Origin of the sequence: Umezawaea endophytica (assembly GCF_025061645.1) — a bacterium.
Taxonomy (GTDB): Bacteria; Actinomycetota; Actinomycetes; order Mycobacteriales; family Pseudonocardiaceae; genus Umezawaea; species Umezawaea endophytica.
This window is the reverse complement of the sequence record NZ_JANYMP010000007.1, coordinates 106,383-163,060: the sequence shown is the minus strand read 5'-3', so window position 1 is coordinate 163,060 and position 56,678 is coordinate 106,383. Positions and strand designations below refer to the sequence as shown.

Genomic DNA, 56,678 nt, shown 5'->3' with positions numbered 1-56,678 from the left:
AGGTTTACGTCACCCACGTGCACCCCGAGGTTGGCGTGCTGGATCGAGCCCGCTTGCACCACGTGCCCGTGGACGACTCCATCGAGCTGGTTGGCGACTCCCGGTAACTCCCCGTCCGCACTGATCACGGGACCATCATCCCAGTGGCCCTCTCCTGATCGTTTGACAGGTCACCGGGATGCTCGATCACGGCGAACCACCCGCTACGTCCACTACCGTGGGACGACGCTGCTCACCGTGGAGGGACGCCGATGGCCGTGGACGAGATCTGGCTGGTCGGCGGCTACCAGACCGACTTCGCCAGGAACCTGACCCGCGAGGGCCTCGACGTGGCGGACCTCGCGGGCGAGGCGGTGCGCGAAACCCTGGCGGCGGCCCACCTCACGCCCGCGCACGTCGGCGTCGTGCACGTCGGCAACGCGTTCGGCCAGCTCTTCACCGGCCAGGGCCACTTCGGCGCGCTGCCCGCGACCGTCGAGCCGGACCTGTGGGGTGTGCCCGCGTCCCGGCACGAGGGCGCGTGCGCGTCCGGTTCGCTGGCGGCGCTCGCGGCGATGGCCGACCTGGAGTCCGGGCGCTACGACTGCGCGCTGGTGCTCGGCGTCGAGGTGGAGAAGACCGTGCCGGGTGACGTCGGCACCCGGCACATGGGCGCGGCGGCCTGGGTCGGGCACGAGGGGCAGGACGCGAAGTACCTGTGGCCGCACATGTTCAGCGCGCTGGCCGACGAGTACGACCGGCGCTATGGGCTGAACGCCGACCACCTGCTGGCCATCGCGGAGCTGAACACCCGCAACGCGAGGGCGAACCCGTTGGCGCAGACCAGGGACTGGAAGTTCACCGACCGGAGCTTCACCACCGACGACGAGGCGAACCCGCTGGTGGAGGGCAGGCTGCGCAAGACCGACTGCGGCCCGATGACCGACGGCGCGGCGGGAGTCGTGCTGGTGACCGGCCGCTTCCTCGCCGACCACCCGGAGATCGCCGCCCGCCCACGCGCCCGAATCCTGGGCTGGGGCCACCGAACGGTGGGGCTGTCACTGGAGCAGAAGCTCACCCGCAGCGCCCACGACCCCCTGGTCCTGCCCCACGTCCGGGCCACGATCCAGGACGCGTTCGGCCGCGCGGGCATCGGCGGCGTGGACGACCTGGACCTCATCGAGACGCACGACTGCTTCACCATGAGCGAGTACGCGGCCATCGACCACTTCGGCATCACCCGACCCGGCGAGAGCTGGCAGGCCGTCGAATCGGGCGACCTGGAGATCGGCGGCCGCATCCCGGTCAACCCCGGCGGCGGCCTGCTGGGCGGCGGCCACCCCGTGGGCGCGACGGGCGTGCGGATGCTGGTCGACGCGCTCAAGCAGGTGACCGGCCAGGCGGCTGGCTACCAGGTCCCCGGAGCCCGCCGCGTGGCGACGCTCAACATCGGCGGCAGCACCACCACGACGGTCAGCTTCGTGGTGGGCGACCGGTGACGTCGCCGCGCCGTGCAACCGGCGGCGCCCAGACTTCCGTCCGTGGGACGAGAGCGAGGTACCCATGGAGGACAGACGATCGATCCGGCCCGCGCTCGCGCTGGCGTGCGCCGCCGTGCTCGCGGCGTGCGGCGCACCCCCGACGACGACGGAGGACGGAACCGTGCCGGAAATGTCGCGCACCCCAGACGTTCCGCAGTGCGGCGGTGGTACGAACACCTTGCGCACCACCGGTTCACTGACCCTGGAGGCTCGTTTCCCCACCACCACGAGCCGAACGACCGGCACGGTCGAGGGAACGGTGACCGTGACCAACACCGGCCCACCGACGAAGGGCGACACGTCCCCGCTGGCCGACGTCTACGTGGCGCACGAGGACCGGATCGTCGCCACCCCGCCACCGAAAGACCTGATCGCGCAACCGTTCGACCTCACAACGGGCGCCGAAGCAGACTTCCCCGCACCCGCCGACCTGCACGCGTGCGACGGCGGACAACCACTGCCCCCAGGCACTTACGAACTCTATGCTGTGGTGTCGATCGCGCAGGGCTCGACCACGGTGCGAGCTGCGGGCGGCCCCTACCGACTCGACATCACATGACAGGGCCGGGGGCGGGTGGACTCCGCCCCCGGCCTTCGTCACCCCCGGACTCAGGTGGCGATCGAAACGCCGAACCGCGCGGAGACACGGCTCCACAGTTCGGCGTACGCGGTCCCACCGCCGATGGCGATGACGTGCCCGCGAATGTGCTTGTCAGGCGCCGAAACGCTGTTCACGTAGAACGGCGACCCGGAGTCACCACCCTGCGGCAGCACGCCACCGGTGAACGCGATCACCGGCGACTTGCACCCGCTGGACGTGCAGACCGTGGCCGTGACACTGGTGGCCGTGTGACCGCAGTTCTCACCGGTGGTACGACCGCTGTGGCAGTAGTTGGCGAACCCGACGACCGGGTCACCGGCCGAGGCCACGTGCGCACCGGTGCCGCTGTCGACCCCACCGATGTAGATGAACGAGCCGTAGGACTGACCGCTGATCAACTCCATGTCCTGCGACGGCAACCCGTTGCCGCTGATCGTGCCGACAACCCGACCACCCAGCTCGGTGACCGCGGTCTGCCCATTGGTGAAGCAGTGCCCGGCCGTCACCTGGAACCGCGTGCCAACCGAGTCCTGCACCGTGTACCCGGACGAACACCGAGCACTCGGCGCACTCAACGTGATCCCGGCCCCACCCCAGAACGACGGCACGTCGTCCCGCCGACTGAAGTTGTCCGCAACACCCTGCTTGCGCACATCCACCACACCACGATCAACACCCACCACCGAGGCCACGACCTCGGACGGCGCATCCGTCTCGACAACGACCTTGCCCGTGGTCGCGTCCGCGTACGCACCAAACGTGTACTTGGTGCCGTTGCCCTTCACGTAGTCCACAATCCGAGCCTGGATCGCAGCAGAAGCCGAGTTGACGGCCTGGCTGGTCATCGCCGAGTTACGACCGGCATCCTCAGCGACAACACGCTGCACACCGGCTTTGTCCTTGTCACCGTCAGGCTTCGGCCCCGAAGCACCAGCGGGAGCAGCACCCAGCGCAAGAGCCAGGGATACCGCAGCGAGGGAGGCCAGTACAGGTCTCAGTAGTCGCACGTCGCACTTCCCTTCCTAGGAAACCGCGCTCACACGCGGCGCAGGTTAAGAAGCACAACCCCCACACCGAGATACCCCAACTCCCACCCACCTCAGAATCATCGGATTTCCCGATGTCAACCAATCAACAAATCGAACCACCAACAGCACTTCGATCGTCCCAGCCACCTACGACCCGCCACGCCGCCTACGCAACCGTGGCCGATTTTACTTGGGGGATTTGCCCCTTAAACTCGCGTCGGACGGCAGCTTCACCTCTGCCCTTTATTGTCCGACGAAGGGGCAAATCTAGGGGCCCCAAGTCAAATCGGCCACCCCACCAACGCAACCTCGGTACCCAACCCACCCCCCACCAGCACCATCCCCCACAACAGGCCATCATGGACCACGTGGAGTCCACCCGTGTGGATCGCTGGCTATGGGCGGTCCGACTGACCAAGACCCGATCCGACGCAGCAGCGGCCTGCCGAGGCGGTCACGTACGCGTCAACGACCGCCCAGCCAAACCCGCCACCACAGTCTCCCCAGGCGACGAGGTCCGAGCCCGCGTAGGCGACACCACCAAAATCGTAGAGGTCGTCAAAGTAATCCAAAAACGCGTAGGCGCAGCAGACGCGGCCACCTGCCTGATCGACCGCACACCCCCACCTCCCCCCATCACAGCCGCCCCGGTAGCCCGCCGAGACCGAGGCGCAGGCCGCCCAACCAAACGAGAACGCCGCGTCCTCGACAAGTTCCGCACAGGCGAGACCTGACCCGCCACCCACCCCGATCCCCACGCAATACCGGACCTCCGAGCTATCTTGACCCACATGACCACGGAGCCGATCTGGAGCGAATGGCGGCGCCCCCCACCCACCCCCACCCAACGCCGCCAGGACATCGCCACAGCTCTGGCCGTAGCCGCCGGAGCCGTAGCGATGACCGTGCTGACCAACAGCATGGGCGCTTTCACCTCCGACAAAACCCCCCACCTCACCGAACAACTGGCGTGGAGCGTCGCACTCACCATCCCCCTCATCCTCCGCCGCCGCTATCCCATGATCGTCATGCTCCTGGTAGGCGCCCTCTTCATCGCCGCCCAATCCCGCCAGATCGGCGACAACTTCAGCCCCTCCGTCGTCCTCTTCTTCGCGATCTTCACCGCAGGAGGCTGGGCCCCCAACCACCGCGCCGCCACCTACGCCCGAATAGGCGTCATCGTGGTCATGTTCGCCTGGCTGGGCCTGGCGCTCACCGGCCTCCTGGCAGGCCCGAAACCGGCCTTCGAAGACGCCGCGGGCCCCCTCGACCCGGTCCTCGCCTGGGTCCTCTACAGCCTCGGCCTGAACCTCCTCTACTTCCTCTCCGCGTACTTCTTCGGCGAACTCACCTGGCTGGCCGCCCGCAGGCTCGCCGAACTGGAGTTCCGCACGGAACAACTCCGCCTGTCACAGGAGCAGAACACCCGCGGCGCACTCGTCGCCGAACGCATGCGCATCGCCCGCGACCTGCACGACGTCGTCGCCCACCACGTCTCGGTCATGGGCATCCAGGCCGGCGCCGCGAGGCGGGTCCTCGACACGGACCGCGACCTGGCCCGCACGGCGCTGGAGACGGTCGAGCAGACCGCGCGCACGTCGATCGGTGAACTGCGCGGGCTGCTGGGCGTGCTGCGGGCCGAGGCGGACACCGGCACCGACGTGTCGGCGGCGCCCGGTCTGGAGCAGGTGCCCGACCTGGTCGCGAACGCCAGGTCCGCCGGCCTCGTCGTGGAGCACGGGACGTACGGTGAGCCGCGGCCGGTGCCGCCCGGTGTGGCGCTGTCGGCGTACCGGGTCGTGCAGGAAGCACTGACGAACGTGGTGAAGCACGCCGCCGCGACGAAGGTCGACGTGCGGGTGCGCTACCTCGACACCGCGCTGGAGGTCGAGGTGACCGACGACGGTCGCGGCCGGTCCGCGCCGAACGGCTCCGGGTTCGGTCTCGTGGGCATGAGGGAGCGGGTCTCGGTGCACGGCGGCGAGTTCGAGGCCGGGCCGCGGCGGGGCTCGGGGTACCTGGTGCGGGCGAGCCTGCCGACCAGTGGAGTCGATCAGTCCGGGAAGGACGGTGGGGCGTGACCCTGCGCGTGGTGCTCGCGGACGACCAGGACCTCGTGCGAGCGGGGTTCCGGGTCATCCTCGGGACGGAGCCCGACATCGAGGTCGTCGGCGAGGCCGGTGACGGCGAGCAGGCCGTGGACCTGGTCGCGCGCCTGCGGCCGGACGTCGTGCTGATGGACGTCCAGATGCCGAGGGTCGACGGGCTGGAGGCGACCCGGCGGATCCTGGGGGCGCGGCCGTCGTCGAGCGCGGTGAAGGTGGTGATCCTGACGACGTTCGACCGCGAGGACTACCTCTTCGAGGCGCTGCGCGCCGGGGCGAGCGGGTTCCTGCTGAAGAACGCCTCGCCGGAGGACCTGGTCGAGTCGGTGCGGGTCGTGGCCAGGGGGGACGCCCTGCTGTGGCCGGAGGTCACCCGCCGGGTGATCGCCCGGTTCAACACCCCGGCCGCGGTCGCCCAGACCCGGCCGCCCGAGCTGACCGACCGGGAGTTCGAGGTGCTGGTGGAACTGGCCCGCGGCGCCAGCAACACCGAGATCGCGCGGACCCTGCACCTGGGGGAGACCACGGTGAAGACGCACGTGTCCCGCGTGCTCGCGAAGCTCGGGCTGCGGGACCGGACGCACGCCGTGGTGTTCGCCTACGAGAACGGGGTCGTCGCTCCCGGCAGCGCCTGAGGGGGTCGCGAGGATGACCCTCGGGTGGGTCGCGCGCAGGACGCGCGGATGATCTCCGCCGATTAGCGTTCCCGGCATGCTGACAATGACCTCGATCAGTCGGAGCTTCGGTGACAACCGGGTGCTCGACGAGGTGTCCTTCGACGTCCGTCCAGGGCGGATGACCGGGTTCCTCGGTGCGAACGGGTCCGGCAAGACCACCATGATGCGGATCATCCTCGGCGTGCTCGCGCCGCACGGCGGGACGGTGAGCTGGAACGGCAGCCCCCTGTCCACCGAGCAGCGGCCGATGTTCGGGTACATGCCCGAGGAACGCGGTCTCTACCCGAAGATGAAGATCGCCGAGCAGATCACCTGGCTCGGACGGCTGCACGGGCTGGACCGGGCCACGGCGAAGGAGAACACCGACCGCCTGCTGGCCGAGCTGGAGCTGACCGAGCGCGCCGGGGACAAGCTGGAGGCGCTGTCGCTGGGCAACCAGCAGCGCGTGCAGATCGCCGCCGCGCTGGTGCACGACCCGGCCGTGCTGATCCTCGACGAGCCGTTCTCCGGGCTGGACCCGATCGCCGTGGAGATCGTGCTGGAGGTGCTGCGGAAGCGCGCCGCCGCCGGGGTGCCGGTGCTGTTCTCCAGTCACCAGTTGGCCGTGGTGGAGCAGTTGTGCGACGACGTGGTGATCATCTCCAAGGGTGTGATCGCCGCGAGCGGGTCGCGGGAGGAATTGCGCGCCGAGCACGGGACCTCGCGGTTCGAACTGGTGGTGGCGGCCGACGCCGGGTGGGTCCGGGACCTGCCCGGCGTGCGGATCGTCGAACTCGACGGACCGCGCGCGGTGTTCGAGGTCTCCGCGCCGGACGGGGAGCAGGCGGTGCTGGCCGACGCGCTCCGGCGTGGCGCGGTTCGCGCGTTCAGCCCGGTCGTTCCCACGTTGGACGAGATCTTCAAGGAAGTGATCTGATGAGTCGGGCTTCGTTCACGTCGGCCACGTGGTTGGTGGCCGAGCGGGAGATGAACGTCCTGGTGCGCACCAAGGGCTTCTGGATCAGCTTCGTGGTGACCATCGTGGGGTTGTTCGCGCTGGTCGTGCTGCCCACGGTGTTCGGCGGCGACAAGCCGGTCGTGGCCGCGGTGGACTCGGTCGCGTCCATCCTGGACGGCGAGGAGCTGGAGGTCCGGACCGTTCCCGACCGGGCCGCGGCCGAGGCGCTGGTGCGGTCCGACGAGGTCGAGGCGGCCGTGGTGCCGGACACGACGGGGGAGTCGGCGCTCGGGGTGCGGGTCGTGGCCCTCAACGACCCGCCGGACGACGTGATCAGCGCGCTGGTGGCGGCGCCCCCGGTGGACCTGCTGGACGCGTCCGCCGTGAACTCCGGTGTCCGGCAGGTGGTGATCCTGGTCTTCGCCCTGTTCTTCCTGCTGTTCGGGATGGGCGGCGCGGCCATCGCCCAGAGCACGGTGACGGAGAAGCAGACCCGGATCGTCGAGATCCTGGTGTCGACCGTGCCCATCAGGGCGCTGCTCGCAGGCAAGATCCTCGGGCACGTGCTGCTGACGATGGGGCAGGTGGTGGTGCTCGCGCTCGCCGCGCCCATCGCGTTGCGGCTCGGTGACCAGGGCGAGCTGCTGGCCGTGGTCGCGCCCGCGCTGGCGTGGTTCGTGCCGTTCCTGTGCCTCGGGTTCGTGCTGCTGGCGGCCATGTGGGCGGTCGCGGGCGCGCTGGTCTCCCGGCAGGAGGACCTGGGGTCCACCATGGGGTTGGCCATGCTGCTGGTGATGGGCCCGTACTTCGGCGTGCAGTTCTTCTCGGACAACCCCGCCGTGATGACGGTCCTGTCGTACGTGCCGTTCTCCGCGGCGGTCGCGATGCCCGTGCGGATGTTCACCGGGGACGCGGCCGTGTGGGAGGCGCTGCTGTCGATGGGGCTGCTGGCGGCTTCCGTCGTGGCGATCGTGCTGGGGGCCAGCCGGGTGTACTCGGGCTCGCTGTTGCAGACCTCGGGCAAGGTGGGGCTGGCGAAGGCCTGGAGGCACGCGGACTGATCGCTCGTGCCCCGTCGGGCGGCAGGTCACCCGTGACCCCGTTCCGCCGGGAAGGGTTCTGCGGGAAGCCGAACCGGTCCGTCCGCCTCCACGGGGACGGGCCGGCTCGGCTTCCCGCGTTTTCGCGGTGGTCCGGAACCGGGCCGTGGAACGGGATTCGGCTGTTCGGCCGAATCGCCCGATAGGCCGTTGGCGGGATGCTGTCCGAGTGGGTCCGCATCGGCGCTGGTGAAGAGCCCCGAAACCTGTCCGTCAACTAGTATGGATACACCCGATTTGGACGCTTGACCAGAGTTGACGCCGGTGGGGTCTGGGCCTAGCCTGGCATTCCGCCTGAACTGGGGTTTGGGAACGCTTTTGCACGAGATTGTCCTGGGGGACAAGTGCCGAGGATCCATTTCAGCGTTGAAGATTTGGCTCGCGTCAGGATGGTGACCGGACTGGGCGTGGTCGCCGAAAGTGTGTTCGCGCTCGACCTGTTCAACCGACCGGGAGGTGGTTTCAGCGCCTGGCGCAGTCGCGTGCGGGTGCGTTTGGGTGGTCGACTTGGTGGTATCGAGCGGATGACGTTCCGGCGAAAACCCTTGTCGGAGCTCTTGTGGCTGGTCGGGCGATCCGATTCCGAATCGGGTCAGGAGCCCGCCGAGCCCTGGCGGCGCCAGGTGGCCGAAGCGGTGTTCGAGTTCGGGAACGCCGCTGTGGTCCCGTACTGGGACCAGGCGCTCAAGCACCTGCGCGCGGAGCGGGACGACCGGGGGCGCATAGCGATCTCCGGTGGCATGGACGGGCTGTTCGGCACGCTGCACCCCGCCCTGCGGTGGGAGTCGCCGGTGCTGCACGTGCCCGGCGACGACGACCGGGACGTGCACCTCGACGACCGTGGTCTGCTGTTGAGTCCAGCCCTGTTCCTCGCTCCGAAAACGTGCCTGTTCATCGACCGCGGGGGAGCGGACGCTCCCATCCTCGCGTTCTCCACGAACGCCAACGCGGGTTCGGTGTCCGATGTGGACCACCCGGACGAAGCGGGTGGACAGGCGCTGGGCGCGTTGGTCGGGCACACGAGGGCCGCGGCCCTGCAAGTGCTCGACGACAGCTGCAGCACGAGTGAACTGGCCCAGCGGCTGGGGATCTCGATAGCGGGGGCCAGCAAGCACGCGACCGTGCTGCGGGAGGCCGGGCTGATCAGGTCCGCGCGCAACCGCAACACGGTGCTGCACACGCTGACCCCGCTGGGGATAGCTCTGCTTCGGCGGACCGGGTTGTCCGTCGGACCGAGATCGGTCAGCCCGGCGGGGATCATCGCGTCCGCGTGAGCTGATCGGGCGGCGCCTGAGGGGCGCTGAAGCCGTTGTACCGGAAGGGCGGTCGGGTACGCACCCGACCGCCCTTCCGCGTATCCGGGGGCCACTGGTTCTGCTCGTGTCCCTCGTCTCTCGTCCCTCGTCCTGGGTCTCTCGTCCCTCGCCCCGCGTTCGCCTCGCGCAGCCTCGCCACCTCTGCCTCCACTTCGACGACGCGGTCCCACCGTCCCACCGGAACTTCGCCGCCGGGTCAGTCCTCAGGAGACATTGTCACGCGAGGTGACTGTGCCGATCCTCGTCGTAGTCGGAAGCCTCCTTTCAGGATGATCTTCGCGTGGAACTCGGGCGGACAAACGACACCGCTGTTTTGCCCCTGGGTCAAAGACCTGGAGGGACGGATCACCGTCTTGCCAGTATTCGTTCTTGTGCCTCGACTGATTGTTAGCCGTCAGCTCGCGCTGGTGCTGAACGTGCCCGGCCTGGTCTGGCGGGGGGTGAACGGTTGGCCGCAGTTCGACATGGCCCAGAGCCTGCCCGAACAGCCGGTGGTCGGTTCGCCGGTCAACCTGCTCGCCAGGCAAGTCTTGATGATCGGCCCGCTGCTGACCCCGCTGTGGGTCGTCGGCCTGGTGACGCTGATCCGCCGCTCGCAGTGGCGGACCTACCAGGTGTTCACCTGGGCGAGCGACCGCTGTGGCCCGAGGAAGGCGTCCTGGTCTGCCAAGGTCCCCGCGAGCCGTGGTCGCCACCTGGCCGCGACTGCGCCGACTCGGCACCTTCCGACACCCCAACCGATCCCGAGGAGCCAAGGATGAGCACAAACCCGTTCGACGACGAGAACGGCACATTCCTCGTGCTGGTGAACGACGAGGGCCAGCACTCGCTGTGGCCGTCGTTCGTCGACGTGCCCGAGGGCTGGTCGATCGCGCTGACCGCGTCCACCCGCCAGGCTGCGCTGGACCACGTCGAGCTGCACTGGCGGGACATGCGCCCCAAGAGCCTCGTCCGCGCGATGAGCGACTGGTGATGACCGCCGCACCAGCACTGTCCGCAACTGCGGCGACAAGTTCGGCATGCCATGGCAGGAGGCCTTCACCACCAACGACCGCGCCAAGACCGTCGAGTACTGCAACGGCGTGGTGGCCGAGCGGGTCGACGAGAACCACCTGCGCACGTGCTACCACGCGGCGTCCGTGCGGTTCGACTATCAGTGGGACGACGTGCTCGCGCGATCGTGACTACAGGCGAGTCGGCTGGGTGGTAGGTGACTGTGGTTGGCGGTGCTCTCAGCCGGACGTTGTGGATGTTCCGCCGCGCGACCGTGACCACGGGCGAACCGGGCGGGTGGCGGTGAAGGCATCCGCGACCTCGACCAGGAACGCGGTGTCGCTGTCCAGGTCGCGGCCGCCGTGGATCGCGGCGTGGGACGGTCCGTTCGGGGGTGATTCACCTGCCGAACGGGCCCGCAGACCCGCTTTCAGGATCGCCGCCTCCACGGCCGCGTCCAACTGGTGTCCCGTCTTGCCCTCGCGCACGGCCTCCTCCCGCAGCCGCGCCACCGCGTCGGGGTCGAGGTAGGCCTGGAGTGCCAGCCGACCGTCGCGGATCTCCACGACCCGGCGGTACAGCCGCAGGTCGAGGTCGCGGGGGTCGAGTCGGTCCAGCAGCGGCGACCGCGGTGGCGACAGCGCGATCTGCGGGTTGGCGCGGTAGAGGGCCAGCCACAACGGCGTCAGCCGCTGGTAGGTCACGAACCGGTGGACCCACCCGGCGACCGCCCCGTCACCGGACACGCGCAGCCGCGGCAGGGACGCGGACAGCAGCACCAGCACGAACGCGACGAGCGTGAGGTACTTGTCCATGACGGCCGAGAACGCGTCCGAATACGGCAGGCCGAACCGCTTCGCGGTGAAGAACAGACCTTTGTGGACGTGGTAGACGGTGATCGCCACGACGCCGATGGTGCTCATCCACAGCCGCAACCGGACCGCGGGCCGTTCGGCGTCGCACAGGTTGAGCCAGCTCAGCCTGGCCAGTTCGACCAGTGCGGGCATCAGGCCGACGAGGTAGACCAACCAGTACTCCAGCACCAGCGGCACGTGCCCGTAGAAGATGTTGAACTTGACGTCGTTCTTCGGGGTCTCGGCGAGCGCGAACAGCACACCCGTGCCGACCATGGAACCGGCCACCAGCAGCCGGAGCCGCCACGACAGCCGCACGGGTTCGCCGCCCTCGCGCATCCACAGCAGCAGATTCCGCGCGGCCCACGCCGCGATCAGCACCGTCCAGTGGCTCAACGGCTTCGCGACGTTCGGAATGCCCAGCAGGTCACCCGCCGCCTCGTAGGTGCCGGGCGCCTGGAGGGTGAACGAGATCGCCAACGCCCCCAGGTAGGTCAGGACGAGGCGGTTGCTCCGCGCCTCCACCGCGTTCCGCCCGCGGTTGATCACGAGCCTGCCGATCAACGCCACCCACGCCAGGACCGGCGGGCCGTATACCCGTGCGGCTTCACCCACGCTTGGGAGCCTCCGGCCAGAACAGCGCGTCGCCGACCCGGTCGTCCAGCGCGGTCCCCGTCCGCCCGCCGTCACCCGCGCTCATCGCGCGGTGCGCGATCAGCGACGCCAGCAGCTCCGCCTCCCGCTCCTCCTCCGCGCTGTACCCGGTCCGTTCCAGCACCCGGCGAACCATCGCCGGGTCGAGGTCCGGCAGCAGCGCCCGCATGTGGTCGGCTTCCGGCAGCGTGTCGCGGAAGTGGTCGCAGAGCAGGTGACTCAGCTCGTGCAGGATGATGTGGTCCTGGTGCGGCGGCGTGGTCGCCTGCTCGTACAGGATCAGGTCCATGGTGTCGGTGGCGACCCACATCCCCATCACGTCCGGGAAGTCACTGGTCGGCACCAGGATGATCGCCCGAGATCTTCGCTCGGCCACCAGTTCGCACAGCGCCCGGACGTCGAACGGTCGTGGAAGCGGCAGCGTCGACGCGATGAGCTCACAACGACGGCGCAGTCGCCGAAAACTGGCGGTGATGGTGCCCCCAAGGTCAGTGGCCGAGCTTGTCAGAGGTCCGGCTCCGGAAGATCCGGCAGGCCCTCCAGTTCGCGCACGCGCTCGACCATCTCCGTGATCGCGACGAGACTCTTGGCCGACAACCCCGAGGCACGGAGCGCGATCTGCCGCACCGAGCTGTCCCGCACAGCCGTGAGCAGCGCTAGCTCAGCGTCGATGCGGTGCGTCGTGTCATCGTCGAAGAAGTACGCGGGCGGCACACCGAAGAACCCGGCGAGCGCCTCGACGTGCTTCATGGTCGGATTATTCCGCAGACCGCGCCGCAATTGCCATATGTAAGTCGCGGAAATAGTAGGACCACCACGGGTCCGGATCGCCTCGGCAACCTCTTCGAACGAGTACTCACGCCCACCACGCGGCTTGATGGTCCGAAAAAGGTGATCGACCCTGGCCGCGAGGGGCTCAACGGCGTCAGGGTTCACCGCGGACACTTCGTCCGGCATGCATCCTCCTCAAACGGAGGTGGGAAGTATACCAGTCCGTCAACTCTCGTGGCGCAGAACAAGCATAAGCCCTGATCTCAGTTGACGACCCGAAACGACCTCCTGTCATCGGAAAACGGAATGGGTCATGTTTCATGGACAGCACCAACACCAGAAGACACCAACCCAGCCGCCGCGCACCGACCTTCCACAAGATCAGCACCCCATGCCTGCAAGTCCAATCGCGCAGGTGAGAACGCTTGGTGGTGAACCAGACCCACACCCCGGCCTGGTCACCGCAGTGCCAACCCACGGCCGCACCCTAATACGCCAAGCGGAAAGCACCTCCTTGTTGTCGTCGAACCCAGCGGCCAGGAAACGACTGCCGGGCGCCATTTCTGGACCGTGACCAGACCCGCTGACGAACACCACCCCGCACCGACGCAACGTCCGACGGGTCGAGGGATGCGAATAGGCCCTATTCGCGATCACCGCGTCCGGCCGTGACCGCGGACGCCCCGGCCCGTCGCGGCGAACACGGGTACCGTCCAGCAGCGGCAGCAACTGCGGATTGTCCCCGGCCTGTCCCGGATCGAGCAGCACCCACATCGGCAGGCCACGCCCGTCGACCACCGGATGGATCTTCGTACTCAACCCACCACAGGACTGGTCGAGCCCTTCCCCGACGACCGCGAGGGCTTCGCTGTCGCTGCCGCAGCCTCCTTTCCGCGCTCCGGCGGCATGCTGGCGCGTGTGCATGATCGTGGAATCCACGCTCACGTCCTGGTCTACCAGGGCCCACGAGCGGGCGGGATGTCCCGCTATGGGCGCCACCTGGCTGGCTTCCTCCTGATGGGCAGCAGCGGTTGCGGTAGTGCCCACCGCGTGTCGGTCGAGTCGGTCCGGCACGTCGTCGCTGCGCTAGCCACGAGGTGTCCGGTGGTGCGGGGTTGCTAAGCCGACTGCCGGAGACCTTGCCCTGTGGGGAAGGAGGTCTGCCGGAGTCCGGTTGGGGATCCGGCAGACCGGCCGGTGTGTCAGCGGCGCCAGAAGGATGTGCGGCGCTTTGGGGTGGACTCGTCTGGTGTTGAGCTGTTCGTCGTGGACTTGGTCTGGGCGAACTCGTCGAGTACCTGACGGGCCTTGGTCCAGAGGGCGTTCACGTCGCCGCCCGCTAGCAGGCCCGCCACTAGTCGTCGTAGCGGCTCGTACACGGGGCCGGTCAGACGGGCCAGCAGGGTGTCCAGTCTGCTGGCCAGATCTGCCAGCAGGTCGCGGCGTTCGTAGGCGGGTAGGCCTTCGGCGTCCCGTAGTCGACCCGCCTCGGTCGCCACGATCGCGGTGAGGTCGGCGAGGCCGTTGTCCGGCAGGATTCGCAGCGACTCGGGCTGGGCGTTGCCCGTCCTGGCCGGAGCGGATCGGCGCTTCGGGGCGGCTGCGGGTGGGGGTGGCGGACCTGCGGGTGCCCCGCCTGCGAAGGGTACGGGCATCGGTGCGGATGGTGGTGCTCCGAAGGAGGGGGCCGGAGCCGCGAGTGGCATGTTCGCCGGCGCGCGGACCATGAACTGCGGTGCACCGAACGACATCGCCTGGACCGGTGGCGCGGACTCCCAGCCGGCGGGTAGTTCGACGGGCTGCACCACGCGGTGTACGGTGCCGTCCGACACGACCTCCGAGTCGACCGCGACGAACGCGGTGAAGCGGCACAGCACCCCGAACTTCAAGGACGTCGACACGATCGTCGACTCCAACCCGGAGTTCCCCGCCACGTACGCGTCTTCCAAGCGCCGCAACTCCGACCGCGCCCACTGGGCGGTGATCGCGGGCTCGGCCCGGACCACCGCGGGCACCACGGCTTCCCACGCCTGCTCGTCCCGCGTGCGACCGCGCACGGTGAACGAGCCGGACGCCTCACCTCGGTACCGGCCGGACACGACCAGCGGCACACCGGGGTAGATCGCTGTCGGGCGAGCCGACTCGTCCACGAACGACACCCCGTCCGCGGTCAGCACGACCTCGGTGACGACGGGCGCGGCGATGCGGCGCTGGATGTGCTCCATGGCGTCGTCCAGCCTGTCCTCGCTCTCCACCAGTTCACACCGCCCGGCGCCGGTCGCCGCGAGCCTCCCCAGGAAGCCCGCGTTGACCGCCGTGTCGACCCCGACCGCGTGCACCCGCGTCCGCCCGACGAGCGGCGCGATGTCGTGCAGGATCTGGTCCTCGTTGCCCACCTGGCCATCCGTCACCAGCACCAGCGTGCGGTCGCGCTGATCGTCCGACCGCCCGAGCAGCCCCAGGCCGTCGCGGATCGGCGCCAGGAGTTCCGTGCCACCACGGGCCTGCACGCCCGCCAGGTGCTCGACGGCCCGGTACCGGTTGCGGTCCGTCGCCGGGACCAGCCCTGCGCCCAAGTCTTCCGGGTGGCCGACCTCGTGGTCGAACGTCACCACCGCGAACCGGTCGTCCGCCGTCAGCGTGTCCACGATCCGCGCGGCCGCCCGCCGCGCGGCGACCATCTTCCAGCCGTGCATGCTGCCCGAGCGGTCGAGCAGCAGCACCACGTCCCGAGGTCGCACCGGCGCGACGGACTCCGGCGGCAGCACCGTCACCTGGTAGGTGCCCTCCGCGCCGTCGGGCTCGTCCGGCACGCACACCGCCGCCGAGCCGTGGCCCACGTAGACCAGGCGCAGCACGAAGTCCCGGTCCGCGCGCTCGCCGGGCACCACCGTGATCAGGTTCCCCTCCTGGTTCACGGCGTGCAGGCTCGACCGCACCTCGCCGAGTTCCAACCCGGCCGGGTCGACCTCGACCCCGATCGACAGCCGCACCGGGTTGGGGAAACCGGCCAGCAGCACCGGAGGCGTGATCCGCGACGCATCCGGCACCTGGTCGGTGTCCTGCGCGTGGCCGTCGCCCACCGACTCGCCGGACAGGGGAGTGCCAGGCACGTACCGCGGCGCCACCACGAGCGGGAACCGGAACGTCGCCGCCCCGTCCTCGAACACCAGCGGCCCCACCAGCGTCAGCGCGACGCTGACCCGCTCGCCCGGCAGGATGTTCCCGACGCGCATCGTGAACACATCAGGTCTTTCCTCCTCGGCGATCGATGCCCGTTTCCCCGCCGCGATGGCCTCGTCGTACTGCTGCCTCGCCGCACCCCGCTCCTGGAGTTCCGCCTCCACGGTGCGCCCGTCGGCGGTCATCGTCATGCCCGTCACGGCCGCGCGGTCGGGCAATGGGAACACATACGTGGCCTCGAGCGCGGTGTCGTGCGGGTTGACGAAATCCGTCGTCAACACCACCCGCCCGACCAGCCCGGTGACCGCCGCCCGCACGTCTATCCGCTCCAGGGGCAGGTTTCCGCGTTCGGTGCGCAGCGCGCCGACCCCGCCCTCACCCGCGACCCGGCCGATCCGGTCGAGTTCGGACACGTCCATCGGAGCGATCGAGAAGGTCATGACGAGTCCCTTTCATCGGTGAGGCCACGGGTGGAGAGCAGGTCGAGCAGAGGCCGCGCCGCAGTGGCGATGGCGACCCGATCGGCGGGGGAGGGCGTGCCGGGCACCAGCAGCACCACGCCACCCGGCAGCACCACCCCGGTGAGCGCGGCGGGCGGTGCCACGTCGACCGTCACGCTCGGACTGGTGCGGCCGACGTCCCAGGCCGGGTCGGAACTCGATCCCGAGGTCGGCGGGGTGGCCCAGAACCTGGGCCGCGCCGTGTCCTCGAGGGGCTGTTCACCCCCCGGCAGCAGCCCCTCGGGGACACGGGCGACCGCCGCCAACCGGTCGTCGGTGGCGCCTGCGAGCTCGGCCTGGATCTCGGCGAGCGTGCGCCCGTCCGCCTGGAGTCTCTTCACCGCCACGAGTTGCAGCAGGTGACGGGTCTCGTAGAGCGCGGTCCGCCCCCTCATCGCGGACGGTCTGTCCACCAGGCCCGTGGTGGCGTACCACCGGACGGCGCGCCGATCGGGCACGTCGCGGACCCGGCCGTTGGGCGCGCCGGGGTATTCCGCGGTCAGCGCCGCGCCTACCCGCTCCACGAGCTCGTCGATGGTCCACATGGGGTAATGGTGACACTGCAATCGTGACAGTGTCAAGGTCGGAACGGGTAAACGACGCCCGACAGCTCGGTGGACACGTCCCACAGCCGTCGGGCGGTCTCCGGATCGGTGAGCGCGGGACCGGGGTGGAGCAGGACCGGGTGGCCGCGCATCCAGGTCCGCGGACCAGGCCCGTAGAACTGCCCGCCCTCGGCGCCGGGCGCGGTGGCGGCGTGCAGTTGGCTCCACGCGCCGTGCTCGGCGGGCTGCGCGATCCACGAGTTCCCCAGCTTCAGCACGAACGCGACGAACCCGCCGCCACTGGAGTTCGGCAGGTTCGTCTCGGCGAAACCGGGATGCGCCACCAGGCTCGCCACCGGCACCCCGGCCGCCCGCAGCCGCCGGTCCAGGTCGATGCCGAACACCACGTTGGCGACCTTGGACTGCTCGTAGAACTTGGGCGCGCTGTAGGACCGTTCCCCGGAGAGGTTGTCGAAGTCGATCGACCCGTGCCGGTAGGCGTTCGAGCTGACCGTCACCACCCGCGCCCCGGTCCCTCGCCGCAGCAGCGGCAGCAGCAGACCGGTCAACGCGAAGTGCCCCAGGTGGTTCACCGCGAACTGCGACTCGACCCCTTGCGCGGTCAGGGAGTGCGCGGCCATCCCGATCCCCGCGTTGTTCACCAGCACGTCGACCGGCGACCCACGCCCCGCCATCTCGGCGGCGAACGCGCGCACGGAATCGAGGTCGGCCAGGTCCAGCCGCAGCACGTCCACCCGCCCACTCAGCCGCCCGGCCGCCGCCCGGCCGCGCTCCTCGTCACGCGAGGCCATGACCACCGTCGCGCCGCGCTCCGCGAACGCCTTGCACGTCTCGAAGCCGAGTCCGCTGTTGCCGCCGGTCACGACGACCGTCCGTCCGGTCTGGTCCGGCATGTCGGCGGTCGTCCAAGCAGGAGTGGTCATGCGACCAGGGTCCTCTTGGAGGGGATGGTGCGTGGTCGTGCCGTCGATCGACCGGGCCGACGTCACATCGAGGCGTCGTCCGGGCTCATGGGTACGAGTGCGACCACACGAGGAGGACACGATGAAGTTCGAAGACGCCGTCGAGGCCGCGGACGAGGCGACGGTGCGATCGATGCTGGCCGCCGATCCGGGACTGCGTGATCGGCACGGGGACCTGGTGACGCGGATGGCCGAAGCGCGCGCCTGGCCCGCCGTCCGGCTGCTGGTCGAACTCGGTTTCGACGTCAACGGGGTCACCGCCGCGGGCGCCACCGCCCTGCACCACGCGGCGGCGGCAGGTGAGTTGGCGATCACGCGGCTGCTGGTCGAGCACGGTGCCGACCACACCGCCACCGAACCGGGGTTCGAGGCGCGGCCCGCGGGGTGGGCGCGGTACTTCAAGAAGCCGGAGGTGCGGGAGTACCTCGAATCCCTGTCCTGACTGCGCCACGGCCGGTCAAGAGCGGACCACGTCGATCCTGACGATCCTGTCCTCCGTCACGGTGAAGGCCATGACGGAGAACGGCCGCCCGCCGCGGGTGATCACCGTTCCGATCGCGCCGTTGACCAGGACAGGACGTAGTTGACCGTCGTGCGGCGCGCGCGCCTGCTTGGCCACGGCGTGCGCGCCGCGAACGACGGTGGGTGGCCGCGAGGCGCCGAAGTCGGTGCGCAGCACGACATCGGGGTCGAGGACCTGGACCAGGGCGTCGAAGTCGCCGGTCCACGCGGCTGCGTAGAAGGCGCGGACGACCTGCCTCTTGCGCGCCAGATCCTGGCCAGGCGGTGGGATCCGGGCGTCGTGCACCCGGCGTCGGGCCCGGCTGGCGAGCTGCCGCGCGGCAGCCGGGGTGCGGCCCGCGACGCGGGCCACCTCGTCGAAGGGCAGGCCGAACAGGTCGTGCAGCACGAACGCCACCCGTTCGGCGGGGGAGAGCTGGTCGAGCACGACGAGCAGGGCCAGGCTCACCGAGTCGGCCAGCACCGCCTCCTGCTCGGGGTCGAGGTCCCCGTCCGGGATGACGACCAGGTCGGGCAGGTGCGCGGTGAACGGGTCCTCCCGGCGGCGTCGGCGGGAGCGCAGCACGTGCAGGCACTCACGGGCGACGACGGTGGTCAGCCATCCGCCGAGGTTGTCGATCTCGTCCGCGTCGGACCGGCTCAGCCGCAGCCAGGCGTCCTGGACGGCGTCGTCCGCGTCGGCCGCCGAGCCGAGCATCCGGTACGCCACCGCGCGCAGCCGGTCTCGGTGCTCCTCGAACCGCGCGGCCAACCACTCGTTCTCGTTCATCCATCACCGTTCCATCGCCGGGGGCTCACAGAGGTGATCCCCCGGACACGGCGAAGGTGACAAGCCACGGCGGAGCAGGACCTAGTCCTCGTTCGGGTCCACCGTCACCACCTGCGCGCCGCGCTTGGTGAACTGGTCGACCAGGCGGGGGTCGACGCTGTCGTCGGTGACCAGGGTCCAGCGGGACGGCATGCGGACCCACGAGTGGAACGGGCTGCGGCCGAGCTTCTCGGCGTGGGCCAGCACGTACACCTCGTCCGCCCGGCGCATCATCAGCTCCTTCAGCCTGGTCTGCTGGAGGTCCGCCTCGCACAGGCCGTTCTCCGGCGTGACGGCGTCCGCGCCGAGGTAGGCGCGGTCGAACGTCATGCGTTCCAGCGCGGCCTCGGTCAGCGGGCCGACGAACCCCTGGCTGAGGTGCCGCAGCGTGCCGCCGAGGCACTCCACGTGCACCGACTCGGAACCCGCCAGTTCCTGCAACGCGGTCAGCCCGGTGGTGGCCACGGTCAGCTTCGGCACGTTCCGCAGCTCGTGCGCGAGCGCGCCGACGGTCGTGCCCGAGTCCAGCAGGACCGTCTCGCCGGACTTGACCTCCGAGGCCGCCCACTTCGCGATGGCGGCCTTCTCGGCGAACGCCTCCAGGATCCGCTGCCGCACCGACAGCTCCTGGTGCACCATCAGGGCTATCGCGCCGCCGTACGTGCGCGCCACCCTGCCCTCGTCGGTCAGTCGCGCGAGGTCGCGGCGGATCGTCGACGCTGTGACCTCGAACGTGATGGCGAGCTCGTCCACGCTGGCGAGCCCCGTCGTCGTCGCCATCCGGACGATCTCTTCGCGACGGTCGTTCGTCCGCATCCCCGCCATGCGCTGCCTCCGGTGCCGTCGTTGTCCGAGCGTCCGAACACTATCTTCAGGCGGGCACCGCGGCGGGGCTGGGCGACATGCGGGCCGCCTGGTGCAGCGCCTCGATCATGCTGCGGATGTCCGCCACACCCTTGCCCGCGATGTCGAACGCCGTGCCGTGGTCGACCGACGTGCGGATCACCGGGAGGCCGACGGTGATGTTGACGCCCGCCTCGATGCCGAGCACCTTGACCGGGCCGTGGCCCTGGTCGTGGTACATCGCGACGATGAGGTCGTAGTCGCCGCGCCCGGCGAGGAAGAACGCGGTGTCGGCGGGCAGCGGGCCGCGCGCGTCGATGCCCGCCGCCTGGAGCACCTCGATGGCGGGCGTGATCTTCTCCGCTTCCTCGCCCTGGCCGAACAGGCCGTTCTCGCCCGCGTGCGGGTTGATCGCGCACACGCCGATCTTGGGTGCCGGGACGCCCGCGCGGACCAGCGCCTCGTGACCGCGCCGGACGGTGCGCTCGACGAGACCGGGCTCGATCTTGCGGATGGCGTCCACCAGGCCGATGTGCGTGGTCACGTGGATGACCTTGACCTTGGGCGTCGACAGCATCATCGACACCTCCTCGGTCCCGGTCAGGTGCGCGAGGAGTTCGGTGTGGCCGGGGTAGACGTGGCCGCCGGCGTGCAGGGCCTCCTTGTTCAGCGGCGCCGTGCAGATGCCCTGCACCTCGCCGGACATCGCCAACTCGGCCGCCACGCGGATGTAGTGGAACGCGGCGTCGCCCGCGACGGCGGACAGCTCGCCCCACTGGAGGTCGGCGGGCAGCAGCCCGAGGTCGATCACGTTGACCCGGCCGGGCACGAACTCGGCGTCCTCGACCGACTCCACCGTGACGACGTCGGCGGTCACGCCGAGCGCCTCCGCGCCCAGTCGCAACCGGGCGGCGTCGCCGACCACCACCGGACGGCACTCGGTGGCGAGGCCTTCGTCGAGCAGCGCGCCGACGACGACCTCTGGGCCGATGCCCGCGCCGTCGCCCATGGTCACGGCGATGTACGGGCGGGTGTCGGGACTGGTGGTGCTCACGTGACTGCCTCCGTGGCGTTCGTGGTCGGACCGCAGCGCGGCCGCGATGTCGGTGAGTGAGCCGGGTGTGCCGAAGCTGCCCGGCCGGGTGACGACCCTGCGGCCGTCGGGTGTGGTGCTGAGGACCGCCCCGTGGTGGCCGGGGAGGGGGCCGTGGACGGTGAGCCGGGTGACGCCGAGCCGGTCGAGGACCGCTCGGGCGGTCTCGCCTCCGGTGAGGACGAGGTCGGAGGTGGACGAGCGCGCGGCTGCCGCGGCCGTGTCGGCGAGCGCGGCGACCAGTGTGCGGGCCGCTCCGGGCACGATCCCGGCGGCGGCGTCGATGGTCAGGACGACCAGGTCTGCCGGGTGGGGGAGAACCGGGGCCAACGTGGTCGGGTTCAGCGCGACGACGTGCGCGCCCGCCGCTCGGAGGTGCTCGACCTGCGCCGAGGCCGCCGCCGAGCCGACGACGACAAGCACGCCGTCACCGGGCGCGGGAACCTCCACGAACGAGTGGTCTTCGCGGCCGAGCGCGGCGGCGAGCCCGGCTGATCCCACCAGCACGGCTCTGATCGACGTCCCGGCTGCCGCGATCAGGTCGAGGTCGGCGTCGGTCTCCGCGTCGCACACGGCGACGGCGCCCTCCGCGCGGATCGCGCGCAACCGTGCGACCAGTTCGGGGCCGCGCACCTCGGTCAGCGGAATCACCCGGACGGGTTCGAGCGCGAGCAGGTCGGCGATCGACCGCGGTGGTGGCACGGGCTCGACCCGCCACGCGTCCGTCTCGTGCAGCGGCACGCCGTCCAGGTGCACGACGCCGCCGCGCACGACCCGGCCGAGACGGGGGAGCGCGGGGCACACGACGGCGAAGCCGCCCGCGCCGCGCACGGCCGCGGCGACGTGGCCGCGGAGCTGCGAGTCGACCTTGACGAACACCTGCCGGGACGCGCCGAGGGTGGCGACGGCCCGCGCGGTCTCCGCCTCGGCAGCCGGAGCGGGCCCGGAGCGCGTGTCGAGGTCCACGACGATCACCTCCCGGTCATCCACCGGCAACGTGGCGTCCACGCCGAGCAGCACCAGGTTGCGCGTTGTGCGCATCGGGATCACGGACGCCACCTCGGCCGCCCCGGACAGATCATCAGCGACAACAAGGACATTCGGCACTTCTGACCCACCTCCTCGGCAACGCTGTGACGAAAGGATTGCACAGAACGCGCTGAAAATGCCAGAGGACTTGCGCGAAACGTGCAGACCGTGCCACTGTGGCTCGGGTAACACCGGTGACCCCGGCCGTGCAGGGCCGCAGCGCCGAATCCCCCGAGCACTGTGAGAGGTCGACGATGACCCGATCCGGAAGCGGCCCGGAGCTCTCCCGCCGCACCCTGTTGAGATGGGGTGCGATAGCCGGAGCGGGCGTGACGCTGGGCCCGCTGCTGAACGCGTGCGCCGGTCCCACCGGGACCCCCGGTCCCGGCACACTGACCCTCGCGCTCAACCGCTCGCTGATCAGCCTGGACAACAAGCTGAACCAGTTCGACGCGGCCGTCACCGTCCAGCGCGGCGTCCGCCAGGCGCTCACGATGGTCGGCCAGGACCTGAAGCCCCGGCTCGTGCTGGCCGACCGGTTCGAGCTGACAGCGCCCACGCAGTGGACGGTGCACCTGCGCGACGGTGTGCGCTACTCGGACGGCTCGCCGGTCACGGTCCAGGACGTCACCACCGCGCTGGAGATGTACCAGCAGGTGAACGGGTCGTTCATCGCGGGCTTCTTCTCCGAATTCCCCACCGTCGTGCCGGTCGACGACGCCACGTTCGTGCTCCAGACCGAGCGGCCCATCCCGGTCCTGGACTACCTGATGGCGAACATCCTGGTCACCCCTTCGGGGAGCAACCGCCCCGAGGAGTTGCAGGAGGGCATCGGCTCCGGCCCGTACGTGATGCGCTCCGGCAACCGCGGCACCGGCAACTACTCCCTCGCGGTCAACGAGAACTACTGGGGCACCAAGCCGCGCGTGCCGAACGTGCAGGTCCGGTTCGTGCCCGAGGAGTCGAGCCGGGTCGTGTCGCTGCGCAGCGGCGAGGTCGACGTGATCGACTCGATCACCCCGGACTCGGCCGACCAGCTCGCTGGCCTGCCGGGCGTGCGGATCACCCGCACCCCGAGCACCCGCATCAACCAGCTCTTCTACAACTTCCGCAAGCCGCAGGGCCACCCGCTGGCCGACCCGAGGGTGCGCGAGGCGTTGACCTACGCCATCGACGGCCGGGCGCTGGTCCAGGACGTCCTCGTCGGCTCGGTCACCCAGGCGGACGGCGTCGTGCCGACCGGGCTGGAGGGCGCGGTCAAGACGGGCGAGTACGTCTACGACCCCCAGCAGGCCAAGCAGCGGCTCGACGCGCTGGGCGTGCGCGACCTCGAACTGAAGATCATCTGGGAGAGCGGCGAGTTCGCCAGCGACACCTCCGTCATGGAGGCCGTGCTCCAGATGCTCGGCCAGGTCGGCGTGCGCTCCACGCTCCAGCAGTTCGAGCCCGGCGGCGACATCCTGTCGTGGCGGCAGGGCAAGGCGGGCGACTGGGACGTGCTCGGCAACGGCTTCTCCAGCCCGACGGGCCTGGCCGTGAGCATCCTGCAAGGCATGTACGCGGGCACCCCGGAGAAGGAGCAGACCCGCGACACCTACCAGGGCTACGTGGTCCCGTCGATCGCCGCGCAGATCGCCGACGCCTCCGCCGAACCCGACGCGGCCCGCCGCGCGCAACTGCTCAGCGACGCGCAGAAGGCCGTGTGGGCGACCTGGCCGTGCCTGTGGGCGTTCGTGCCGAACGCCGTGCTCGCCAGCCGCGACCGGGTCGGCGACATCTCGCTCGCGCCCACCAACTCCTACGACCTCGCGTCCGCGCGACTGGAGGGCTGACCGGTGGCGCCCTACCTGTTCAAGCGCCTCGGCCAGAGCGTCCTCACGGTGTTCCTCACGATCTCCACCGTGTTCGTGCTGATCCGCATGGCGCCCGGCGACCCGGCCGCCGCGTACGCGGGTCCGCTCGCCACGACCGAGGACCTGGCGAAGATCCGCGCCTCCTTCGGCCTCGACCGGTCCGTGGTCGAGCAGTACCTGCTGTTTCTCAAGGGCATCCTCACCGGCGACCTCGGTACGAGCTACTCCTTCCGCTCGCCCGCGCTGGACGTGGTGCTGGAGCGGCTGCCGTTCACCATCACCCTCGCGGTCGCCGCGATCCTGATCACCACGGTCGTGTCCGTCCCGCTGGGCGTGTGGATGGCCCGCCGCGCCGACACGACCCGCGAGCTCGGCGCGAACGTCGTGACGATCGCCGGTCAGTCCATGCCGGACTTCTGGAGCGGCATCATGCTGCTCACGGTCTTCGCGGTGCTGATCCCGGTGCTCCCGGCGTCCGGCTTCGCCACGTGGGGCGGCCTGGTGCTGCCCGCGCTCACGGTCGCCATCCTCCAGATCGCCCTCATCTCGCGGTTGGTGCGCAGCGAGATGGCCAAGAACCTCACCGCCCCCTACCTCACGGTCGCCCGCTCGCGCGGGGTGTCGGAACGGGCGCTGGTGTGGCGGTACGCCATGACCAACTCGTCCATCCCGGTCGTCACCGCGCTGGGAACGCGCTTCGCGTCCATGCTGAACGGCGTGGTCGTCGTGGAGGTCGTGTTCGCCTGGCCGGGGGTCGGCTCGCTGGTGGTCCGCGCGCTCGAAACGCGCGACTACCCGCTGATCCAGGCCACCGTCCTCGTCACGGCGGCGCTCGCCGTCACCGTCCAACTCCTGGTCGACCTCGCCTACCCGCTGCTCGACCCGCGGGTGCGCCTCGGGAAGAAGGTGTCCGCGTGAGCACCACCCACCCCGGACCGGCCCGCGTGCAGCGGTCCGAGCCCAGACCCAGCGCCGTCACCGCGAAGCACCTGGCCCGCGCCAAGGTCACCCGCCAGCGCCGGGGCTCGAAGCTCAAGCTGTGGGCCGGACTGGTCTGCACGCTGATCGTCGTCATCCCCGTGGCGCTGGCCCGCGTGCTGCCGCTGCCCGGCCCCGACCAGCAGGACCTCGCGAGCCGCCGCCTGGCGCCGTTCACCGACGGGCACCTGTTCGGCACCGACCAGCTCGGCCGCGACCTGCTGTCCCGCGTCCTGCACGGCGGCCAGGTGTCGCTGCTCGTCGGCCTGCTCGCGGTCGTGGTGTCCGGTGTGATCGGCGTCGTGCTCGGCGCGGCGGCCGGGTACTTCGGCGGGTGGATCGACACGGTCGTGTCGCGGCTGCTGGAAGCGCAGTTGTCGTTGCCGCTGCTGATGATGCTGCTCCTCGTGGTGGCGCTGTTCGGACCGTCCATCCCGGTCATCACGTTCGTCATCGCCATCGCGCAGTGGCCCGAGGTCGCCCGGCTGACCCGGTCGCTCGTGCTGGTGGAGCGGGAGAAGCCATACGTGGCCGCCGCCAGGGTGCTGGGCCTGCACCGGTTCGCGATCCTGCTGCGGCACGTGCTGCCGAACGTCGTGAAGCAGGCCAGCCTGGTCGTGCTCCTGCTGCTGGCGCAGGCGGTGCTGCTGGAGAGCGCGCTGTCCTACCTCGGCGCCGGTCCGCAGCGGCCGTTCGCCACCTGGGGTCGGATCATCTCCGACGGGCAGGACTACATCACCACCTCCTGGTGGATGGTCACCCTGCCCGGCCTCGTCATCGTCGCCCTCGTCGTGGGCGTGAACCTGCTGGGAGACGGCCTCCGCGACCGCGCGCGCCGTCGGAAGGCGAGCACCTCGTGAGCACCGCGCTGCTGGACGTCGAGGACCTCCAGGTCGAGCTGATCACCGCCGGGGGTGTCGTCCGCGCCGTGGACGGCGTCAGCTTCACCATCGGCGAAGGCGAGACCGTGACCGTCATCGGTGAGTCCGGCTCGGGCAAGTCGACCACGGCGATGGCCGTGCTCGGCCTGCTCCCGGACGACCTGGCCGTCCTGTCGGGCTCGGTCCGCTTCGGCGACACCGACGTCATCGCCGATCCCAAGGCCCTGCGCGGTGTGCGCGGGCGGACCGTGTCGCTGATCCCGCAGGACCCCATGACCGCGCTCAGCCCGGTGCACACGATCGGGCGGCAACTGGTCGAGGCCGTGCGGCTGCGCAAGCCGGACCTCGCCAAGCACGCTGCCGAGGCGCGGGCCGTGGAACTGCTGGACCTGGTCCACGTGCCGCGCTCGGCCGACCAGCTCGGTCGCTACCCGCACCAGTTGTCCGGCGGGATGCTCCAGCGGGTGCTGATCGCCATCGCGCTGGCGGGGGAGCCCCGGCTGCTGGTGGCCGACGAGCCGACCAGCGCGCTGGACGTGACCGTCCAGGCCGGAATCCTGGGGCTGCTGCTGGAACTCCAGGAGAGCACCGGCATCGGCATCCTGATGATCACCCACGACCTGGGCGTGGCGCGGCTGGTGTCCGACCGCATCCACGTGATGCGCGACGGCCGGTTCGTCGAGTCCGGCGACGTCGAGTCCGTCGTGGACCACCCGAGCCACGAGTACACCCGCAAGCTGCTGTCCGCCGTGCCCGTGCTGGGGCCGTGGGACGAGGACGACACCGCCGGAGGAGACCGATGACCACTCCGCTGCTCGACGTGCGCGACCTCGTGGTGGAGTACCACGTCCGCGGCGGTTCGTTCCGCGCGGTCGACAACGTCAGCTTCACCGTCCACCGGGGCCGGACGCTGGCCATTGTCGGTGAATCCGGTTGCGGCAAGTCCACCATCGCCTGCGCGATCGTGCGGCTGCTCAAGCCGAGTTCCGGCGAGATCCTCCTGGACGGCACGGACATCGCGGGCCTGTCGGAACGGCGCATGCGCCCGCTGCGCTCACGCGTGCAGATGGTGTTCCAGGACCCGTACGCCTCCCTGGACCCGCACCTGAACGCGCAGGACATCGTCGCGGAACCGCTGCGGCTGCGCGGAGTCCGCTCCGCGGCGGACCGCAGGGCGCAGGCCGCCGAGCTGATCGACCGGGTCGGCCTGCCGTCCAGCGCGCTGGAGCGGCGCCCCGCCGAGTTCTCCGGCGGCCAGCGCCAGCGGATCGGCATCGCGCGGGCACTGGCCAGCAGCCCCGAACTGCTGGTGTGCGACGAGGCGACCAGTGCGCTCGACGTGTCTGTGCAGGCGCAGGTGCTGGCGCTGCTGGAGGACCTCCAGCGCGACACCGGCCTGACCTGCATCGTCATCTCGCACAACCTGGGCGTGGTGAGGCAGATCAGCGCGGACGTGGTGGTGATGAGAGCGGGCAAGGTCGTCGAGTCCGGTCCCACCGCAGACGTGCTGGCCGCTCCCAAGGAGCCGTACACCCGTGCGCTGCGCCGGGCCGCGCTCGACCCCACCGCCATGACCGGGCGCAAGCCGCGCTCGTTCGTCACGGCCCGAGAGGAGATCCCCGCGTGAGCTCGTTCGCCCTGTCCCGGCTGGTGCTGGGCACGATGACGTTCGGCGACACCGTCGACGCCGACGGCGCGCGCCGCATGCTGGACGCGGCGCTCGACGCCGGGATCACCGGTGTCGACACGGCGAACGGCTACGCGGGCGGCGCGTCGGAGGAGATCCTGCGCGGCCTGCTGCCCGGCCGCCGCGACCGCGTCGTGCTGGCGACCAAGGCCGGCATCCCGCACCCCGACGCCGAGGGCGTCGGTCCGCTGTCCGCGATCGGCCTGCGCAAGTCCCTGCGGGGCAGCCTGGAGCGGCTCGGCGTCGACCACGTCGACCTCTTCTACCTTCACCAGCCCGACCGGTCGACGCCGATCGCCGAGACGGTCGCCGAACTCGGCAAGTCGATCGCCGAAGGGCTCATCTCCGCGATCGGGGTGTCCAACTTCGCCGCGTGGCAGATTGCCGAGCTGAACCGCGAGTGCGACGCGCAGGGCGTGCCCCGGCCCGTCGCGGCGCAGCAGCTCTACAACCTGCTGGCCCGTCGGGTCGAGGACGAGTACCTGGAGTTCGCCCGCGTGACGGGGCTGCTCACCGTCGTCTACAACCCGCTCGGCGGTGGACTGCTGACCGGCAGGCACACGTTCGAGGAGAAGCCGAGCGAGGGCCGGTTCGGAGACTCCCGGCTGGCCGCGATGTACACCCAGCGGTATTGGGACGACCGGCTGTTCGCGGCCGTCTCCGCGCTGTCGGGTGTCGCCGCGGGCGCCGGGATCCCGTTGACCGAGCTGTCGCTGCGGTGGCTGCTCAGCCAGGCCGACGTCGGCTCGGTGCTGCTCGGCGGCTCTCGCGTCGAACACCTCGTCGCCAACGTCGAGGCCGCCTCCGCCGGTCCGCTGCCCGCCGACGTGCTGGCCGCGTGCGACGAGGTCGGGGCCGCCCTGCGCGGCCCCATGCCCGCCTACAACCGCTGAAACCCCTGGAGGAGCTGGAATGTCCGCGAGCGAGTTCGCCCGCAAGATCCGTGCCCGTGAACGGGTGCTCGGCTACTGGTGCGTCCTGGACGCGCCCGTGGCGACCGAGCGGATCGCCCGCCTCGGCTACGACTACGTGTGCCTCGACGGCCAGCACGGCCTGCTCGGCTACTCGGGCCTCCTCTCCGGGCTGACCGCGATCGACGCGGGCGGCGCGTCCACCGGCCTGGTGCGGGTCGAGGCGAACGACGCCACGCCCATCGGCCGGGCGCTGGACGCGGGAGCGGGTGGCGTGATCGTGCCGCTGGTCGACACCGCGGCGGACGCCGCCGCCGCGGTGGCCGCGGCGAAGTACGGCCCGGAGGGCAAGCGGTCCTACGGGCCCATGCGGTCGGCGCTGCGGATCGGCCCCACCCCGGCGGACGCCAACGCCTCGACGGTCGTGCTGGTGATGATCGAGACCGCGCAGGGCCTGGCCAACGTCGAGGAGATCTGCGCGACCCCCGGTCTGGACGGCGTGTACGTCGGCCCGTCCGACCTGATGCTCGCGCTCGGCGGGTCCTTCCCCGGCGACCCGGCGCTCGCGGCGGAGTTCGAGGCGGCGCTGACCCGCGTCCGCGAAGCCGCCGCCGCGGCCGGGATCGCGGGGGGCATCCACACCCCGGACGGCGCCACGGCCGCGAAGCGGCTGGCCGAGGGGTACACGTTCGCGTCGATCTCCTCGGACCTGACGCACCTGGAGGCGTCCGCCGCCGCCCACCTCGCCGCTTCGCTGGGCGAGTCGTGACGGTGTCGGCCGTCGCGTTCGACGGAGTCCTGCGGCCCCGTGCCGACGACCCGGAGCGGTCGGACGCGATGCTGCCCGCTCCCGCCGTGCAGAACCACGCCGCGAACCTGGCCACGCTGCCCGCCGGTGGCGACCTCGGCTGCGTGTGGTTCGGCGGTACCCAGGAGGGGGTGCCGGACATCAGCGTCTGGTTCTCCCGGCTGCCCGTCGGCGCGGACACGTGGTCCGCGCCCGTCCGGCTCTCCGACGACGGCACCCGGTCCGAGCAGAACCCGGTGCTGTTCGTCGCGCCCGGCGGCGACGTCTGGCTGCTGTGGACCGCGCAGATCGCCGGCAACCAGGACACGTCCGAGGTGCGCCGTCGGATCTCGTCCGACGGCGGCCGCACGTGGGGCCCGACCGCGACGCTGATCCCGGCCAGCGACACCGGTGGGGTGTTCGTCCGTCAGCCGATCGTGGTGCTGGACTCCGGCCGGTGGCTGCTGCCGGTGTTCCACTGCGTGTCCGTGCCGGGCCGGAAGTGGGTGGGGGACCAGGACACCAGTGCCGTGCTGATCTCCGACGACACCGGGGTGACCTGGCGGGAGTCGGCCGTGCCGGACAGCACGGGGCGAGTGCACATGAACGTGGTGCCGCTGCCCGACGGCACGCTCGCCGCGTTCTACCGCAGCCGGTGGGCCGACTTCGTGTACCGCTCCACGTCCGCCGACGACGGCGAGACGTGGACCGCGCCCCAGCCGGTGCCGGACCTGCCGAACAACAACTCGTCCGTCCAGGTCGTCCGGCTGGTCGACGACCGGCTCGCGGTGGTGTTCAACGACAGCAGCGCTCGCGACGCCACCGAACGCAGGCTGTCGCTGTACGACGAGATCGACGACGACGGGCTCGCCGAGCAGGCGGCGGTGCCGGAGGAGTTCGGCACCGCGTTCTGGGGCGCTCCCCGCGCGCCGATGACCGTCGCGCTGTCGTCCGACGGCGGGCTGACGTGGCCGGTGCGCCGGAACATCGAGGTCGGCGACGGCTACTGCCTGACCAACAACTCCCGCGACGGCCTCAACCGCGAGTTCTCCTACCCGTCGATCCACCAGGCCGCCGACGGGGCGCTGGACATCGCGTTCACCTACTTCCGGCAGACGATCGAGCACGTCCGCGTGCCCGTCTCGTGGATCCGGTGACCCGGCACGCCCTGGTCACCGGCGTCAGCTCCGGCATCGGGCTCGCCACCGCGCGCAGGCTGCTGGCCGAGGGCTGGGCCGTGACCGGACTCAGCCGGAGCGAACCGCCGCTGCGCCACGACCTGCTCACGTGGCACCCCGTCGACCTGGGGGACCCGCCCGCGCTGCGGTCGGCCGTGCGGTCGCTGTCCGCTGTGGACGCCGTCGTGCACGCGGCCGGGCTCCAGCGTTCCGCGCCGCTCGGATCACTGTCCACACCGGACGGGGCCGACATGTGGCGGGTGCACGTGGAGGCGGCCACCGTTCTGGTCGATGCCGCCGTCGACCGGATGCCGCGTGGCGCTCGCGTGGTGCTGATCGGCAGCCGCACCATGACGGGTGTGCCGGGCAAGAGTCAGTACGCCGCGACGAAGGCCGCGCTGGTGGGTCTCGCGCGGTCGTGGGCCTCGGAGTTGGTTGGGCGGGCCATCACCGTCAACGTCGTGGCACCCGGTCCGACCGACACCCCGATGCTGCGCGATCCCGGCCGGGCCGCCACACCTCCCCGACTACCGCCGATGGGGGCGCTGATCGACCCGGCCGAGATCGCGGGGACGGTGCTGTTCCTGCTCGGGCCGGACGCGCGGAACATGACCGGCCAGACGCTCGTCGTGTGCGCCGGGGCGTCACTGGCTTGACGCGGCCGTGCACGGTTTTCGCAGGACCGAGCCGGTCGTGCCGCCCAGTGAGATCGACAGCACCGACGAGCCCTGCTCGTCGGAGTACGTCCGGCCGAGGTCGACCTTCAACTGGCCCGCGCCGGTCTTGTTGGTGTTGACCACGACCGCGCCGCAGGCGAAGTCGCGGCGGAGCAGGTTCTTGCCGACCGACTTGTACGGCCCGGTCGGCTTGCCGAGGTCCCACCCGTACTCCGGGCGTTGCGGAGCGAGGTCGCCGTAGTTGTCCGTGCCGACCGTTTCGGCGATGGCGCTCTTGCCGCCCTTGACCAGGAAGTAGCTGGCCAGCGCGTACCGGAAGGCCCGGTGGTCACCGGGGGAGAGGTGCGGCTGCACCCAGGTGATCTTGCCGCGCGCCTCGTTCGAGGCGATCTGCTCCGCCTGGCTGGTCCACCCGTCCGCTCCCGCGGGCAGCAGGTTGGTCCCGCTGAACGCGACCCACCACTCGTCGAAGCCGCCGTCGAGGTACTCGGTGTAGGCGTTCCAGGTGCCGGGGTACAGGCGGGCGTTCGCCAGGTTCGCCACCGTGAGGATGCCCGCGGCGGCGAACCTGGGGCGGAGGGCGGCGAACATCCCCTGGTACGCCACCTGGAACGCCTGGTCGGTCTGGTACGCCTTCGGGCACCGGCCGTCGTGGTAGGTGTCGCACCCGAACAGGGCGTTGTCCATCAGCACACCGTCGAAACCGCCCGCTTTGACGCTCGCGATGACGTTGTCGCCCCACCGCCTCCGGTATTCCGCGTTGCCGACGTCCATCTGCCAATGGCCGGTGTACCCGCTGTACTCGAACCGCTTTCCGCGGGTGTCGGTGAGGAACCACTCGGGGTGCGACGCCGCCTCGCAGTACCCGACGCCGGTCGGGATCTGCTTGTCGTCCGCGCCGTTGCGGCACGCGTAGCTCCGCGTCGACGACAGGTCTTTGTACACGAAGACCTTGATCGCCGGATTCGCCTTCTTGAACTTCGCCGAGAGGTTGCCTTCCCACGCGTTGAGCACGACGTAGGCCAGTTTCTTCGCGTGCTGGGTGATCTCGCTGTCGCTGATGGGCGAGCTGTCCAGGTGCAGCCAGAACGACTGGGCCTTGCCGGGGTCGCCTTCGGGACGGGACGGGCCCGTGGGAGTCGTGAGGCCGGTCGAGGTCGTGGAGCCGGTCGTGGTGGTCGGACCGGTCGGGGCGGTCGTGACGGTGGTGGTGATGATGGTGGTGGTGCCGGTCAGGGTGGTCGGGCCGGTCGTGGTGGTGGGGTCGGCTGAGCTGGTGGGTGTGGTCGTGGTCGTGGGGACCGCCGCGGTGGTCGGGGTGATCGGGTCCGCCGAAGCCGCGGGGGTCGGGGGGTCCGTCGTGGTGACCGGATCCACCGACCCCGTCGGGATCTCGGTGCTCGTCGGAATGGTGGAACTCGTCAGGATCGCCGTGTCGGCCGGATCCGCGTGGGCCGGAACTCCGATAGCACTCGTCAGGACGAGTGCGGCTACCGCGGCGGTCATCCGTGCCATCGGAACTCCTTCGCATCGGCGGTGACGAGAAGTGCGCTGATGGGCGGATTCCCGGCGGTATTCCGTGATAAACGGATTTCCGTCGCCGCCACTCGGGAGTGGTAGTTCCGCGATGAAACCACACCGGTGCGGCGAAGAGTGGGAATTGATGCAAAGGTGTCCCCGGCGTTACCGGGAGTCGGGTTTTGTACCGTCGAGGACAAACTTGTGGATGACGCTGGCGTTCCGATAGGGGCTGTTCATCACTGAACGGGGTCTTTTCGGGGTACGCGATTCACCGGGCGATGGTCGGTGCCGCCTTCGACCACCGGCGGGCGTCCAACTCCTCGACCACGAATCGGGCCACGTCGGCGCGCGGGACCTGCCAGCCACCCTTCGGGGTCTCACCGTCGAGCACCCGGTAGACGCCGGTCGGCTCCTCGTCGAGCAGCCGGGCGGGGCGGACGAACGTCCACTCGGCACGGGAGTCGCGGAGGACCGCCTCCATGAGCCGCATGTCGCCGTAGAGGTCCCTCGCGAGTGGACGGACGAGGTGGCGGTACCAGAACGAGAAGTTCGGGTCGTCGTCGCGGACGCCGCCCGAGGTGATGGCGACGACCCGGTCGACGTCCGCCGACACCAGCGCGCGGGCGCAGTCCGAGTACAGGCCGTGCGCGTGCCTGCCCGAGGGGCCGATGGCCGAGACCACGACGTCGTGCCCCGCCACGGCCGCCCGCACGCTGTCCGGGTCGCGCACGTCCGCCCGGACGACGAGACCGCCGCCGGTGAACGCTGCCGGCGAGCGCACCGCCGCCGTCACCTCATGACCCGCGCGCACCGCCTCCTCGACCACGAGACGACCGGTACGCCCGGCGGCACCCAAGACGACGACCTTCACGACGACACTCCTGACCGGGGAAGAAGGACGACCAGTGCGGCGCTGACCAGGCACAGGGCCATGACGACCAGCAGACCCGCCACCAGTCCGGTGGTGAAGAACAGCGTGCCGAGCACGGCGACGCCCAACGCCGTCGCGAGCTGCTGCACCGCGTTGAGCGCGCCGGAAGCGCTGCCGACCTCGGCGGGGGAGGCAGCCGCCAGCACCGACTGGATCAGCGTGCCGAACAGCAGCCCCAACCCGAGACCCACGACCAGGGTCGGGACCAGCAGCGCCCACGCGGGGTGGTGGGCGGCCACGACGGCGGCCAGGCCGAGCACGCCGACCGCCTCCACACCGAGGCCGAGGTGCAGCACCGACCGGCCGTGCCTGCCCGCCAGCGCGGGAGCGGCGATCGAGCTGAGCACGATGCCCACCGCCATCGGCGACAGGGCCAGCGCCGTGCCCAGCGCGGAGTGCCCCAGGTCGAGCTGGAGGTGCAGCGACAGCACCAGTGTCAGCCCGCCGACCCCGGTGAAGAACGAGACGGCGACGACGAGACTGCTGACGAACGCCCGCTTGCGCAGCAGGCTCGGCACCAGGATCGGCGACGGGCTGGTGCGCTGACGGCGGCCCAGCGCCAGGAACGCCACGACCCCGGCGGCCAGTTCGGCGAACGTCCACCACGGCCAGCCCGCCTCGCGACCCTGGATGAGCGGGTGCACCAGGAGCGCTGATCCGGCCGCGACCAGCACGGCCCCGATCGGGTCGATCCGGACGGCGGCATCCCCGCTGTCGGCGGGCATCCAGCGCAGCGCGCCCGCGACGACCAGCGCTCCGATCGGCAGGTTGACCAGGAAGACCAACCGCCAGTCGAGGCCGCCGGGGTCGAGTGAGATCAGGCCGCCGGCGAAGATCGGCCCGCCGATCGCCGCGAGGCCCATGACCGGTCCGAACAGCGAGAACGCCCTGGCGCGCTCGTCCTGGCCGAACACCGAGGCAAGCACGCCGAAGCCCTGCGGGATCATCAGCGCGCCGAACGCGCCCTGCGCCACCCGTGCCGCGATCAGCACCTCGGGGGACGGGGCGAGCGCGCACAGCGCGGAGGCGGCGGTGAAGCCGACGGCGCCGAGGATGAACAGCCGTCGGCGGCCCCAGCGGTCACCGAGCCGCCCGCCCACCACCAGCAGCACGCCGAACGCGAGCGTGTACCCGGCGGTGAGCCACTGGAGGGTGGCCGCGCCACCGCCGAGTCCGGCTTGGACGGAGGGGGCGGCGACGGTCATCACCGTCGAGTCGAGCAGGTCCATGATCTCGGCGAGCAGCACGACGGCGAGGACGCGCCAGCGCCAGGGGTGGGTGGTGGTCGGGGGACTGGTGGTGGTCATCCGGGCTCCTGGTTCTTCACGAACGGTGTTCGTGAAGAACCCTGCACTAGCGAACGGTGTTCGTCAAGGTAGGGTTCGCGTTGTGCCCGCCACTCCTCGTGCCCGTCCCGAGAAGTCCACGCTGAGCCTGGACGCGATCGTCGCCACGACGCTCGCCCTGGTCGACGAACTGGGTTTCGAGGCGGTGAGCATGCGGCGCGTCTCCCTGGCCCTGGAGACCGGACCGGCGTCGCTCTACGTCTACGTCCGCGACCGCCGCGAGCTGATGGCCTTGGCCTACGACCTGGCCGTGGGCGAGGTGGTCCTGCCTGACGAGGCCGACGGCGACTGGCGCGCGCGCCTGGAGGTGCTGGTGGACCGGATCGTCGCCACGCTGGGCTCTCACGACGACATCGCGTCCGTCGCCCTGGTCGACGTGCCGACCGGACCGCACACCCTCCGGGTGATGGAGGAGATGCTCCGGCTGCTCCGGCTCGGCGGCGTCGACGACGCCGCGTGCGCGTTGGCCGCCGACCTGCTCGGCCAGTACATCGCGTCGTCCGCGCTGGAGATCGCCGCCCGGCTCCGCGCCCAGCGCGAGTTGCGGCGCACCGCCGAACCGGGACGCGCGACGGCGGCCGTGATGTCCGCTGAGTTCTCCGCCCGGCTCGACACCGTCTACCGCTCGCTGTCGCCGGAGGAGTACCCGACGATCCACGCGCTCGCGCCGCTGCTGACCGGCGGTGGGGGCGGCGACCGGGCGTCCTGGAAGCTCCGGGTGATCATCGACGGCCTGCTGGCGCAGCATTCTCAGTAGCTTCAGTGTTGACCGAAACCAGCCTTCGGTCCGAACCGGCCATCACGAAGGCAAAAGAGCGACGTTGAGCACAGCCGTCGAGCCCGGCGTCTCAAGGCAGGCGATCGACGCGGCAACCGTTGTGCCGGCACGGGTTCCGCTGAGCCGTGGCACCCGGCTCGGAGCGGTGGTTCGGCTCGGCCGGACCTGTGGAGTTCCTGAACGTCCGGACCTTAAAGAGCGTTGCCACCTTCGGCTTTCCGCCGGCCGTGGAAGATAGCGGCGTGAGGACGCACAGGAACACCACATGTCCGGCTGGGACGATCCGGGCATGACGGACGTGATGCACCGGCAATCGGGCAAAGCGGGACGGTTCCGACTGGTCGCCGCGGCCGTCGTGATCGGACTGCTGGTGGTCGAGGCCGTCGTGTTCGCGCCGACGATCGAGTCGGCCGTGGAGTCGCTCTCGAACGCCGACGTGACCTGGTTCTCCGTCGCGGTCCTCGCCATCGCGGCGTCGATGGGCATGTTCGCCCTCACCCGCCGCAGGCTGCTGCTCGCCGCGGGCGTCCACGCGTCGGTCGGCAGTTCGGTCGCCGCCGCGCTCGTGGCGAACTCGCTGCACGCCACCCTGCCCGGCGGTCCCGCGTTCTCGACGGCCTACACGTTCCGCTGGATGCGCGGCGAAGGGGCGGGCAACGCGGTCGCGACCTGGTGCCTCGTCGCGGGCGGGCTCGTGTCGACCGCGTCGCTCGGCCTGGTCGGCCTGGGCGCGACGCTGTCGGTGGGCGGCAGCCCGAGTTGGACGCAGGTGGTGCTCAGCGCCGCCGGACTGGTCGTGGTGACGGCCATCGCCCGCGAGTTCGTGCGCCGCCCCCAACCCCTCGTCACCGCCGCGGGCTGGGCGTTGCGGCGGGTGAACCGGCTCCGCCGTCGCCCGGAGGACACCGGCGTCACCGCGCTGGACGAGTTGGTGGCCCAACTCGGCACCGTGCGTCCCCGCGGTCGCGACTGGAGCGCCGCCACCGGGCTCGCGCTGCTCAACTGGGCGTTCGACGCCGCCTGTCTCGCCGCGTGCGCCGCGGCGCTCGGCGTGCACGGCCTGACGCTGCCGCTGCTGCTCCTGGTGTACACGGCGGGCATGACCACCTCGGGCCTCTCGCCGCTGCCCGGCGGACTGGGCGTCGTCGACGCCGCGCTCGTCCTCACGCTCGTCGCGGGCGGAATCCCCGCCGCCCAGGCGTTGCCGGTCGTCGTCCTGTACCGCCTGCTCAGCCTCGTCGGAGTCGTCGCCGCGGGCTGGCTCGTGTGCGCCGTGCAGCAGTTCGGACCCGCGCGCGGCAGGCAGGCGTTGAAGGGCGAGACCGGTATCGCCGGAATTCCCTCTGCCTGATCACCTGAGCGACGCGAGGAATCCCAGCAGGGCCCGGCGGTAGGGTTCCACCGTCGTGAGGTCCGCGTGCTCGTCCGGCCCGTGCTGGCCGTCGCCCCCGACGCCGAAGATCACCGCGTCGACGCCCTGCCGGAAGTAGAACCGCGAGTCCGCCGCGCCGTGCTTGCGCAGGAGGTCGCCCGAGTACCCCTGGTCCCGCGCGGCACGTTGCAGCGCAAGGACCTCAGGGCTGTCGGGGTCCGCGCGGTGCGGGGGTTCGACGTGGTCGACGGTCGCGGTGACGCCCGGCGGGCACAGGGCGGTGAAGTGGGCGGCGACCTCGTCGGTCGTGCGGCCGGTGAAGTCGCCGTCCTCGGGCGGGAAGCGGACGTCGAGCCACGCGGTCGCGTCGGCGGGGACCTGGTTGGTGGCCACGTTGGTCGTGGCGATCCGGGCGACGTTCACCGTGGTGCGCCACGCCTCCGCGGTGGCGACGGGGTACGCGGCGAGGACGGAGTCGACGGCGCGCACGAGGGTGACCAGGGCGTTGTCGCCGAGCCACTGGTAGGCGCTGTGGGCGGCGTGACCGGTGGCGTGCAGGCGAACGCCCGCGATGCCCTTGGACTCGGCCACGACCCGCAGCCCGCTGTGCTCGCCGATCACCACGAACCCCGCCGTGACGCCCTGCTCGATCTGGTGCAGGGTGCCATCCCGTCCACCGACCTCCTCGTCGGTGACCAGTTGCAGGCCGATCGGGAACGGCGAGGTCGCGGCCGTGTCGCGGAACACCTGCGCCTGGACGAGCGCGGAGAGCTTCATGTCCTGGGCGCCGCGGGCGATCAGGCGGTCGCCGTCGCGCCTCGGGGCGAACTGCTCGTCCGCGCCGGGCACGACGTCGAGGTGGCCGTTCAGGATCACCCGGAAGTCGGGGCGCGTCGCGCCGGAGTACACCAGGGCGCTGGGTTTGCCGTTCGACTCGAACCGCTCGACGGTGAAGCCGGGGCCGACCACGTCCAGCACGAAGTCCAGCGCGCGGCGCAGGTCGGCGGGCCTGTCCGCGGTCGAGCGCACGGCGAGCAGTTCTTCGGCCAGCGGGAGGAAGTCCATGTCACCCATCGTCGCGGGCGAGTGCCAGTCCGCGCAGCAGCGGCAGGTACACGCCGTCGACCAGTTCCACGATCGCGTCGTTCGACATCGGGGCGCGGCACAGCACGGAGTCGTTGCGCACGAGGTCGAACGGCAGCCGTCCCGCTCGCGGCGTCAACTCGACCGGCGGGATCTCGCCGCGTTCGACGGCCCGTTCCACGATCGTCTGCACGACCGCGGCGACCGGCGCTCCGTGCAGTCGGGCGCGCAGCAGCTCGGCGACCTCGGGGTGCCGGAAGACCTCGCTCATGACGCCCGCGATCACCTCGTTCATCATCGCGTCGGCCCGGCGGGCGATCCTGGTGAACAGCACGAGCAGGTCGGTGCGGAGCGCGCCGGTGTCGGGGGAGAAGTGCTCGATGGGCGCCTGGGCACCCCAGGACGCGAACACGAGTTCCGCGCGGTTGGACCACCGGCGGTAGATCACCGGTTTGCTGGTCCCGGCCCGTGCGGCCACCGACTCGATGCTGAACCGGGCATAGCCGACATCCCGCAGCTCGGCCCACGCGGCGTCGAGGATCGCCTGCTCGAGTTCCGTTCCGCGGCGGCGAGTCTTCGGCTCCGGCACCCTTGCCCCTTAAGTACGTTGCGTATCTTATCTGGGTAGCCTACGGTACCGGCCATTAGATACGGCAAGTTTCTTCTGTGGGGGCTTCGTTGCTGTACCGCCTGATGCTCACCTACCTGCGCCCGTACCGGCGCGAACTCTGGATAGTGCTCGTGCTCCAACTCGTCGGCACGACCGCGTCGCTCTACCTGCCCAGCCTGAACGCCGACATCATCGACTTCGGCGTCGCCAAGGGCGACGGCGGTTACATCGTGTCCACCGGTGGGTGGATGCTCGCGGTCACGCTGGTGCAGATCACCTGCTCCGGCGCCGCCGTGTACTACGCGTCCCGCAGCGCCATGGCGTTCGGGCGCGACGTCCGGGCCGCCATCTTCCACCGCGTCGGCGAGTTCTCCGCCCGCGAGGTGGCCGGGTTCGGTCCGCCGTCGCTGATCACCCGCACCACGAACGACGTGCAGCAGGTGCAGCTCCTGGTGGTGCTGATGTGCACCATGCTCGTCACCGCGCCGATCATGTGCGTGGTGGGCATCGTCATGGCGCTCAACGAGGACGTCGGCCTCTCGTGGCTGCTGCTGGTGTGCGTTCCCGCGCTGCTGCTGGCGATCGGAGCGCTCGTCCGGCGCATGGTGCCGCAGTTCCGCCTGATGCAGACCCGGATCGACCGGGTCAACCGCGTGCTGCGCGAACAGCTCTCCGGCATCCGCGTGGTGCGCGCGTTCGTCCGCGAACCCGCCGAGTCCCGCCGGTTCGCCGAGGCCAACGCCTCGCTGACCGACACCGCGCTGCGCGTCGGCAGGCTCCAGGCGCTGATCTTCCCGACGGTGATCCTGATCCTCAACGCGTCCTGCGTCGCCGTCCTGTGGTTCGGGGCGCACCAGGTCGACGCGGGGGAGATGCGGATCGGCTCGATGACCGCGTTCCTCAACTACCTGATGCAGATCCTGATGTCGGTGATGATGGCGACGTTCATCGCGACCATGATCCCGCGCGCGTCGGTGTGCGCCGAGCGGATCAACGAGGTCCTCGACACCGAGTCGTCCGTCGTCCCGCCCGCGACGCCCGTGCGCGACCTGCCCGCGCGGGCCTCGGTGGAGTTCCGCGGCACCGGGTTCCGCTACCCCGGAGCGGCGGAACCCGTGCTGCGCGACATCTCCTTCCGCGTCGAGGCGGGCAGGACCACCGCGATCGTCGGCAGCACCGGCACCGGCAAGTCGACGCTGGTGTCGCTGATCCCGCGGCTGATCGACGTGACCGACGGCGCCGTGCTCGTCGACGGCGTGGATGTCCGCGACCTGGACCCGGACGTGCTGTGGGACCGGATCGGCCTGGTGCCGCAACGGCCCTACCTGTTCACCGGCACCGTGGCGAGCAACCTGCGCTACGGCAAACCCGACGCCACGGACGAAGAGCTGTGGGAGGCGCTGGAGATCGCGCAGGCCCGCGACTTCGTCGAGGCGATGCCGGACGGGCTGGACGCGCCGATCGCGCAGGGCGGCACGAACGTGTCCGGTGGGCAGCGCCAACGGCTGTGCATCGCCCGCGCGCTCGTCCGCCGCCCGGAGATCTACCTGTTCGACGACTCGTTCTCCGCGCTCGACCTGGCGACCGACGCCCGGCTGCGCGCCGCGCTGCGCCCGCACGTCGAGCGCTCCGCCGTGCTCGTCGTCGCCCAGCGGATCACCACCGTCCTCGACGCCGACGAGATCGTCGTGCTCGACGGCGGGTCCGTCGTCGGCACGGGCACCCACCACGAACTGCTGGACTCCTGCGGCACGTACCGGGAGATCGTCCAGTCCCAGCTCACCCCGGAGCAGGCCGCATGACCGCCACGACCACGAGTCCACGTCCCCAACCGTCGCCGATGGGCCGCGGTCTGCCCGGCATGGGCATGCCGGTCGGCAAGGCCAAGTCCTTCGGACCGTCGGCCAAACGGCTGGCGGGCCGGATGCGGCCCGAGCGCTTCGGCTTCGCGGCCGTCACCGCGCTCGGCGTCATCAGCGTCTCGTTCACCGTCGCCGGACCGAAGATCCTCGGGCACGCGACCGACATCATCTTCGACGGCGTCCTCGGCCGCATGCGCGGTGTTCCGGGCGCGGGCATCGACTTCGCCGCGCTCGCCACCGTGCTGATGTGGGTGATGGCGCTGTACCTCGCGTCCGCGGTGTTCTTCTGGGCGCAGGGCGCGCTGCTCAACGGCGTGGTGCAGCGCGTCGTCTACGCGCTGCGCGAGGAGGTCGAGGCGAAGCTGCACCGGCTGCCCCTGCGCTACTTCGACGGCCAGCCGCGCGGCGAGCTGCTGTCCAGGGCCACCAACGACATCGACAACGTCTCGTCCACCCTCCAGCAGACCCTGAGCCAGCTCCTGACGTCGCTGCTGACCGTCATCGGCGTCGTCGCGATGATGATCTCGATCTCCCCGTTGCTGGCGCTCATCGCGCTGGCCGTGATCCCGGTGTCGGTGTTCGTCACCGGCTGGATCGGGAAGCGGTCGCAGAAGCTGTTCATGCAGCAGTGGAAGCACACCGGCGTGCTCAACGCCCACATCGAGGAGTCGTTCACCGGCCACCAGGTCGTCAAGGTCTTCGGGCGGCAGGAGGAGTCCGAGGCCGAGTTCCGGCGTCGCAACGACGACCTCTACGAGGCGGCGCTGGGCGCGCAGTTCATCTCCGGGCTGATCATGCCCACGATGATGTTCCTGTCCAACATCAGCTACGTCGTGGTCGCCGTCGTCGGTGGCCTGCGCATCACGTCCGGCTCGATGAGCCTCGGCGAGGTCCAGGCGTTCCTCCAGTACTCCCGCCAGTTCACCCAGCCGCTCACGCAGGTCGCGTCGATGGCGAACCTGATGCAGTCCGGTGTCGCCTCGGCCGAACGCGTCTTCGAGCTGCTCGACGCGGAGGAGCAGTCGCCGGACCCGGCGGACGCGTCCCTGCCCGCGGAACGGCGTGGCCGCGTGGAGTTCGAGGACGTCAGCTTCTCCTACCGCCCGGAGCAGCCGCTGATCGAGCACCTGTCGCTGGTCGCGGAACCGGGGCAGACCGTGGCCATCGTCGGGCCGACCGGGGCCGGGAAGACCACCCTGGTCAACCTGGTCATGCGGTTCTACGAGCTGGACGCGGGCCGGATCACGCTGGACGGTGTGGACGTCACCTCGCTGCGGCGCGAGGACCTGCGGTCGCAGATCGGGATGGTGTTGCAGGACACCTGGTTGTTCGGCGGGACCATTCGCGACAACATCGCCTACGGACGGCCGGACGCGTCCGAGGAGGAGATCGTCGCCGCGGCGCGGGCCACGTTCGTGGACCGGTTCGTCCGCACGCTGCCGGACGGGTACGACACCGTGATCGACGAGGAGGGCACGAACGTCAGCGCGGGTGAGAAGCAACTGCTGACCATCGCGCGGGCGTTCCTGGCGAGCCCGTCGTTGCTGATCCTGGATGAGGCGACCAGTTCCGTCGACACGCGCACGGAGTCGTTGGTGCAGCACGCGATGGCGGCACTCCGGTCGTCCAGGACGAGTTTCGTGATCGCGCACCGGCTGTCGACGATCCGGGACGCGGACCTGATCCTGGTGATGGAATCGGGGCGGATCGTGGAACAGGGGACGCACGAGCGGTTGCTGGCGGCGGAAGGCGCGTACTCCCGGTTGTACTCGGCGCAGTTCGCGGCGACTTCCTGAGCGGAGCGGGGGTGGTGCGGGTGTGCGGCCCGGACCACCCCCGATCGCTCGAAGAATGCGCTGATGAATGTGCGGATAATTCGCCTTCGGCCACGGTCGTCGAGATTCCCACCAGGCGCGGTTGACAGCTTCAGGACACAAAGTTGACAGCCATTCTCCTTGCCTCTGTGGGATTCCCGTTCGTGGTTATGCTCCGGCCGTTCGCCATTCGGTGACGCGTATCCGGCAAGTCGAAGGAATCGCACATGCGTGCTCGATCGGCGATCGCGGTGGTGCTCGCAGGCGTTCTCCTGGCCCTGGTGGGTTGTGACGACGAAACCCCTCGCGGTACGGACCCCACGGCCGCGGGTGCCGATTTCGTCGTGTCCTACGCCGGAGCGGCCGGACGGCTCGCGGGCCTGGAGGCGACCGAGGACCGGGCCCAGGTGCTCGACTGGGCGCGGATCGGGCTGGCGGCCAACCTGGGGCTCGACACCGGCCAGGTGAGGAACGCGCTGTACGACGCGGTACCCGTGCGGGACGGCGGGTTCTCGGACCTGTCCCGGCAGGCCACCGGGCCGGGGCGCGCGCTCTTCGACGGGAAGGTGTTGCACCTGCTCGTGGCGGCCGACGATCCGCGCCGGGCGCGCACCGTGGGGCAGCTTCTCGACCAGCACCGGACCGATGCCGGTGGTGATCCGGAGCAGGTCCGCGTGCACGACTTCACCGTCCACGCCGACTCCAGGACGGTCGACGTCACGGCCGAGGAGCCCACCTCGGCGGACCAGGCCCGGTCGGCGAACGGCTACGTGTCGGCGCGGGTCGACCAGGCGGGCGGGCTGACGGAGTTCCTGGCGCGGACGCGATCCCTGTCCACGCTGGAGGTGCGCGGCACGGAGGTGTGGGCGGGCGGGTGGACCTGGCCGGACGAGGGCGCTCCGCTGGCCTTGGCGGACGTGTCCGCGCTCCAGCGGGGATATCGACCGACCTCCGGCGGGCCGACTCCGGCGTTCTCGCTCGATCCGCGTCCGGCCAAGACCACGGCGGACCTCGTGGCCGCAGTGCCGGGCCTGAGCGGCGAGACGGCCGAGCGGGTCCTGTCCGGGAACTGGTCCGGTACGGCCTTCACGTCGTCCGCGGAGGTGGCCGAGGTCGTGGCCGACGTCCTGCACGGTGACGGCCAGGCCGACGCCCTCGCCCAGCACGGGCTGCCGACCACCCGCGAATCCCTCTGGGGGCTGTGGTCGGCGTTGGACGGCGGACCGGTGTACAGCCAGGCCCGGTACGACGGGGGGCTCGCGGGCACCGCCGTCGGGATGACGTTGTTCTACACCGACTACGTGGCCAAGAACTGGGTGAACGGGACGGGTGACGGCGTGCCCGCCAAGGCCGTCGAGGGGTTCGTGCCGGACCCGGACGCGGTGACGCCGTGGAGCCACTGCGAGACGGGACTGGCGAGCGAGAGCGGACGCCTGTGGTTCGGGCAGAACGAGTCCGCGTACTCCTACGACTCCGCGAAGATCAGCATCGGGGCGCAGTCGACGCGGCTGTTCTCCCGCTCGGACGGCACCGCGGGCGCGGAGGTCGAGCCGAGCTTCGCCTCGGGCAGGGGGTTGACGTGGTGGGACCAGCACTACCAGGCGGTCGCCGACCACGAGCCGCAGTACCAGCGGCTCGACCAGATCATGCGGTGGAGCGGCGCGCTCGAGTGGCTGGCTGCCAAGACTTCCGCCACGCTCCCGCACCTGCCGGACGCGGAGATCCCGTCGACCCTGACGTTCGCCGACTGGTACGCGAAGAACCCCGATCTGCGGGAACGGGCGCCGGTCCGGTTCGTGACGCCGCCGTCGGCCGAGCAGGAAGCCGTGGTCGTCACCCCGTCCAAGAGCTACGAGAGCTGCGGCTACCGGGTGATCTCCGGCGGTGTCTCGCTCGGCGACCTCATCGCCCGCAAGGGAACCGCGGACTACCTGGCGACGCTGCCCGCACCGGTCAACCGCGCCGGGCTGCTCGACGCGAGTTCGACGTTCGACGCGACGACCGGCACCGGCTCCGTCAAGCGGCTGTCCATCGACAGCGCGGGCCAGGTCGTGGCCAACCAGGAGCACGCGTTCCGGACGGTCGACGGCAAGGCGGTCGTCGACGTCACGGCGGCGGGGCGGAAGGTCGTGCGGTTCGGCGACCTCAAGCTGGTGCTGCCCGACACCGCGCAGCGCAGGCTGTCCACCACGATCGACGCCCACGACGGTCACGTGTCCCAGCGCGTCGACTACGAAGGGCGTGAGTTCGGGGAATTGACGGCCGACCGCGACGCGACCCTGGTGACCGTCACGTGGCGGCGCGGCTTCGTGGACCGGGTCCGAGGCGTGCTCGACTCGGTGCAGAAGACCCTCGCCGCGGCTCCGGAGGGCGTTCCGTCCGCGAAGGACGGGGTGCTGTACACGTTGAAGGACCCGGCGGGCCGGGTGGTGAACCGGGTCGGCGGTGCGGACGCCCCGTGGCTGTCGATCAGCGGCGACGTTCCCCCTGCCGGTGACGCCCCCGTCTTCCGCCTGGGCGCGCCGAACCCCGGTGCGAGCGGACCGCGCTTCTTCTACGGGGAGATGGTCGCGCCCCCGACCGTTCCGCCGGGACGGTCGCTGGACGTCGCGCCCGCTACTCCCGACGGTCCGGCTGTCGCGACGTTCACGGACGGACCGCCCGCCGACGCCAAGACGGTGCGGGTGACCGTGCGGGACGGCAGGTCCGCCGACGCGTACCTGGTCGGCGACCACGTGCGAGCTGATCCGAGCGATCCGATCCTCGGTGTCAACGGCCTGGCCGAGGGCGCCGCGGTGCTGCGGGAGATGCCCCGGATCGTCATCGCCCGCGCGGACGCCACGCTGGCCGAGGACGGGCTGTGGCGCGGGGTGCGGTTGGGCGAGGACGGTGCCGCGCTCGTCAACGACACCGAGGTCCGGATCGTGTCCGGTGACGACCCGTGGAGCGCGAAGGTGCTGCGCGCGATCGGCACCGACCCGGAGCAGACCGTGCTGGTGCGGTTGACGTCCGACCGCGCCGTCGTGGTCGACAAGAGCGACCTGGCGGAGGTGCCCGGCAGCCGTGCGGAGGCGATGGACCTCGGTCAGGCGCTACAGACGCCCGACGCCGACCTCTACCTGCACGAGAGCTTCCGCGCTTCGCTCTCGCTCGAGGACGGTCGGGTCATTGCGGGCTCCCTGCCCCGCGACACGAAGGTGAAGGTTCGGAGGGCGACCGCGGAGAAGCGGACGAGCGTCCCGTACGCGGACGTCCGCGCGGGCAACGGGATGGGCCGCGGCGCCGAGTGGCTGCGGATCCCCGTGTCGCCGCGAGCCGTGAGCGGCAACACCTCCCAGAGCCCGGCGCCCACCCCGTCGGCGCCGCCCGGCGGGACCGCCGCCCCGGTGGCGGCCGGTGGGCTGGTCCTGCTGATCTGCCCGGAGACCGGCGACACCCTGGTCGGGTGCGGGGCCTGATGCCCGACCGGTTCGAACTCGATCCGGGCAGCCCGGTCGGACGTGCCGTGGCCGCGGGCCGCGAGGCGTTCGCCAGGGCGGACGCGCGGGCCGTGGACCGGGCTTATCGAGACGCCGTGGCGCTCGCCGAAGCCGGGACGCGCGACGCGCTCGCGGTGGACCACGTGGCGACGTTGCTGGAGCTGGGCGCGGCGTCGGCGGCGCTGGCGCGGTGCGGCGAACACCTGCGCGCGGCCGGGGGAGCGCACCCCGACCTCCTCCTGCTGCGGGCGGAGATCCGCGGCTCGGTCGGTGACCTCGCGGGGGCGCTCGCCGACATCGCGGCGCTGGGCGACTGGTCGCCGACCGACGACGACCGGGCGCGGCTGCTGCGGGTCGAGGGCTTGGCCGCCGCGGACCGGGGCGAGTTCGAGGCGGCGGCCGAGAAGTGGGAGCGGGCCAGGGCGGCGTTCCGGGCGGCGGGCAACGACGCGGGAGTGGCGATCGTCGACCGGGACCGGCTCGGCGCGGCCGTTCGGCTGGGCGTCGGGGAAGCGGTGCCCGAGGTGCTGTCGGCCGCGGCTCCGCGCACGGTCGCCGACCACCTGCTCCTCGCCGTCGCCCTCAAGCGCGAGCTGCGCTACGAGGAGGCGCTCCACGTCATGATCCGCTGCGTGACCGACACCGTCGTGGACCCGGCGTTGCGGCTGCCCGTGTTGCGCGAGATCGCCGCCTTGCTGTGGTTGACCAGGCAGGAAGCGGTCGTGGCCCGTCTGGAACCGCTGCTGCGCGAGGCCGTGGCGGAATCGCCCGACCCCGTGGCCGCGCAGGAGGACCTGGACGGCCTGTTCCCGGACACGGCGCCGGGCGGCTCGGGCTCCACCCGGTTCGGCAGGCGGATCGAGGAGGCGCGGCGACTGCTCGCCGCGACCCGCTTGGACGAGGCGGAAGCCCTGCTCGTCGAACTCCGCGACCTGGCCCGTGCCGAGCACGACGTCGCCGTGTGGCACCTGATCGCCGGTGAGGTGGAACTGGCCCGGCACCAGCACACCGGCGACGACGCCTTCCTCCGCCACGCCGTCGTCCAACTCGACACCGCGGCCACGCGCGCGAACACCACCGCGTTGGCCGAGGTCAGGGTGGTGGCGTTGCGGCTGGGAGGCCGCGCGTTGTTCGCGCTCGGCGCCGAGGACGAGGCGGGCGACCGCTGGATCGAGGCCCACGCCATCGAGGAGCGGTTCGCCGAACGCCAGGTCACCGACCAGGTCAGGGTCGGGATGCAGCTCGCCGCGCCGGACGAGCACGACGAGCGGGTCCGCGCCGCCGCGGCGGCCGTCGACAGGCGCGGGGCCGCGGCGACGGCGGCGGTCGTCGTCGCCATGGAGAGCGCGCGTGGCGCGACGATCCTCGGGAGCGTCCTGCCGGAGGGGTTCCCCAGGAACCTGCCGCGGCTGCACGACCTGGACGGGGCTTGGCGGTGGTTGGGCGAGGAGACCCGCGACCTGCCCCGGTCCCAGGTCGTCTGGATGGTCCACGTGACACCGCACCGCGTGCACCACGCCGTGATCGGCCACGGCTCGCTGCACCACTCCTCGGTCGCGCTGGACCGGGCCGCGCTGTGGCGATCGGTCGACGAGCTGATGTCCTGCTGGACCGAGGGGCTGCTGGACGAGGCCATCGCGTCGGGCGACTTCGACAGGTCCCTGGCCCGAGTCGCCGACCAACTCGACGTGGGCGCGGTGCTCGACGTCCTGCCGCGAGGCGTGCGCCGGATCGCGCTGGTCGCGGGCGGCGCGCTGGCCGGGGTGCCGTTCGCCGCCATGACCGTGCCGGGGACCTCGGAGCGGATCTGCGACCGGTACGCGTTGTCCGACCTGCCGTGCCTGTCGGCGCGGCGCCCGCTGCGGCACCGCTCGGCGGCCCGGCGGGGAGACCGGGCACTCCTGGTCAGCCCGCCCGGCACCGGCCTCGCCCACGCCGCCGACCTACCCGGTCGCGTCGTCCTGGAGAGCGAGCGGGTAACCCCCGACGACGTGCGGGCCGCGCTGGCGAGCAGGGCGCACCACCAGGTCCGCGTCGACACCCACGGCTTCTACGACCACGTCGACCCGACGCGGTCCTGGCTGCTGCTCGGCCCGGAGGGGACCGACAGCCGGGTGCGGCCGGACCAACTCCAGTGGATGGACCTGCGCGGCTGCGGGACGTTCGTCCTCGGCGCCTGCGAGACCGGGATGGCCCAGCCGCGTGGCCGGGACGAGCACGTCGGGTTCGTGCGGGCCGCGATCCACGCGGGTGCCGCCTCCGTGGTCGCGGCCAAGTGGATCGCGGACGAGCCCGTGGCCTCCGCGGTGCTCGACCGGTTCGACCGCTACCTGCGGTACCTGCCGCGCGACATCGCGCTCCAACGCGCCCAGCTCGACGTGGCCCGCGGCGCGTGGGACCCACCGGCCGACCTGGAGAACCCCCACCACCCGGCCCGCTGGGCGTGCTGGGCGGTGTGCGGGGCCTCCGACCGGCAGACCGGCGCCGGGCCGGTCCGCCGCCTGCTGCGACGTGAACTCGACCGACGGAGGCACCGTGCCGCTGACCGCACACCCTGATCGCCCGCGGGTCTTCCTGTCCTTCGCCGGGGACGACCGGCCGAAGGCCGTGCTGCTCGCCGAGCAACTGCGCGCCAGGGGCGTCGACAGCTTCGTCGACGCGCTGGGTATCAAGCTCGGCGAGGACTACGTGCTCGCCATCAACCGCGCCCTCGACGAGTCCGACTACTACGTGCTGCTGTGGTCGCGGCACTGCGACGACCGGCCGTTCGTCGACGCGGAGTGGACCGCCGCCTTCTGCCGCGAACTGGCGGGCAGGCGGGCGTTCCTGTTCGTCGTCCGGCTGGACGACCGGGTGCCGCCCACGCTCCTCTCGACCCGCAGGTACCTGGACGCCGAGGACGACTGGGCGGTGGTGGCGGACCAGCTCACGGCGGCGTGGAAGGCGGACTCGTCCGTCGCCGCGACCGTGCTCCCGGTGCCCGTCCCGTCCGCCGTGGACGGTGGGGGGCCGTCGATCTCCTTGCACGTCCGCAACCGTGCGCTGTCCGTGGCGCACGTGCTCGACGTGCCCGCCGAGGCGACCGGCGAGGAGTTGCACGTGCTGGTGCGCACGGCCCTCGCGCTGCCGGACGAGGAGACCAGGTTCGGCGGCGCGGTGGGCCTGAGGTTCTTCTACCAGCTCAAGAGCGGCGACGACCACATCCCGGACGAGCCGCTGGCACGCGTCGGCATCACCGACGGCGCGACGATCGACATCGAGGTGCGGATGGAGTCCTTCGGCCCGGACGGGTCGTTCGCCAGGTCGACCTTCCGCCGGGGCGAGGCCACCGCCGCCACCCCGGCGATGGTCCGCACCCTCGTCCGCTCGGCGTTGGGGCACCTGTTCCCGAGCCCGCCGCGGTCACGCCGTCCGAGGCTCACTCCGCCAACGGGATCCGCAGGCTGACCGTGCCGCGCAGGTCGAGCCACGCCGAGTCCGGGGTGCGGACCACGCGCAGCACGACGTCCTCGCAGCCGGGGCAGCGGGCGACGAGGCCCGGAGCGCTCGCGTAGACGTGCAGGGTGGCGACGGTGCCGCCGCGGCCGCAGCCGGAGCACTGCGCGGTGGCCGTGGTGATGTCGACGGCGAACAGCTCCCGCAGCGGGCCTGCCAGCGCGTTGCCGTCCAAGTGGGTGGTCATGTCAGCCTCCGCTGGGGCCGAAGCGTTCGGTTTTGATCTTGCCGGGGTCGTGGCCGAGTGCTTGCAGTGCGTCGGCCGCCATCTCCACGAAACCCGTCGGGCCGCACACGAAGCAGTCCGGGGCGAAGTCGGCGGGCCAGCCCGCGGTGGCGAAGTCGGCCTTGCCGAGTCGCGCGGGTGGACGGGGCCAGTCCGGAGGCGCGGTGCGGGTGTAGGCGTACGTGACGTCCAGGCCGGGCACGGGACGGCGCAGGTCGGCCGCGTAGTAGCGGTCCTCCGGGGTCCGCACCGAGTACAGCAGCCGGAACGGCACGGGCGTGGTCCTGGCGCGGATCATCGCCATCAGCGGCACGATGCCGGACCCGCCCGCCACCAGCAGCACCGGCGCCGTGTCCGTCGGGCGCCACACGAACCAGCCGCCGACGGGGCCGCGGAGTTCGAGCTGGTCGCCCGGCTCCAACACCTGGGTGAGGTACGGGGAGACCTCGCCGTCGTCCACCCGCTGCACGGTCAGCTCCAGCCGTGAACCGTCGGCGGGCGCGGCGAGGGAGTAGCTGCGCTGGGTGCTGTAGCCGTCCTCGGCGGTGAGGCGCACGTCCACGTGCTGGCCCGGCAGGTGGCCGGGCCAGTCCGGCACGTCGAGCACCAGCGTGCGGGCGGCGGCGGTCTCGTCGCGCACGTCGACGACCTCGGCGACGTGCCAGTTCAGCCTGCGCACCACGGGCTAGTCGCCCTGGTAGCGCTGCTCGCGCCACGGGTCGCCGTACTCGTGGTAGCCGATGGTCTCCCAGAAGCCCGGCTCGTCCTCCAGCAGCAGCTTGATGCCGCGCACCCACTTCGCCGACTTCCACAGGTACAGGTGCGGCACCAGCAGCCGGGCCGGGCCGCCGTGCTCCGGGGTGAGGTCCTCGCCGTCGTAGCGGTGGACGATCCACGCCTGGCCGTCGAGCAGGTCCTCCAGCGGCAGGTTCGTGGTGTACCCGCCGTAGGAGTGCACGAGCGCGTAGTCGGCGGCCGTCTCCACGTCCTCCAGCAGCACGTCCAGCGACACGCCCTGCCACGAGGTGCCGAGCTTCGACCACTTGGTGACGCAGTGCAGGTCGACCTTGGGCTTCTCGTGGGGCAGTTCCAGCAGGTCCTGCCACTGCCACGTGTGCTTCACGCCGACCTCGGTGGTGACCGTGAACTCCCACCGGTCGGTGGGGACCCGCGGGGTCGGCCCCGCCGACAGCACCGGGAAGTCCTCGGTGAGGTACTGGCCCGGCGGCAGCGCCACGTCCTCGTCACGCGCCCGGCCGCGGAAACCGCGGGAAACGATCGCCACGTGCGCTCCTCTCGTCCGTCGCACAGTGTCCACCCCGGCACGCCGAAAAACTCGGTGGCTGACGGTTGGAGCATCGAGTTACCGTCAGCATCATGGAGTTCCCGATCCTCGGCACCGAGCCGCTCGCGGTGGAGCTGGCGAACACGCTCTACGGCGACGGCGAGGACTTCCTCCGCACCCGCGCGTGGGTCGACGAGTGGTTCGCGCAGGTCGGACAGCCCGCCGTGGACGCGGCTCGGGCTCGGGCGCTGCGCGACAGCACGCACCGGCTGTTCACCGCGGCCGTGGAGGGCGCCACACCGGACCGGGTGGACGTCGAGGTCGTCAACGGTTTCACCACGCCGACGCGGCTGGAGCTGGACTGGTCCGCTGATGGGCCCGTGGCGCGGCACCGCGACTCCGCGACCGGTGGCGCCGCGGTGCTCGCTCGGATCGCCGCCTGCGCGATCGAACTGCTGGTCGGCCCGGACGCGCTGCGGCGCTGCACGGCACCCGGCTGCTCCATGTTCTTCGTCCGCGACCACCCGCGCAGGCGGTGGTGCAACCCCTCGTGCGGCCACCGCGACCGCCAAGCCCGCTACTACCGCCGTCGACGGCGCCAGGAGGTGTCCCCGTGATCACGTGGCGCAGGCTGACCGAGGACGACTTCCCGCTGCTGCGGCAGTGGCTGCTCCAGCCGCACGTGGCGCGCTGGTGGAACCACGAGACGTCCCCGGAGGCCGTCGAACGCGACTTCGGGCCCGTGGCCAGGCGCAAGGAGCCGTCGGAGGACCTGCTGGTGTTCGAGGACGGCACGCCCGTCGGGCTCGTGCAGCGCAGCCGGTACGGCGACTACCCCGAGTACCTGGAGGAACTGGCGCCGACCCTCGCCGTGGACCGGGAGTCCGTGAGCATCGACTACCTGGTCGGCGACCCCGACCGCTGCGGGCGAGGGCTGGGCCCGCGGATCATCGGCGCCGTCATCGCGGCCACCTGGGCGGACTACCCGGCCGCGCCCGACGTGGTGGTGCCGGTGGCCGCGGCGAACCGGGCGTCCTGGAGGGCGCTGGAGAAGGCCGGACTTACGCGGGTCGCCGAGGGGGAGCTGGAGCCGGACAACCCCGTCGACGACCGCCACCACGTCGTCTACCGGGTCGAACGCCCCTAGAGCGCCCCGAGGGCGGACTCGACCGTCGTGTGCAGGGTGAAGAGCTGGTCGAGCTGGGCCGACGTGATCGAGCGCAGCACGGCGCGCGACGACACGACCAGCAGCAACGGGGTCCCGTTCGCGAGGCCGAGCTGGTGGTGCGCCACGAGCACGGACAGGCCCACCGAGGCGAGGAAGTCGACCTCGCTGAAGTCGACCACGACGGCGGGGCGGGCACTCGACGCGGCGGCGAACGCGGCGGCCATGTGCTCGCCGAACGCCGGGGCCGTGTTCATGTCGATCTCGCCGATCACGCGCACGACCAGCGCGGAAGCGTGCTGCTCGGTCGCGACGCGCAGGGGAGTGCCCTGCCCGGCGTCGGAACCGGCGTCCTGCGCGGAGTTGCGTGGCATCGGATCCCTCGTCTCGTGGTCGACCCAGTCTAGGGGTGCGCGCCCGGTGCGGGCGTGGCAGTGTGGGCCCGGTCGGCTCTACAGTCTGACGTGTGATGGGCCATCCGCCGGGGTAGCCACCACCAGATGATCGCCGCCGTCCTCGAACCGACCGCGGCAGCACCAGTCGAGGAGTCAGGTGACCACGCCGACCACCCGCCCGCAGCACGAGTTCCGTCTCGACGACCACGAGACGCCACCGCTGTCGCAGGTGCGGGCGTGGATCAGGACCGTGCTGGCCGACCTGGACCCCGACCTCGTGGCCGACACCGAGCTGATCGCCACCGAACTCGCCGCGAACGCGTTCGAGCACGCACAGGCTCCGCGGGTGATCCGACTGGGGCACGACGACTCGGACGGGATCGTGCGCATCGAGGTTGACGACGCCGCGCCGGACGTCCTGCCCAAGCCTGGGACGTCCACGCTGGGCGAATTCCGCGGCCGCGGGCTGGTGCTGATCAAGTCGATGGGCGCGGCCTGGGGCGTCGACCGCTACACCGACCGCAAGACCGTGTGGGCGGAGATCCCCGAGCCGACCGCCTGACCGTCGTGCGTCCCGTGGGGTAAGCCGAACGGGGGAGACGGGAGACACACACGATCGGGTCGTGACGATTCCCCACCCTGCCGTGTCCTAGTCGATGTGGAACAAATTCCACCACCAGGACACGCAGCCACAGGAGAAGTCATGACGAACACGACCCCTACCGCTCCCACCGCCCCCGCCCGTCCCGCCGCGGGCCGTGAGATCGCGAAGACCAACGGCGAGGCGCAGGCTTCCACCTACGGCTCGACCAGCATCGCGGACGTCGTGGTGCAGAAGATCGCGGGCTTGGCGACACGGGAGATTTCCGGCGTGCACGCCCTCGGCGGCGGCGCCGCCCGAGCGTTCAGCGCGATCCGCGAGCGCATCCCCGGCGCGTCCTCCAGCGCGGGCCAGGGCGTGTCGGTCGAGGTCGGCGAAAAGCAGGCAGCGGTCGACGTCCAGATCCTCGTCGAGTACGGCGTCTCCATCGCCGACCTGGCCAACGCGGTACGCCGCAACGTGATCACCTCGGTCGAACGGATGACCGGCTTGGAGGTCGTCGAGGTCAACATCAACGTGACCGACGTCCACATCCCCAGCGAAGACGACACCACCGACACCCCCGACACCGGCCGCGTGCTGTGACCGGCGTTGTCCGGTCCGACGCCGGTCGGTTTGCCGCCGCGGTGAGGGGGCGGTCGGGTGGTGCGGGTTTGTCCGGTGGCGGGTCGGGGTGCGGTGGCTCTGGGGGTCGGCTGGGTCGCCGGGCGGCCGTGGGTTGCCCAGGTAGTGCGGGTTTGCCCGGTGGGCCGGGTCGCGGAGGCCTTGAGGGTTGGCTCGGTCGCCGGGTAGCCGGGGGTTGGCCGGACGGTGCGGGTCCGTCGGGCGGGCTGGGTCGCGGAGTTGCTGGGGCTTGGCCCGTTCGCTGGGTGGCCGAGGCTCGGCTGGACGGCGCGGGTCTGCTCGGCGGGTTGGGTCGCGAGGGTGTCGAGGGGCGGTCTGGTCGCGGGGTTGCTGGGGGTTGGTCCGGTCGCCGGGGGGCTGTGGGGCGGCCGGACGGCGCGGGGCTGCTCGGCAGGTTGGGTCGCAGGGGTGTCGAGGGGCGGCTCGATCGCGTAGTTGCTGAGGGTTGGCCAGGTCGCGGGATCGCAGGTGCTCGGCTTGGTTGTCGGACTGACAACGGTCGGCCTGGTTGGGGGATTGCTGAGGGTTGGCCCGGTCTCCTGACCGCCGGGGGCTGGCCGGACGTGATCACCACCGAGGTCACCGCCAGATATCCAGCCTTCGGCGCCGAGGCCACTGGCCGTCACTCGGCCTTCGGTGCTGAGATCACCGGCAGGCACTTGGCTACTGGTGCCGAGACCGCCAGTAGCTACTTTTACCCCGGCGCCAGGGTCGCTGGCACGTACTCGACCTCCGCCGCCGAGGTCACTGGCCCTCACTCGGCCTCCTGCGCCAAGGTCAGTGCCGATGTTCGGGCCGCTCCAGGGACAGTTGGCCTTCCCATACCTGCCCACCGCGGGGATGTGGTCCGGCTCGTGTTTGTCGCCAGCGATGAGGTTGTGCGGTGCGTGCCTGCTGACGTTGGTGAGGTCGTGCACCTCGTGCTCGCTGGCATCCGTGACGTCGAGCGGTCCGGCGAGGTCGTCGGACCCGTGTCTGTCGGCATCAGTGACCTTGAGCGATCCGTTCCTGCCAACGACGGTCACGTCGTGCCGCCGGTGCTCGTCGGCGCCGTGCGATCCGCGCCTACCGGTGCCAGCAAGGTCGACAGACCCCGTGCATGTCCGCATCGATGATCTTAACCAAACCTCCACCACCCGTTGAACCACCCGCTCGCGTCCGCAGCGGACCGATCGGCCCAGCTAGGAGAAACTCATGACCCCCACCCAAGTCGGTCTGCTGACCGGCATCGTCCTCGGCGCGGCGGCGGCCTTCGGCGGGTTTGGCGCGTTTCTGGTCGTGCTGCTGTTCGGGGCGGTCGGGCTGGTTGTCGGCCGTGTGCTCGAAGGCAAGCTCGACCTGTCGCAGCTCGCCGGTCGCGACAGGGGCTGAACGCCATGACCATGGCTACGAAACCGGTGGAGCAGGACGCCGGTCCAGGCAAGCTCACGATCTCCGATCGCACCGTCGAGCGGATTGCCGCCACCGCGCTCGGCGAGGTCGACGGTGTTGGTGGATCAGTCACCCGGATGCTCGGGGTCGCGGTCGGTCGTGATGGTGCCGATCAGGCCGCCAAGGTCACCGCGTCGGTCAGTGGCGGCATCGCGTCGCTGGTCGTCCGGCTGTCCGTGACCTACCCCGCGTCGGTCGCCAACACCACCGAAGCCGCGCGAGCCCATGTGGTGCAAAGAGTCGAGGAACTCACCGGGATCAAGGTGGCGCGGGTGGACATCACGGTTACCGAGCTGTCCAGCGTCACCTCCAACACCAGGAGGGTTCAGTGAAACGTCGTCCCCGTCGCAGCGCTCCCGCTGTCCTCACCGCTGCTGTCCTGCTCGTGGTGTGTGCGCTCGTCGCCACGGTCGCGATCCAGACGATCCTGGGGGAGACCCCGCTGATCACCTATCGCGCTGCGGCCGACGCGCTGCACAGCACCCGGTGGGCAGACCTCGTACCGCTGGTCGCGGGCGGGACGGCCGCTGTGGTCGGCTTGGTCCTGCTGCTGGCCTCGGTCCTGCCCGGCAGACCCACAGTAGTGCCGTTGCGAGACGAGGAGACCACGTTCGATTCCGGTGCCTCTCGGCGGAGTTACCGCAGCACGCTGCGGACCGCGGCCTCCGATGTGGACGGTGTCAACGCGGCCACCCTGTCGTTGGGGCGGCGCAAGGTCGCTGCGGTCGTGCGCACCGACCGGACCACGACTGATGGGCTCGCCGACGCCGTGCGCGTGTCGCTCGACCAGCGGCTCGACCAGATTGCGCCCGAGGCCCGTCCTGAACTCAAGGTCAAGATCAAAGCCGCCAGGAGCGACCCGTGACCAACCTCAACCGCCCCGCCCGGCTCAACCGGGTCCTGCTCGGTGTGCTCGGCTTTGTGCTGCTCGCGGCAGGCGCGTTCACGGTGGCGACGCACTTCGACCTGACAGTGTTCGTAGCCGACGCACCACTCGCGCCGGAGTTGATCGAGCCGCCCACCTGGGCGTTTGTCGTGACCGCCTGCGTGGCGATCGTGCTCGGACTGCTGTGCCTGCGCTGGATCCTCGCGCAACTGGCTCGAGCGCCGAAGGCCCGCACCTGGCGCTTCGAGCAGGACCCGGCCCTCGGCCGAACGGAACTGGCCACGAGCACCGCGGTTGCCCCGTTCGTCGACGAGGTCACGGCCTATCCGGGAGTGCACGCCGTGCGTGCGACCCTGGCGGGTCGAAGAGAGGCGCCCGCGTTGGCGATGGTCGTCAGCGCCGAGCAAGACGGCGACCTGGCCGACATCCGCCGCCGGATCGACACCGTCGGCCTTCCGCGCCTGCGCCAGGCACTCGACCTGGACGTCGTGCCGGTGACCATCGAGTTCAGATTCTCCAGCAGAACCAGGGCTCGCACCCTCTGAACGGTCTGGTGGGCACCGCTGTTGAACGGAGTTGTCCCTCTGGCAGGTGTGAAGTGATCTGTTCGGGGTACGTAAGTGAGGCCGGGTTCACCAAGTAGCCCGGTAGGGCCGGAGGACGGCCTGCCCAGGCCCCGCCGCGCGCGTTGAGCAGCCAGCGCCCGTGACGATGCCGGGAGATGGACGTGGGGGGGGGCCCCGCGGACCCCCCCCGGGGG

At 71.0% G+C, this 56,678-nt stretch carries 57 protein-coding genes (1 of these 57 only partly in view); 36 read left to right on the top strand and 21 right to left on the bottom strand.

Annotated elements, in window-relative coordinates:
* A protein-coding gene (locus NZH93_RS17060) for a P-loop NTPase family protein (protein WP_259624079.1) crosses the window boundary here: on the bottom strand, window positions 1-128 show its 5' portion. The gene continues 3,079 nt to the left of window position 1, outside the view; only the first 128 of its 3,207 coding nucleotides appear in the window; the start codon lies at window positions 126-128; its stop codon lies off the left edge, out of view.
* Window positions 129-251: 123 nt separating this feature from the next.
* On the opposite strand from NZH93_RS17060, the gene NZH93_RS17055 reads away from it, so the two are divergent.
* Window positions 252-1,478: an acetyl-CoA acetyltransferase gene (locus tag NZH93_RS17055; RefSeq protein WP_259624078.1), complete on the top strand. Its 1,227-nt coding sequence runs from the start codon at window positions 252-254 to the stop codon at window positions 1,476-1,478.
* A gap of 220 nt (window positions 1,479-1,698) precedes the next feature.
* Entirely contained in the window at window positions 1,699-2,079 is a 381-nt protein-coding gene (locus tag NZH93_RS17050; protein WP_259624077.1) for a hypothetical protein, read from the top strand.
* A gap of 50 nt (window positions 2,080-2,129) precedes the next feature.
* Here NZH93_RS17050 and NZH93_RS17045 read toward each other — a convergent pair whose 3' ends face one another.
* Window positions 2,130-2,915, bottom strand: coding sequence for a chymotrypsin family serine protease (locus tag NZH93_RS17045; protein WP_259624076.1), 786 nt, complete (start codon window positions 2,913-2,915; stop codon window positions 2,130-2,132).
* A gap of 617 nt (window positions 2,916-3,532) precedes the next feature.
* Between NZH93_RS17045 and NZH93_RS17040 the strand changes: the two genes are divergently transcribed.
* From NZH93_RS17040 to NZH93_RS17000, 9 genes are all read left to right on the top strand, one after another.
* Window positions 3,533-3,883, top strand: a complete 351-nt coding sequence (locus NZH93_RS17040; RefSeq protein WP_443742651.1) for an RNA-binding S4 domain-containing protein — start codon at window positions 3,533-3,535, stop codon at window positions 3,881-3,883.
* A 57-nt stretch (window positions 3,884-3,940) separates the two neighbouring features.
* On the top strand, window positions 3,941-5,230 hold the full coding sequence (locus tag NZH93_RS17035; RefSeq protein WP_259624074.1) for a sensor histidine kinase: 1,290 nt from the start codon (window positions 3,941-3,943) through the stop codon (window positions 5,228-5,230).
* Window positions 5,227-5,889, top strand: coding sequence for a response regulator (locus NZH93_RS17030; RefSeq protein WP_259624073.1), 663 nt, complete (start codon window positions 5,227-5,229; stop codon window positions 5,887-5,889). The genes NZH93_RS17035 and NZH93_RS17030 overlap by 4 nt, the downstream gene beginning before the upstream one ends.
* Window positions 5,890-5,965: 76 nt before the next feature.
* A complete protein-coding gene (locus tag NZH93_RS17025; RefSeq protein WP_259624072.1) occupies window positions 5,966-6,847 on the top strand; it encodes an ABC transporter ATP-binding protein in 882 nt (293 codons plus the stop codon).
* The gene (locus tag NZH93_RS17020) at window positions 6,847-7,929 is read left to right on the top strand and encodes an ABC transporter permease (protein WP_259624071.1); all 1,083 of its coding nucleotides are present in this window, start codon (window positions 6,847-6,849) and stop codon (window positions 7,927-7,929) included. Before NZH93_RS17025 ends, NZH93_RS17020 begins: the two co-directional genes overlap by 1 nt.
* 674 nt (window positions 7,930-8,603) lie before the next feature.
* A complete protein-coding gene (locus NZH93_RS17015) occupies window positions 8,604-9,242 on the top strand; it encodes an ArsR/SmtB family transcription factor (RefSeq protein ID WP_259624070.1) in 639 nt (212 codons plus the stop codon).
* A gap of 311 nt (window positions 9,243-9,553) precedes the next feature.
* The gene (locus NZH93_RS17010; protein WP_259624069.1) at window positions 9,554-10,045 is read left to right on the top strand and encodes a hypothetical protein; all 492 of its coding nucleotides are present in this window, start codon (window positions 9,554-9,556) and stop codon (window positions 10,043-10,045) included.
* Window positions 10,042-10,257 (top strand): MbtH family protein, encoded by a 216-nt coding sequence (locus tag NZH93_RS17005; RefSeq protein ID WP_259624068.1) that lies wholly within the window; start codon window positions 10,042-10,044, stop codon window positions 10,255-10,257. Before NZH93_RS17010 ends, NZH93_RS17005 begins: the two co-directional genes overlap by 4 nt.
* 46 nt (window positions 10,258-10,303) lie before the next feature.
* Complete coding sequence (locus NZH93_RS17000; protein WP_259624067.1) at window positions 10,304-10,468, top strand: hypothetical protein; 165 nt, start codon at window positions 10,304-10,306, stop codon at window positions 10,466-10,468.
* 48 nt (window positions 10,469-10,516) lie between these two features.
* Here the strand turns inward: NZH93_RS17000 and NZH93_RS16995 are convergent, their stop codons facing one another.
* The 7 genes from NZH93_RS16995 to NZH93_RS16965 all read right to left on the bottom strand — a co-directional run bounded on the left by NZH93_RS16995 (window position 10,517) and on the right by NZH93_RS16965 (window position 17,728).
* Entirely contained in the window at window positions 10,517-11,746 is a 1,230-nt protein-coding gene (locus NZH93_RS16995; protein WP_259624066.1) for an MAB_1171c family putative transporter, read from the bottom strand.
* A complete protein-coding gene (locus NZH93_RS16990) occupies window positions 11,739-12,128 on the bottom strand; it encodes a hypothetical protein (RefSeq protein ID WP_259624065.1) in 390 nt (129 codons plus the stop codon). The genes NZH93_RS16995 and NZH93_RS16990 overlap by 8 nt, the downstream gene beginning before the upstream one ends.
* 161 nt (window positions 12,129-12,289) lie before the next feature.
* Window positions 12,290-12,742 carry a helix-turn-helix domain-containing protein gene (locus tag NZH93_RS16985; protein ID WP_259624064.1) on the bottom strand — a complete coding sequence of 151 codons (453 nt, stop codon included), beginning with the start codon at window positions 12,740-12,742 and terminating at the stop codon, window positions 12,290-12,292.
* A 195-nt stretch (window positions 12,743-12,937) separates the two neighbouring features.
* Entirely contained in the window at window positions 12,938-13,495 is a 558-nt protein-coding gene (locus NZH93_RS16980) for a transposase (protein WP_259624063.1), read from the bottom strand.
* A 263-nt stretch (window positions 13,496-13,758) separates the two neighbouring features.
* A complete protein-coding gene (locus NZH93_RS16975) occupies window positions 13,759-16,179 on the bottom strand; it encodes a VIT domain-containing protein (protein WP_259624062.1) in 2,421 nt (806 codons plus the stop codon).
* A complete protein-coding gene (locus NZH93_RS16970) occupies window positions 16,176-16,784 on the bottom strand; it encodes a MerR family transcriptional regulator (RefSeq protein WP_259624061.1) in 609 nt (202 codons plus the stop codon). The genes NZH93_RS16975 and NZH93_RS16970 overlap by 4 nt, the downstream gene beginning before the upstream one ends.
* 32 nt (window positions 16,785-16,816) lie before the next feature.
* Window positions 16,817-17,728 (bottom strand): oxidoreductase, encoded by a 912-nt coding sequence (locus NZH93_RS16965; protein WP_259624060.1) that lies wholly within the window; start codon window positions 17,726-17,728, stop codon window positions 16,817-16,819.
* Between the two features lie 121 nt (window positions 17,729-17,849).
* Between NZH93_RS16965 and NZH93_RS16960 the strand changes: the two genes are divergently transcribed.
* Window positions 17,850-18,209, top strand: a complete 360-nt coding sequence (locus NZH93_RS16960) for an ankyrin repeat domain-containing protein (protein WP_259624059.1) — start codon at window positions 17,850-17,852, stop codon at window positions 18,207-18,209.
* A 15-nt stretch (window positions 18,210-18,224) separates the two neighbouring features.
* On the opposite strand, the gene NZH93_RS16955 is transcribed toward NZH93_RS16960, so the two are convergent.
* From NZH93_RS16955 to pdxA, 3 genes are all read right to left on the bottom strand, one after another.
* Window positions 18,225-19,058 carry a sigma-70 family RNA polymerase sigma factor gene (locus tag NZH93_RS16955; protein WP_259624058.1) on the bottom strand — a complete coding sequence of 278 codons (834 nt, stop codon included), beginning with the start codon at window positions 19,056-19,058 and terminating at the stop codon, window positions 18,225-18,227.
* A gap of 81 nt (window positions 19,059-19,139) precedes the next feature.
* Complete coding sequence (locus tag NZH93_RS16950) at window positions 19,140-19,913, bottom strand: DeoR/GlpR family DNA-binding transcription regulator (protein ID WP_259624057.1); 774 nt, start codon at window positions 19,911-19,913, stop codon at window positions 19,140-19,142.
* A gap of 55 nt (window positions 19,914-19,968) precedes the next feature.
* Window positions 19,969-22,140: a 4-hydroxythreonine-4-phosphate dehydrogenase PdxA gene (pdxA, locus tag NZH93_RS16945; RefSeq protein ID WP_259624056.1), complete on the bottom strand. Its 2,172-nt coding sequence runs from the start codon at window positions 22,138-22,140 to the stop codon at window positions 19,969-19,971.
* A gap of 176 nt (window positions 22,141-22,316) precedes the next feature.
* Between pdxA and NZH93_RS16940 the strand changes: the two genes are divergently transcribed.
* Genes NZH93_RS16940 through NZH93_RS16900 form a run of 9 tightly spaced genes read left to right on the top strand, consistent with a single transcriptional unit; the run spans window position 22,317 to window position 30,993 of the window.
* On the top strand, window positions 22,317-23,894 hold the full coding sequence (locus tag NZH93_RS16940; protein ID WP_259624055.1) for an ABC transporter substrate-binding protein: 1,578 nt from the start codon (window positions 22,317-22,319) through the stop codon (window positions 23,892-23,894).
* Window positions 23,895-23,897: 3 nt separating this feature from the next.
* Window positions 23,898-24,833, top strand: a complete 936-nt coding sequence (locus NZH93_RS16935) for an ABC transporter permease (RefSeq protein ID WP_259624054.1) — start codon at window positions 23,898-23,900, stop codon at window positions 24,831-24,833.
* The gene (locus NZH93_RS16930) at window positions 24,830-25,753 is read left to right on the top strand and encodes an ABC transporter permease (RefSeq protein ID WP_259624053.1); all 924 of its coding nucleotides are present in this window, start codon (window positions 24,830-24,832) and stop codon (window positions 25,751-25,753) included. The genes NZH93_RS16935 and NZH93_RS16930 overlap by 4 nt, the downstream gene beginning before the upstream one ends.
* Window positions 25,750-26,577 (top strand): ABC transporter ATP-binding protein, encoded by an 828-nt coding sequence (locus NZH93_RS16925; protein WP_259624052.1) that lies wholly within the window; start codon window positions 25,750-25,752, stop codon window positions 26,575-26,577. Before NZH93_RS16930 ends, NZH93_RS16925 begins: the two co-directional genes overlap by 4 nt.
* Window positions 26,574-27,401, top strand: a complete 828-nt coding sequence (locus NZH93_RS16920; protein ID WP_259624051.1) for an ATP-binding cassette domain-containing protein — start codon at window positions 26,574-26,576, stop codon at window positions 27,399-27,401. The genes NZH93_RS16925 and NZH93_RS16920 overlap by 4 nt, the downstream gene beginning before the upstream one ends.
* Window positions 27,398-28,354, top strand: a complete 957-nt coding sequence (locus NZH93_RS16915; protein ID WP_259624050.1) for an aldo/keto reductase — start codon at window positions 27,398-27,400, stop codon at window positions 28,352-28,354. The genes NZH93_RS16920 and NZH93_RS16915 overlap by 4 nt, the downstream gene beginning before the upstream one ends.
* A gap of 19 nt (window positions 28,355-28,373) precedes the next feature.
* On the top strand, window positions 28,374-29,141 hold the full coding sequence (locus NZH93_RS16910; RefSeq protein ID WP_259624049.1) for an HpcH/HpaI aldolase family protein: 768 nt from the start codon (window positions 28,374-28,376) through the stop codon (window positions 29,139-29,141).
* The gene (locus NZH93_RS16905) at window positions 29,138-30,316 is read left to right on the top strand and encodes a sialidase family protein (RefSeq protein WP_259624048.1); all 1,179 of its coding nucleotides are present in this window, start codon (window positions 29,138-29,140) and stop codon (window positions 30,314-30,316) included. Before NZH93_RS16910 ends, NZH93_RS16905 begins: the two co-directional genes overlap by 4 nt.
* Window positions 30,313-30,993 carry an SDR family NAD(P)-dependent oxidoreductase gene (locus NZH93_RS16900; protein WP_259624047.1) on the top strand — a complete coding sequence of 227 codons (681 nt, stop codon included), beginning with the start codon at window positions 30,313-30,315 and terminating at the stop codon, window positions 30,991-30,993. Before NZH93_RS16905 ends, NZH93_RS16900 begins: the two co-directional genes overlap by 4 nt.
* Here the strand turns inward: NZH93_RS16900 and NZH93_RS16895 are convergent.
* The 3 genes from NZH93_RS16895 to NZH93_RS16885 form a co-directional block, all read right to left on the bottom strand.
* A complete protein-coding gene (locus tag NZH93_RS16895) occupies window positions 30,982-32,529 on the bottom strand; it encodes a putative glycoside hydrolase (protein WP_259624046.1) in 1,548 nt (515 codons plus the stop codon). The two genes, NZH93_RS16900 and NZH93_RS16895, sit on opposite strands and share 12 nt — an antisense overlap.
* A 274-nt stretch (window positions 32,530-32,803) precedes the next feature.
* A complete protein-coding gene (locus NZH93_RS16890) occupies window positions 32,804-33,406 on the bottom strand; it encodes an NAD(P)-dependent oxidoreductase (RefSeq protein WP_259624045.1) in 603 nt (200 codons plus the stop codon).
* A complete protein-coding gene (locus tag NZH93_RS16885) occupies window positions 33,403-34,773 on the bottom strand; it encodes an MFS transporter (protein ID WP_259624044.1) in 1,371 nt (456 codons plus the stop codon). Before NZH93_RS16885 ends, NZH93_RS16890 begins: the two co-directional genes overlap by 4 nt.
* 82 nt (window positions 34,774-34,855) lie before the next feature.
* On the opposite strand from NZH93_RS16885, the gene NZH93_RS16880 reads away from it, so the two are divergent.
* Window positions 34,856-35,569 carry a TetR/AcrR family transcriptional regulator gene (locus tag NZH93_RS16880; protein ID WP_259624043.1) on the top strand — a complete coding sequence of 238 codons (714 nt, stop codon included), beginning with the start codon at window positions 34,856-34,858 and terminating at the stop codon, window positions 35,567-35,569.
* A gap of 286 nt (window positions 35,570-35,855) precedes the next feature.
* Entirely contained in the window at window positions 35,856-36,941 is a 1,086-nt protein-coding gene (locus NZH93_RS16875) for a lysylphosphatidylglycerol synthase transmembrane domain-containing protein (protein WP_259624042.1), read from the top strand.
* On the opposite strand, the gene NZH93_RS16870 is transcribed toward NZH93_RS16875, so the two are convergent.
* Together NZH93_RS16870 and NZH93_RS16865 are read right to left on the bottom strand one after the other, a co-directional pair.
* A complete protein-coding gene (locus NZH93_RS16870; RefSeq protein ID WP_259624041.1) occupies window positions 36,942-38,027 on the bottom strand; it encodes a M20 family metallopeptidase in 1,086 nt (361 codons plus the stop codon).
* Window position 38,028: 1 nt separating this feature from the next.
* Entirely contained in the window at window positions 38,029-38,634 is a 606-nt protein-coding gene (locus tag NZH93_RS16865) for a TetR/AcrR family transcriptional regulator (RefSeq protein WP_259624040.1), read from the bottom strand.
* 89 nt (window positions 38,635-38,723) lie between these two features.
* Between NZH93_RS16865 and NZH93_RS16860 the strand changes: the two genes are divergently transcribed.
* The 5 genes from NZH93_RS16860 to NZH93_RS16840 all read left to right on the top strand — a co-directional run bounded on the left by NZH93_RS16860 (window position 38,724) and on the right by NZH93_RS16840 (window position 49,257).
* Window positions 38,724-40,457, top strand: coding sequence for an ABC transporter ATP-binding protein (locus NZH93_RS16860; protein WP_259624268.1), 1,734 nt, complete (start codon window positions 38,724-38,726; stop codon window positions 40,455-40,457).
* Complete coding sequence (locus NZH93_RS16855; protein WP_276023559.1) at window positions 40,454-42,313, top strand: ABC transporter ATP-binding protein; 1,860 nt, start codon at window positions 40,454-40,456, stop codon at window positions 42,311-42,313. The genes NZH93_RS16860 and NZH93_RS16855 overlap by 4 nt, the downstream gene beginning before the upstream one ends.
* A 245-nt stretch (window positions 42,314-42,558) precedes the next feature.
* On the top strand, window positions 42,559-45,789 hold the full coding sequence (locus NZH93_RS16850; protein WP_259624039.1) for a hypothetical protein: 3,231 nt from the start codon (window positions 42,559-42,561) through the stop codon (window positions 45,787-45,789).
* A complete protein-coding gene (locus NZH93_RS16845) occupies window positions 45,777-48,368 on the top strand; it encodes a CHAT domain-containing protein (protein ID WP_259624038.1) in 2,592 nt (863 codons plus the stop codon). The genes NZH93_RS16850 and NZH93_RS16845 overlap by 13 nt, the downstream gene beginning before the upstream one ends.
* Entirely contained in the window at window positions 48,346-49,257 is a 912-nt protein-coding gene (locus tag NZH93_RS16840) for a toll/interleukin-1 receptor domain-containing protein (protein ID WP_259624037.1), read from the top strand. The genes NZH93_RS16845 and NZH93_RS16840 overlap by 23 nt, the downstream gene beginning before the upstream one ends.
* Here the strand turns inward: NZH93_RS16840 and NZH93_RS16835 are convergent.
* The 3 genes from NZH93_RS16835 to NZH93_RS16825 are packed head-to-tail and all read right to left on the bottom strand — an operon-like array spanning window position 49,229 to window position 50,816.
* Entirely contained in the window at window positions 49,229-49,492 is a 264-nt protein-coding gene (locus tag NZH93_RS16835; protein WP_259624036.1) for a DUF6510 family protein, read from the bottom strand. The genes NZH93_RS16840 and NZH93_RS16835 overlap by 29 nt on opposite strands.
* A gap of 1 nt (window position 49,493) precedes the next feature.
* The gene (locus NZH93_RS16830; RefSeq protein WP_259624035.1) at window positions 49,494-50,213 is read right to left on the bottom strand and encodes a ferredoxin reductase; all 720 of its coding nucleotides are present in this window, start codon (window positions 50,211-50,213) and stop codon (window positions 49,494-49,496) included.
* A gap of 3 nt (window positions 50,214-50,216) precedes the next feature.
* Window positions 50,217-50,816, bottom strand: coding sequence for a sulfite oxidase-like oxidoreductase (locus tag NZH93_RS16825; RefSeq protein WP_259624034.1), 600 nt, complete (start codon window positions 50,814-50,816; stop codon window positions 50,217-50,219).
* A 92-nt stretch (window positions 50,817-50,908) separates the two neighbouring features.
* Here NZH93_RS16825 and NZH93_RS16820 point away from each other — a divergent pair, with 92 nt between their 5' ends.
* Both NZH93_RS16820 and NZH93_RS16815 read left to right on the top strand, forming a co-directional pair.
* Window positions 50,909-51,433: a CGNR zinc finger domain-containing protein gene (locus NZH93_RS16820; protein WP_259624033.1), complete on the top strand. Its 525-nt coding sequence runs from the start codon at window positions 50,909-50,911 to the stop codon at window positions 51,431-51,433.
* Window positions 51,430-51,963, top strand: coding sequence for a GNAT family N-acetyltransferase (locus tag NZH93_RS16815; protein ID WP_259624032.1), 534 nt, complete (start codon window positions 51,430-51,432; stop codon window positions 51,961-51,963). Before NZH93_RS16820 ends, NZH93_RS16815 begins: the two co-directional genes overlap by 4 nt.
* On the opposite strand, the gene NZH93_RS16810 is transcribed toward NZH93_RS16815, so the two are convergent.
* Window positions 51,960-52,355: an STAS domain-containing protein gene (locus NZH93_RS16810; protein ID WP_259624031.1), complete on the bottom strand. Its 396-nt coding sequence runs from the start codon at window positions 52,353-52,355 to the stop codon at window positions 51,960-51,962. The two genes, NZH93_RS16815 and NZH93_RS16810, sit on opposite strands and share 4 nt — an antisense overlap.
* A gap of 178 nt (window positions 52,356-52,533) precedes the next feature.
* Here NZH93_RS16810 and NZH93_RS16805 point away from each other — a divergent pair, with 178 nt between their 5' ends.
* From NZH93_RS16805 to NZH93_RS16780, 6 genes are all read left to right on the top strand, one after another.
* Complete coding sequence (locus tag NZH93_RS16805; protein ID WP_259624030.1) at window positions 52,534-52,938, top strand: ATP-binding protein; 405 nt, start codon at window positions 52,534-52,536, stop codon at window positions 52,936-52,938.
* Window positions 52,939-53,079: 141 nt separating this feature from the next.
* The gene (locus tag NZH93_RS16800; protein ID WP_259624029.1) at window positions 53,080-53,562 is read left to right on the top strand and encodes an Asp23/Gls24 family envelope stress response protein; all 483 of its coding nucleotides are present in this window, start codon (window positions 53,080-53,082) and stop codon (window positions 53,560-53,562) included.
* A gap of 1,233 nt (window positions 53,563-54,795) precedes the next feature.
* Entirely contained in the window at window positions 54,796-54,972 is a 177-nt protein-coding gene (locus NZH93_RS16795; RefSeq protein ID WP_259624028.1) for a hypothetical protein, read from the top strand.
* A 26-nt stretch (window positions 54,973-54,998) separates the two neighbouring features.
* Complete coding sequence (locus NZH93_RS16790) at window positions 54,999-55,364, top strand: Asp23/Gls24 family envelope stress response protein (RefSeq protein WP_259624027.1); 366 nt, start codon at window positions 54,999-55,001, stop codon at window positions 55,362-55,364.
* Window positions 55,361-55,897, top strand: a complete 537-nt coding sequence (locus NZH93_RS16785; RefSeq protein ID WP_259624026.1) for a DUF6286 domain-containing protein — start codon at window positions 55,361-55,363, stop codon at window positions 55,895-55,897. The genes NZH93_RS16790 and NZH93_RS16785 overlap by 4 nt, the downstream gene beginning before the upstream one ends.
* Window positions 55,894-56,463: an alkaline shock response membrane anchor protein AmaP gene (locus NZH93_RS16780; RefSeq protein WP_259624025.1), complete on the top strand. Its 570-nt coding sequence runs from the start codon at window positions 55,894-55,896 to the stop codon at window positions 56,461-56,463. The genes NZH93_RS16785 and NZH93_RS16780 overlap by 4 nt, the downstream gene beginning before the upstream one ends.
* The last annotated feature ends 215 nt before the right edge of the window (window positions 56,464-56,678 follow it).

Bases quoted from the DNA above. Each gene is read 5' to 3' on its own strand.
- NZH93_RS16970 (WP_259624061.1), bottom strand. From the start codon at position 16,784: ATGTGGACCATCGACGAGCTCGTGGAGCGGGTAGGCGCGGCGCTGACC.
- NZH93_RS17005 (WP_259624068.1), top strand. From the start codon at position 10,042: ATGAGCACAAACCCGTTCGACGACGAGAACGGCACATTCCTCGTGCTG.
- NZH93_RS16855 (WP_276023559.1), top strand. From the start codon at position 40,454: ATGACCGCCACGACCACGAGTCCACGTCCCCAACCGTCGCCGATGGGC.
- NZH93_RS16920 (WP_259624051.1), top strand. From the start codon at position 26,574: ATGACCACTCCGCTGCTCGACGTGCGCGACCTCGTGGTGGAGTACCAC.
- NZH93_RS16960 (WP_259624059.1), top strand. From the start codon at position 17,850: ATGAAGTTCGAAGACGCCGTCGAGGCCGCGGACGAGGCGACGGTGCGA.
- NZH93_RS16795 (WP_259624028.1), top strand. From the start codon at position 54,796: ATGACCCCCACCCAAGTCGGTCTGCTGACCGGCATCGTCCTCGGCGCG.
- NZH93_RS16910 (WP_259624049.1), top strand. From the start codon at position 28,374: ATGTCCGCGAGCGAGTTCGCCCGCAAGATCCGTGCCCGTGAACGGGTG.
- NZH93_RS16835 (WP_259624036.1), bottom strand. From the start codon at position 49,492: ATGACCACCCACTTGGACGGCAACGCGCTGGCAGGCCCGCTGCGGGAG.
- NZH93_RS16975 (WP_259624062.1), bottom strand. From the start codon at position 16,179: ATGACCTTCTCGATCGCTCCGATGGACGTGTCCGAACTCGACCGGATC.
- NZH93_RS16985 (WP_259624064.1), bottom strand. From the start codon at position 12,742: ATGCCGGACGAAGTGTCCGCGGTGAACCCTGACGCCGTTGAGCCCCTC.
- NZH93_RS17025 (WP_259624072.1), top strand. From the start codon at position 5,966: ATGCTGACAATGACCTCGATCAGTCGGAGCTTCGGTGACAACCGGGTG.
- NZH93_RS16850 (WP_259624039.1), top strand. From the start codon at position 42,559: ATGCGTGCTCGATCGGCGATCGCGGTGGTGCTCGCAGGCGTTCTCCTG.
- NZH93_RS16875 (WP_259624042.1), top strand. From the start codon at position 35,856: ATGTCCGGCTGGGACGATCCGGGCATGACGGACGTGATGCACCGGCAA.
- NZH93_RS16820 (WP_259624033.1), top strand. From the start codon at position 50,909: ATGGAGTTCCCGATCCTCGGCACCGAGCCGCTCGCGGTGGAGCTGGCG.
- NZH93_RS16895 (WP_259624046.1), bottom strand. From the start codon at position 32,529: ATGGCACGGATGACCGCCGCGGTAGCCGCACTCGTCCTGACGAGTGCT.
- NZH93_RS16810 (WP_259624031.1), bottom strand. From the start codon at position 52,355: ATGCCACGCAACTCCGCGCAGGACGCCGGTTCCGACGCCGGGCAGGGC.
- NZH93_RS16950 (WP_259624057.1), bottom strand. From the start codon at position 19,913: ATGCGGACGAACGACCGTCGCGAAGAGATCGTCCGGATGGCGACGACG.
- NZH93_RS16800 (WP_259624029.1), top strand. From the start codon at position 53,080: ATGACGAACACGACCCCTACCGCTCCCACCGCCCCCGCCCGTCCCGCC.
- NZH93_RS16955 (WP_259624058.1), bottom strand. From the start codon at position 19,058: ATGAACGAGAACGAGTGGTTGGCCGCGCGGTTCGAGGAGCACCGAGAC.
- NZH93_RS16870 (WP_259624041.1), bottom strand. From the start codon at position 38,027: ATGGACTTCCTCCCGCTGGCCGAAGAACTGCTCGCCGTGCGCTCGACC.
- NZH93_RS16965 (WP_259624060.1), bottom strand. From the start codon at position 17,728: ATGACCACTCCTGCTTGGACGACCGCCGACATGCCGGACCAGACCGGA.
- NZH93_RS16940 (WP_259624055.1), top strand. From the start codon at position 22,317: ATGACCCGATCCGGAAGCGGCCCGGAGCTCTCCCGCCGCACCCTGTTG.
- NZH93_RS17020 (WP_259624071.1), top strand. From the start codon at position 6,847: ATGAGTCGGGCTTCGTTCACGTCGGCCACGTGGTTGGTGGCCGAGCGG.
- NZH93_RS16885 (WP_259624044.1), bottom strand. From the start codon at position 34,773: ATGACCACCACCAGTCCCCCGACCACCACCCACCCCTGGCGCTGGCGC.
- NZH93_RS17055 (WP_259624078.1), top strand. From the start codon at position 252: ATGGCCGTGGACGAGATCTGGCTGGTCGGCGGCTACCAGACCGACTTC.
- NZH93_RS17010 (WP_259624069.1), top strand. From the start codon at position 9,554: ATGATCTTCGCGTGGAACTCGGGCGGACAAACGACACCGCTGTTTTGC.
- NZH93_RS17035 (WP_259624074.1), top strand. From the start codon at position 3,941: ATGACCACGGAGCCGATCTGGAGCGAATGGCGGCGCCCCCCACCCACC.
- NZH93_RS17000 (WP_259624067.1), top strand. From the start codon at position 10,304: ATGCCATGGCAGGAGGCCTTCACCACCAACGACCGCGCCAAGACCGTC.